The organism is Streptomyces sp. AC555_RSS877, assembly GCF_019049245.1.
Classification (GTDB): Bacteria; Actinomycetota; Actinomycetes; order Streptomycetales; family Streptomycetaceae; genus Streptomyces.
In genome coordinates this window covers 1-57,030 of record NZ_JAGMUK010000079.1, presented here as the reverse complement: position 1 = coordinate 57,030, position 57,030 = coordinate 1, and the positions used below count along the sequence as shown (strand labels likewise).

Sequence of the window (57,030 nt, the reverse complement as noted above, 5' to 3'; positions counted from 1 at the left end):
GAGGTCTACGGCGACGCGGCGCCCGACCTGATGGAGATCCTGCACAACACCGTCACCACCAGCCGCATGATCGTCGAGCAGAAGGACCGGCTGGCCGCGGCGCTGAAGACCACGGCCACCGTCGCGGGCACGGCGGAGGACTTCCTCGACGCGAACGGCGACCGGCTGATCACCCTCGGTCAGGTCTCGCGTCCGACGCTGGAGCTGTTCGCCCGCTACTCCCCCGAGTACCCGTGCCTGCTGGCCGGTCTCGTCCGGCAGGAGAAGGCCTCCGAGGAGGCGTTCCGGGGCGGCAAGATGCACATCACGCTGGAGGTCGTACGGCCACAGGGGGCGTACGAGCCCGGCGAGGAGCCGCGTTACGGCGAGCGGTCCGGGCCCGACTGCCATGGTCTGCCGAATCCGCAGGTGCCGGCGCCCGGGGCCCACCTCAACGACGGCTCGAAGCCGTCGAGTTCGTCGTCGGGACCGGCCGGCGTCTCCGCCACCCAGGCCGAGCAGCGGGCCGTCGGCTCGCTGGTGGCACCTGTCCTGGGCGTGCCCGCCGACGAGGTGCCGCCGGTCGCGACGCTGCTGTTCGGGCCGTTGGCGCGCGGGACGGCGGTGAGCGTGGCATGAGGACCACGGGTGGAGCCCGGCAGACCGCTGCCCCGCTCATCAAGTTCAGCCTCTTCGCACTGGTGACGATCCTGGCGACGGCCCTGCTGGCCGCCACCATCGTGAACGTCTCCTTCACCCCTGAGCACAGGTACCGCGCGGTGTTCAGCGACGTCACAGGCCTGGAGGAGGGCGACGACATCCGGGTGGCCGGGGTGCGGGTCGGCGAGGTCGAGGGCATCCGGATCAAGGACCGGACGCTGGCCGAGGTCACCTTCACGGTCAGCCAGGACCGGCCGCTGCTGACCGGCACGGGCGCGGTCATCCGGTACCGCAACCTGGTCGGGCAGCGGTACGTCGCGCTGACCGAGGGCACGGGCGACGGCACCCGGCTGCGGCCCGGCGCGACGATCCCGCTGGCGCGTACGCAACCGGCGTTGGACCTCAACGCTCTGCTGGGCGGCTTCAAGCCGCTGTTCGCCGCGCTCAGCCCGAAGGACGTCAACCAGCTCGCCACCGAGATCATCAAGACCCTCCAGGGCGAGGGCGGCACCGTCAACAGCCTGCTCGTACACACGGCGTCGCTCACCTCGACGCTGGCCGACCGCGACGAGCTGGTCGGCTCGGTGATCGACAACCTCAGCACCGTCCTGGAGACGCTCGACAAGCGCGGCGCCCGCTTCTCCGGGCTGCTCAAGCAGCTGCGCCGGGTGATCTCGGGACTGTCCGCCGACCGCAAGCCCATCGGGCAGTCGCTGGTGAGCATCGGCGATCTGACGGAGGCCACCTCGGGGCTGCTGAAGGACGCGCGTCCGCCCCTGAAGGACGACATCGCCGAGCTGACCAAGCTCACCGGAACGCTGAAGGACAACGAGAAGACCGTGGAGGGCGTGCTGAAGCGGCTGCCGAACAAACTCAACGAGCTGACGGGGGCGGCGTCCTACGGCTCGTGGTTCAACTTCTACCTCTGCGACTTCGACGGGCGGATCGTGCTGCCGAAGACGAAGCAGGTGCTCACGCCGGAGATGCATGTGGCGAGGGCGAGGTGCGGGACATGAGCCGTAGGAGCCGTAAGAACCGCCGCCCGGAGCCGCTGTTCAAGGTGCGTGTGGAACCGCCGAGGCTGCCGCGCGTACGGCTGCCGAAGGTACGGCTCCTGCCGCGCCGCAAGCCGCGCCCGCGCCGCCCGGAGCCGCTGATGAAGGTGCGCGTCGAGCTGCCGAAGCTGCCGAGAATACGGCTCCGCCACCCGCACCTCGGCCCCTTCCGCGACCGCAACCCCGTCGTCATCGGCGCGGTCGGCCTCACCGTCCTCGCGCTGCTGACCGTGGCCGCGTTCAACGCCGACCGTCTGCCGGTGATCGGCGGCGGCGAGACGTACAGCGCGGCCTTCGCGGAGGCCGGCGGACTCAAGCCCGGTGACGAGGTGCGGATCGCCGGGGTCAAGGTGGGCAAGGTCGAAGAGGTCGACCTGGACGGCGACCACGTCAAGGTCACCTTCAAGATCAAGGGCGAGCCGGGCTTCGGCAGGGAGACCGGCGCGTCGATCCGGGTGAAGACGATCCTCGGCGCGAAGTACCTGGCGCTGCACCCCAAGGGGCGGGGCCAGTTGGCGCCAGGCAGCGAGATATCGCTGAAGCGCACGGTCCCCGCCTACGACGTCGTACAGGCGTTCAGCGACCTCACCACCACGTCGGAGGAGATCGACACCGACCGCGTGGCGAAGGCCCTGGACACGATCTCCACCACCTTCGAGGACTCACCGGAAGAGGTACGGGCGTCCATCAAGGGCCTGTCGCAGATCTCCCGGACGGTGGCCTCCCGCGACAAGGCGCTGCGCGAGCTACTCGACCACGCGAACGGCGTCACGGGCGTCCTGGCCGACCGCTCCGGGGACTTCACCGCCCTGGTCAAGGACGGCGACAAGCTGTTCAAGGAGATCAGCAAGCGGCGCGGGGCGATCCACAAACTGCTGAAGAGCTCCACCGCGCTCGGCGTCGAGCTCTCCGGCCTGGTCCAGGACAACCAGAAGGAGATCGGGCCCGCGCTCAAGGGCCTGAACGACGTGGTGGACATGCTCGAACGGAACCAGTCCAGCCTGGATCGGAGCATCAGGCTCCTCGCGCCTTATGTACGGGTCTTCACCAACACCCTCGGCAACGGCCGCTGGTTCGACTCCTACGTACAGAACCTGGTCGCCGCTCCGGTGGTGCCGCGGACGGGAAGGGCGGCACAGTGAACATCCCTGTCAGGGCCAGGAAGCGGCTGGCCGTGCTCACGGCACTGGCCCTCGTCGCCGCGCTCGCCTACGTCCTGTGGCCCCGCCTCGAACCGGTCCGCGTCACGGCGTACTTCCCGCGCACGGTCGGCATCTACCCCGGTTCGGACGTCCGCGTCCTCGGGGTCCGGATCGGTGAGGTCAGGAAGATCACGCCGGAGGGCGACCGGGTGCGGGTCGCCCTGGAATACGACGCCGGCCGCAAGGTCCCGGCGGACGCGCAGGCCGCGATCATCAACTCCTCGGTGGTCAGCGACCGTTATGTGCAGCTGCTGCCGGTGTACCGGGGCGGTCCGGTGCTGCGGACCGGGGACGAGATCCCCGAGTCGCGCACGGCGGCCCCCGTCGAACTGGACCGGGTCTTCGACAGCCTGCACACCACGGCCGAGGCGCTCGGCCCCGAGGGCGCCAACAAGGACGGCTCGCTGTCGCGGCTGCTCGGAGTGAGCGCGGACAACCTCGACGGCCAGGGCGAGAACCTGCACCGGACGGTCGAGGACCTCTCGGAAGCGGTCACCACCCTGTCCGACGGCCGCACGGACCTGTTCGGCACGATCCGCAACCTCCAGGTCTTCACGGCTGCGCTGGCGGCCGACGACAAGAGCGTGCGGTCGTTCAACAGCAGCCTCGCGAAGGTCGCCGAGCAACTCGCGGGCGAGCGCGAGGACTTGGCGGCGGCACTGAAGAACCTCGGGACGGCACTGGGTGACGTGTCCGACTTCGTGAAGAAGAACAAGAAGTCGCTGACCTCGAACGTGGAGGGTCTCAGCAAGGTGACCAAGGTACTCGTCACCCAACGAGCCGCTCTGGAGGAGCTGTTGGAGGTCGCCCCGACCGGCCTGTCGAACCTCAACAACGCCTACAACCCGTCGGCCGGCACCCTCGACACCCGCAACAACGCCGACCAGCCGCAGGATCCGGCGTCGCTGCTGTGCTCCGTACTCAGCACGACCGGGGACGAGGGCGGCGAGAACCCCGACTGCGAGGAACTGAGGGAGTTGTTCGACTCCCTGCCGGAGGTCCCGCAGGGCACCGCCGTGACGGGCACGGTCGACCGGACGCTCGGCGGAATTCTGGAGGCGAGCGCATGAGCGTCGAGCGAACGAGGATGCCGCGCAAGGGCGGGGCGGCGGCCTGGGCGGCGGCCGGTTCACTGCTGTTGACCGGCTGCGAGTTCAACGGCTGGTACGACGTTCAGCTGCCGGGAGGTGCGGCGGCGGACGGGAACGCGTACCACGTCACCGTCGAGTTCCGTGACGTACTGGACCTGGTGCCGCAGTCGGCGGTGAAGGTCAACAACGTCACCGTGGGCGCGGTGGAGAAGGTGGAGCTGAAGGGCTGGCACGCGCGCGTACGCCTCCGGGTCGCCGACTCGGTGGAACTGCCCGGCAACGCGATCGCCGAGCTGCGGCAGACCAGCATGCTCGGCGAGAAGTACGTGGCGCTGTCCAAGCCGGTGGGCACGGCGCCGGTCGGGCGGCTCGGCGACGGCGATGTGGTCCCCCTGTCCCGCAGTGGCCGCAACCCGGAGATCGAGGAGGTGCTGTCCGCCCTGTCCGCGCTGCTCAACGGAGGTGGGGTGGCCCAGCTCAAGACGATCACCGTGGAGCTGAACAAGGCACTGGAGGGACGGGAGAACCGGGTCAGGTCCCTGCTGAAGGAGTTGAACGTCTTTGTGGGCGGCCTGGACGCGCAGAAGAAGGACATCATCCGGGCCCTGAAGGCCGTGGACCGACTCGCCAAGAGACTCGCCAAGGAGAAGAAGACCATCGCCGAGGCCGTCGACGCGATGCCGCCGGCCCTGAAGGTGCTGGCCGACCAGCGCCGCGACCTGACCCGCATGCTCACCGCACTGTCGAAGCTCGGCAGGACGGGCACGAAGGTGGTCGACGCCTCGCACGACGACACGGTCGCCAACCTCAAGAAACTGCGCCCGATCCTGCAGCAGCTCAACAAAGCGGGCGACGACCTGCCCAACTCCCTTGAGCTGCTGACCACTTACCCGTTCCCCCGCAACGCGGTGGACGCGATCAGGGGCGACCACGTCAACCTGCACGTCACGGCCGACATCGACCTGGCCGGGATCTACGGCAACGTGACGGACGAGCCGGGCCGCGGGGCCGGCGACGGTCAGACCCCGGGACCCGAGCTTCCTGAGACCCCGGAACTGCCGGACGTACCGGAGATACCGAACCTGCCAGGCGTCCCCACTCCCACCGCCCTGCCAGGCACACCGAGCGTGCCGTCGTCCCCCTCGGCCCCCAACGAGGGTGGCGGTGGCCTGCTGTGCCCGCCGGTGTGCGCCAGCACGTACAGCGGTTACGCCGGCCACGGCAGTTACGGCACCGGGACCGAATGGCCGGAGGACATCGACCTGGACCTGGCCGAGCTGATGCTGAAGGGAGTCCGCCCGTGATCACACGTACGGTCAAGACCCAGCTGCTCGCCTTCGCCACCATCACCGCCGTAGGAGTGTCGTACGTCGGCGCCGAGTACACGGGTCTGGTGGACAAGGTCCTGGACCGCGGCTACACCGTGCGGGCGGACTTCGCCGACTCCGGGGGCATCTTCCCCGGCGCCGAGGTGACGTATCGCGGAGTGCCGGTGGGGAGGGTGGGCGAGCTGCGTCTGACGGGCGCCGACGGCGTGTCCGTCGCCCTCGACATCGACGGCGAGGCGCCGCGCATCCCGGCGGACACGCTGGCGGTCGTGGCGAACCGTTCGGCGGTGGGCGAGCAGTACGTGGATCTGCAACCGCGCACGTCCGACGGCCCGTACCTCCTCGACGGCAGCACGATCTCGCGCGCCGACACGCGCGTTCCGCTCCCGACGACGGAACTGGTCCTCAGCCTGGACCGCCTGGTGAACTCGGTGGGCAAGGACGATCTGCAGGTCACGATCGACGAGTTGGGCAAGGCGTTCGCGGGGACGGGCCCGAACCTGAGCCGCCTGGTGGACTCGGGCAACGCCCTGATCGAGTCGGCGTCGGAGGCGCTGCCGGAGACGATCGCGCTCATCGAGGACTCACGGAAGGTCCTGAAGACCCAGGCGGACCAGGGTTCGTCGATCAAGTCGTTCGCGAACGATCTGGCGGCCCTCACAGCCCAGTTGAAGGCGAGCGACGGTGACCTGCGCAAGCTGATCGGCAACGCGAGGCCGGCGGCGCAAGAGGTGAACTCCCTGCTGAAGTCGGCCGGGCCGGAGCTGTCGGTCCTGCTGGCGAACCTGATCAGCGGTGGCCAGGTGACCCTGGCCCGCCTGCCCGGCGTGGAACAGGCCCTGGTCACCTTCCCGGTGATGGTGGCGGGCAGCTACACGGTCGTACCGGGCGACGGCACGACCCACTTCGGCCTGGTGATCAACGCCGACGACCCCCCTGCGTGCACCCAGGGCTACGGCACGGCGCGCCGCGACCCGGCCGACACCAGTACCCGCGCGGCGAACACCGACGCCCGCTGCACGCTCCCCCGAGGCAGCGAGTCGTCGGTACGGGGCGCGCAGAATGCCCCAGGCGCGTCGGCCGCCTACGGCGACGCTCAGCAGACGGCGTACGTCACGCCGTACGACCCGGAGACCGGCATGACCGCCGGCCCGGATGGAAGGGCCGTCGAGATCGGCTCGACGGGCGGCCAGCGGGCCGTGTTCGGAAAGGAGTCGTGGCAATGGCTGCTAGTCGGACCGATGGCGTGAGGAAGGCGCTGAAGACCATGGGCAAGCTACTGTCGGGACGAGCATCGTCACTGGGCCTGGCGACGGCGACGGTCGTGGTCACCGCACTGACGATCTGGCTGACCCTCGGCCTCTACGAACAGCGCGAGGGAGACCAGCGCCGCCAGGACATCATGGCCGCGGCCCGCCAGTCGGCACTGAACTTCACGTCCCTCGACTACCGGCACTACGACCGCGACAGCGCGAATGTCCTGGCAGGCGCCACGGGCGACTTCAAGAAGCAGTTCGCGGCACAGACGGACCAGTTGACCGAGCTGGTGGCCCAGAACAAATCGGTGTCCGAGGGCCAGATCCTGGAGGCCGGCATCGTCCGCTCGGGCGCGAACTCGGCCCGCGTCCTGGTGGTCGCCGACAGCAAGGTGACCAACACGGCCGTGCCCCAGGGGGAGGCGCGCACGTATCGCCTGCAACTGGACCTGGTGCACCGGGACGGACGCTGGCTGACGTCGGACGTCGAGTTCGTCGGCTGACCGGCACCGCCGCGAAAAGTCACTACTGAGGAGTATGACGATGCCGAAGACGACCCCCAGCCGCACCCCCGGCACCACCACCCGGCGCACGATGACGGCGGCAGCCCGCGCGGCAGCCAAACGCGCGGAACGCAGCCACCACGGCGCCGGCTCGGTGGCGGCCACCGACGAGGAGGCCGAGGGCCGGTCCGAGCGCGCGCTCGCGGGCCGCACCGTGCTCGTCGAGGCCCCGAAGGACGGCTGGCAGGACCCACCGGAGCCGTCGCCGGAGGCGTACGAGGAAGCCGACACACCGGAAAGGCCTGGCAAGTCCGGCCGCCGAAGGCTGCTCACGGCATCGCTCGGCGTCCTGCTCGTGGCGGGCTTGGTGGCAGTCGCCGTACTGGGGTGGCAGTACCGGGACGGACGGCGAACGGAGGCTGCCCGCACCGAGGCGGTCGCGGCCGCACGCAAGGCGGCACCGAGCGTCCTGTCGTACGACTACCGCCACCTCGAGCGCGACTTCGCGAAGGCCCGCACCCACCTCACGGGTGACTTCAGCAGCGAGTACGGGAAGACGACGAAGACCGTGGTGGGCCCAACGGCCAAGAAGTACCAGGGCGTGGTGAAGGCAACGATCGCCGCCCCTGGCTCCGGCGGAACCCCGGCAGCCTCCGTCGTCTCGGCCTCCCCGGACGAGGTCGTGGTCCTGCTCTTCGTCAACCAGGTCACCGAGAGCACGCAGGTCTCGGGGTCCCGGGTGGACCTGAACCGGGTGCGGATGACGATGTCCCGCACGACGGACGCGTGGAAGGTGAGCGCGGTCGACGCACTCTGACGGAGATCCGACCGGCGCAGACGGCGATGTCGCGGTTCCTCGGATTCCCGTAGCGGCAAGCACACTGACGGCACCGCCGTCGACATCCGGATCACCATGCCCAAAGTGACGACCTCCCGCCTCACCTGGAAGTTCGAACGCTGAAAGGAGCCCACCGGGAAGTCCCTGGCGCACACCCCTCTCCTGACGCGCTCGCTGCAAGGCCACGGATCCGGGAAACAGACCGCCCAGGGGCGCGCGAGTCGATATACAATCGATCATGTATATTGATATACGCCGCAGTGTGCATGAGGAGGCCATCTTGAGCCGCACCGTGATCGACCTCGACGACGAGGCACTGGAAGAAGCCGCCAAGGAACTCGGCACCACCACCAAGCGCGACACCATCAACACCGCCCTGCGTGAGGTCACCGCCCGCTACCGGCGCTTGCGCGCGCTCGAAGACGCCCGGCAACTGGTGACCGACGGAGCCCTGGACATCGACATTCTCCTGAACAAGAACCAGTACCGGCCGTGACCGTCGCCGACTACCTCATCGACACCTCCGCCCTCGCCCGCGTCCTGCTCCGCCAGACCACAACTGAGTGGGACGACAGGATCGGCGCCGGCCTCGTCGCGATCTGCGACATCACGGAACTCGAGGTCCTCTACTCCGCCCGCTCAACCGCGGACCGCGCGCGACTGAAGGCTGCACTCGACGCCCACTACGTGTGGTGCCCCATGCCTGACGGCATCTACCGCCGCTCCCGCATCGTCCAGGAACAACTGACCACCAAAGGGGAACACCACAGTGCGGGCCCCGTTGATCTCCTGGTGGCCGCCGCCGCGGAAGAAGCAGGCCTCACCCTGCTCCACTTCGACCGCGACTTCGAAACCATTGCTCGCACGACGGGGCAGCCGGTCCGCATGATCGATCTCAGGCAGTAGAGTCCGCGCGGCTGCACGGACGGGCGTCAAGCCTCTCGCCGACCGCCCACCCGAGGCGGTATCACGGCGATTCCCCCACTGCCGGACGGCCCTCTTTCCGCGCCCTCGCACCCGCCCCGCGCACTGAGTCGCCTCGCCTACACCCAGTCCGGGGCATGGCACGCGCGGGTGAACTGCCGTACTCACCCGCCGTACTTCGTCGATCACCTGTCGGTGGTCGCGCCACCGAGCGCAACGCCGGGGTCGCACGTCAGGAGTACCGGCAGGCCACGGTCCTGGCTCAGCTGTCGACCGCTGTTGGTTACTGGTAGGACCGGTCGCGCTCGCCGCCATTCCTTGTCGAAGTCACCCATACGTGCACCCGTCCCGGAGGGCGACGTATCGGGGTCCTTGCCACATGAGCTGGTGGTCCAGGGTTCAGGATCCGGTGCGATAGCGGGTGAGCATGAGGGCGACGGCTTCGTCCACGATCGCGGGGTCGGTGGGGTCGGGCGGGACGAAGTCGGTCCGTACGAGTTGGGGCCACAGCAACTGGGCGCAGATCATGCCGAGGAACTGTTCGGCCACTGCGGATGCCGGCTGCGCCTGTCCGTCGGCCGAACGGAAGTCGAGTGTGCCGGCCTGTGCTTCGGCGTCCAGGTAGTCGCGGAGCCGGTCGAAGAAGGGGCCGCGGTCGATGGCGAAGCCTGTGCCGACGATGTCGGCGAGTTCCGGCATCTGGGGAAGTTCGGTGATGATCAGGCGGCACAGCGCCGCCGTGCCGGGCCGCGCGACCAGGCAGGCGTAGTCGCGGCCGATGTGGTCCAGGCCACACCGGGGATCACCGGGCGGGGGCGGTGCGGCGTACTCCACGTCCAGCTGCCATTGCTCGGAGGTGACGGCCGCGAACAGTGCGGCCTTGGTGGGGTACCGCTTGAAGAGGGTGCCGGTGGAGACGCGGGCCTGCTTGGCGATCTGGGCGAGGGAGGTCTTGTCGTATCCCCGGGCGAGGAAGAGGTCGCGGGCCGCCCGGATGATGCGCGCGCGGTTCTCCGCTTTGATCTGCGCGTGATACCCGGCCTGGCACATGTCGCCACCGGTTACCGCTCGGTCCGCCACCGACATACCCACGCCCCTCGCCCGTTTCCCGGCCGCGTCCCCGCCCTCAGAGGACGGTCTGGCCGCCGTCCAGGATAAGGTCCTGGCCCACCGCGAAGGCGGAGGCGTCGGAGGCCAGGTAGACGACGGCTTCCGCGACCTCCTCGGGCAGACCCATGCGGCCGAGCGGGATGGTGGAGCTGATCCCCTCCACAACCGCCGCCTGCACCGCGGGGTCCTCGATCCCGAGCTTGGAGGCGGAGTACAGCGGGGTGTCCACCGGGCCGGGGCTGACCGCGTTGAACCGGATGCCGTGCGAGGTGAGCAGGTCCGCGTTCCACGACCGCATCAGGGAGGAGACAGCCGCCTTCGTCGCGGCGTAGGCGTTCGAGTGCCCGTAGCCGCCGTGCGCGCTGTTGGACGCGTTGAGGATGACCGAGGACGGGTTGGCCAGCACGGGCACCAGGGCCTGAGTGAGAAAGAAGACGCTCTTGACGTTGATGTCGAAGAGCCGGTCGAAACTGTCCTCCGTGTGGTCCTCGAACGGCCGCCAGTCCGAGACACCGGCGTTCAGGAACACCACGTCCAGACCCCCGAAGTGCTCACGCACCCGCTTGGCCAGGCCGCGCTGCGCATCGAGATCGCGTGCGTCGGCCTGCACCACCGGCACCTTCTCCCCGAGGATCTGCCGCGCCCTGTCGATGCTGGCCGGGGTCACGCCCGTGACCAGCACGTCGGCCCCCTCCGCGACAAAACGCCGCGCGGTCTCCAGACCGATCCCGCTGGTGCCGCCGGTGACGAGGGCACGCTTGCCCGCAAGACGAGTCATGTTCATTGTTCCTTGCCGAGGCGAGAGGTAAGTCGATGGACTCACCATGCGAAGATAGCCCTCGCGTCACCCATAAGGCAAGTCGATCCACTTACCATCGACGCCTGGAGCCGTTCGGTTACGGACGCGTCGCGCCGGAGCAGGCGGCCGACACCGGTCCGCATCCACCTGGGGCAAGGAGTGCCCTGGGGTCCGGTTCCCGCCCGGAGAACCCGTCGGCCAGCTGCCGCCGGTCTGGCAGGGGTCTCTTCCGACAGAGTCGGAAAACAGCACCCCTCGCCTCCTCGGAAGGGACGTCGCGGGCGTCGGCCGGTCAGCCGCGTTGCCGGCGGGCACGCAGAGCGGCCCAGTGGCGCAGGCGCTCGGTGATCTGGGCTTCGTAGCCGTTGCGGGTGGGCTGGTAGTACGTCTCGCGGTCCATGTCGTCGGGGAAGTAGTCGTCACCGGAAAAGCTGTCGGCTGTGTCCGGGTCGTACTGGTAGTCCTTGCCGTAGCCGAGGTCTTTCATCAGCGGGGTCGGGGCGTTGAGGATGTGCGCGGGTGGCATGAGTGAGCCGGTGTGCCGGGCTGATCGGTGTGCGGCGTTGAAGCCGCGGTAGACGGCGATGGACTTGGGGGCGGTGGCGAGGTAGACGACGGCCTGGGCGATCGCCAACTCGCCCTCGGGGGAGCCGAGTCGCTCGTACACCTCCCAGGCGGCGAGGGCCTGCTGGACGGCGTGCGGGTCGGCCATGCCGATGTCCTCGTTCGCGAAGCGGACCAGGCGGCGGGCGACGAACAGCGGGTCCTCGCCGCCGTCGAGCATGCGGGTGAGCCAGTACAGGGCCGCGTCCGGGTCGGAGCCGCGCATCGACTTGTGCAGCGCGGAGATCAGGTTGTAGGGGTGCTCCAGCTGGGCCCCGGGGAGTTCCTCCGCGCAGTCGGCGGCGGTCTTGTGCAAGGCCGATCCATTCACGGGTGGTGAGCCTCCTCAGGTGGTGACGGGCTGCGGCATCACAGAGGGCGCGGAGCGCGTCGCGCGGGCGCGCCGGCACGTCCCATCCTTCCGCCGCAGCCGACCGGAAGGACGGTAGGCTGCGGACACGTGATGGTCGACAAGCGACACCCCGACCCGGGCGGAAGCACGGCCGGACCAGCTGCGGTTCCGCTGTACGGTTTCCAGCCCCCGGTCGGTACTCCCTACGGCCTTGAGGTGAGCACCGTCGAGGACTTCTTCGCCGAGCACGACGACTGGCCGTGGAACCCGCCCCGTCCAGGCCGTGCCACCTTCCACTACCTCATCGCGGTCACCGAGGGTGAGCTGCTCCACGACGTCGATCACGTCACGCGGACGGTCGCCGCCGGCCAGTGGCTGTGGGTGCGTCCGGGGCATGCGCAGTGCTGGCATCCGCCCGGCGCGGCCCGCGGCCCGTTCATCCTGTTCGAACCGGATGTACTGCGGCCCGACCTCGCCCGTCTTCTGGCCCCGCTCACCGCGCACGAGGCCCCTGCCGTGCTCAGCCCGCATCCCGACGACACCGCCTGGCTCCAGCAGACGGCACTCCAGCTCCTGGACGAACACCGCGCACTGGGGCGCCGCCCCCTCGACATCCACCACGCCCTGCGGCGCAGCCTGCTCGAATCACTGCTGCTGCGCCTGGCCGACTCCCCGGGCATCGCCCCCGTCGGCACGGCCACGGCCCACGCGGGCCGCGCCGACCGGTACCGGCGCTTCCTGGACGCCTTGGAGCTGCACTTCCGCGAACTCCACCAAGCCGCAGACTACGCCGAGTTGCTCGGCTGCTCGGTCCGCACCCTCAGCCGCGCCGCCCAAGACGCCACCGGCAAGGGAGTACGTGAACTCATCGACGAGCGGCGCCTCCTCGAAGCCCGGCGCCTGCTGAGAGGCGCCCAATGGGATGCCCGGACCGTGGCCGTCCACCTCGGCTTCACCGATCCCGCGAACTTCGGCCGCTTCTTCCGCGACCGCACCGGCCTCACCCCGTCCGCCTTCGCGGCCGGCGAATCCCCGGTTCTCCCCCCTCGCTCCCTTGGTTGACGAGATCTCGGTGGTTTCCGGCTGGGTCTCAGTCGATGGCCTCGATGGCGACGTCGACCGCGCCGTCGTACTTCTTGAGGGCATCGGCCCCCAAGTGGTCGATTTTCCCGAGGATCACGATGCCGGGGTCGGGGATGGACTCGCCGTCGTGGGCGTAGAAGACGGCGATGTCGGGACCAGGTGACCAGTAGGCGATGTCGCCGATCTCGTAGCTGAACCGCGGCTCGCCTCCCACGGCGAGAGACCGGGACAGGTGACCGTACTTCTCGCGCTTGAACAGGTCATCCATCCGCAGAGTCAGCGGAAGCAGCGAGGCGAAGTCGCGTGCCGTCGCGTTGTCGTCGAGGGTTGCGTTGAGGACGGTCGCTCCGGCGGTCAGTCGGATTCTCATAGGGGTTCCGCTCTTCGGGGTGTAGTTGCAGTAATCGTCAGGCCGACTCGGACGCCGCGTTCATCGGTTACGAGCTTCGCTTCGGCACGGACCGCGTGAAGGCAACTTCGACGTCACCGCGATGGCAAGTCGGTTGAATTACCCTTCTCGGCCGCCGGGCCGGTTGACGATGATGACCCGCACGTCACCTGTGCGGCGTCACCGGCTGCTGTCGACTGGCCCGTGCGGGCCACGTGGAGGGGCGGTTCAGTCGGTGGTGAAGCTGGACAGCATCGCGGCCGGGAGGCGGCTGCCTGCCGAGCCGTGGGGAAGGATCTCGGCGATGCGGGCCAGATCGGTGGCGGAGAGCTGGACGTCGGTGGCGCCGGCGTTCTCCTCGAGGCGCTTGGTGCTGCGGGTGCCGGGAATGGGCGCGACGTCCTCGCCCTGGGCGAGCAGCCAGGCCAGCGCGAGCTGGGCGACGGTGATACCCGCGCGGTCGGCCAGGTCCTTGAGCTGCTCGGTGGCGTGCAGGTTGTACGTGTAGTTCTCGCCCTGCCAACGCTCGTCCCAGCTGCGCATGTCGTCCGCGGGGTATTCGCCGGCGGGCTTGACCTGGCCGGTGAGGAAGCCGCGACCGAGCGGGGAGTAGGGCACCAGGCCGACGCCGAGTTCCCGCAGAACGGGAAGGATCTTCTCCTCGACCTCCCGCTCGAAGAGCGAGTACTCGTACTGGAGCACGGAGACCGGGGTGACGGCGTGGGCGCGGCGGATGTACTGGGGGCCGACGTTGCTCAGACCGAAGTACTTCACCTTGCCTTCGGTGATCAGTTCGCCGACCACGCCGGCGACCTCCTCGACCGGAACGTCCGGGTCGGAGATGTGCTGGTAGAAGAGGTCGATGCGGTCGCTCTGCAGGTAGCGCAGGCTGTTCTCGGCGACCTTGCGGATGTTTTCCGGGCGGCTGTTGAAGCCGGGGCTGAGCGCCGGGGCGGTCATGTCGAAGCCGAACTTGGTCGCGAGGACCACCTCGTCGCGGAAGTCTTTGACCGCCTTGCCCAGGAGGATCTCGTTGCTGCCGGTACCGGCGCCGTACAGCTCGGCGGTGTCGAAGAAGTCGATCCCGAGTTCGTGGGCGCGGCGAATGGTCGCGAGGCCCTCGTCGTCGTTCGAGGCGCCGTAGGCCATGGACATGCCCATGGTCCCCAGGCCGAGCGCGGAGACGCGCAGGCCCTGAGAGCCCAGATTGCGGTGCTGCATGAGTTCACTCCCTCAGTGGTTCGCCGGCTTCACCCGCAGAGGCCAAACCGAACTGTTCCGTTTGACCCTATGCGCCGATCGCCCGGACGCCAAACCAAACGGTTCGGTGCTCTATCCTGGGCCCATGTCCCAGTCCCGCGACTCCGGCCAGACCGCAGCTCCCGCCGCCGCCGGCGACACCACGCGCGAGCGCATCCTTGCCGCTGCCATGGTGGAGTTCGCCCGCCACGGCATCGCCGGCGCCCGCGTGGACCGCATCGCCAAGCTCGCCAGGACCAGCAAAGAACGCGTCTACGCCTACTTCCGCAGCAAAGACGCGCTCTATGCCGCTGTCGCTGCACGGGAGTATGTCGTCATCGCCGAGGCCACCCAGATAGACCCGACCGACCTCCCTGGCTACGCGGGCCGTCTGTTCGACTACTTCGTCGCCCGTCCGGACCACCACCGCCTGATCACCTGGGGCCGCCTCGAGCTGCCGGGCACCGCTACCGGTGCCGACGATCCCACCCAGGCAGCGATCACCCGCAAAATCGACCTGCTCCGCCAAGTGCAGCAGGCCGGACAGCTCGACCCCGCCTGGGACCCGGCCGACGTCCTCGCCCTGGTCAACCAGATCGCCACGACCTGGGCGTCACAACCCGAACTCAGCGAGGCCGCCGCCGCACACGCCGTGGACGCCACCACCGCCGCCCGCCGCGCCGCGGTGGTGACCGCTGTCGAGCGGCTTTTCCCTCGAGCACGCTGAGATCGCCCGGACCGGCGGCAGCCTGCTCGAACATTACCGAAACGGTGCCGACCGCCGTTGCCGCTGCCCATGGGCGCATCCTGCTGACGAATCAGAGCTCCTGGCCAGGGGAACAGGTGCCTGGTGGGGCAGGCACGGGCGCCCCTTGTGCCTCACGCCGTGTCAGGATTTCGTGCTCACCGGCGCTTACGTTGTCGGCCCTCGCGCATCGGGAGTGGTTGGTTGTCGTTTCTCGGTTGCCTGGGTCTCAGTCGTCCAGGACGACGACGTGCTTGCCCGGCGTGGTGCCGGACTCGACGTCGGCCTGGGCGTCACGGACCTGTTCCAGGCCGTGGTAGACCTTCGCGACCGGGACGTTGAGGCGTCCTGCGGCGATGGCCTGGAGCTGGTGGGCGAAGACGTCGGCCGGGAGGTCGGCTGCCTGACCGCCATAGGACGTCAGCCGCACCCCGCCCGGGATCATGAACGGGCTGAAATCGGGGATCGTCCACTGGCCCGCCAGGGCTCCGGTGAAGCAGGCAGTGCCGTGCCGGCGAACGGTGCGGAGGGTGTCGGCGAGGACCGAGCAGCCCACCAGCTCCAGTACGGCGTCGACACCCTCCGGCATCAGCTCGCGCACCTGGTCGGCGATCGTGCCGCTGTCGACGAGGGGATGGTCGACGCCCGCGGCCCGCAGTTCCCCGGCCCGACCGGGGCTGCGGGTGGTGGACAGCACGGTGGCTCCGAGGTCCTTCGCGATCGTGGCCGCGCTCAGCCCGACCGTGGAGGTGCCGCCGCGGATCAGCAGCGTCTGCCCGGCCTTGAGGTCCAGGCCGGTGGTCAGCGATCCGTAGGCGGTCTGGAACATCTCCGGCAGCGCACCGACGACTTCCCACGGCAGACCGGACTCGAACGGGATGACCTGCCCGGCTGGGACGCTCACGTACTGGGCGTATGTGCCGTCGTAGGAGCGGCCCATGCCGCCCATCATCGTGGCCACCTGCTGTCCCGGCCGCAGCCCGCTGTCCTCATCACCCTCATCGACCACGCCGACGCCCTCGATGCCGGGCACACGCGGGTAGCTGACCTCCGCATCCGACTCGCCCTTGCGGGTGGTGACCTCGGACTCGTTGACGCCGAACGCCTTCACCCTGATCCGCACCCAGCCGGGCTTGCGTGCGGGCACCGGCACATCCTGGATCTCCAGTGCGTCGAGGCCGCCGGGCCGGGTGACGACGACGGCCCGCATCGTGGCTGGTGCGGCCTCGCCGACTGCTGTCGGTTGGCTCATGTCGGATTCCTCACTCTGTTCGCCCCCGTGGTGCGCGGTTGGGTATCGCCCGATGCCCGTCAGGGGCGGTCGATGCCCTCCCACAGGTCGAGGGCCTGCTGATAGTGGGTGGTGGCCTCGAAGGGAGGGTTGCCGACGCTTTCCGAGGTGGGCCGGTTCGTGACGGCGGGCCACAGCCGGGGCTGCTCGCCGGTGGCGAAGTCGAGCACGATGTCGCGGATACGCTTGTCACGCTCGGCCTGTTCCGCGCTGCGGCCCGGCCGCTCCTGGCCGACCAGCGCGAACATCTCGGTGCCGTGCACGGCGGGCGCGCCCTCGGCGGGCCCGATCAGAAGGAGATGGGCGTTGCCGCCCGCCGCGGTGTGCGCCAGGGCGCCGCGGGCTGCGGGGAGCCCGAAGATGTAGTCCGACAGGAGTGCGGCGCGGACTTCGGCAGGGGTGCGGCCGCCCTGGTCGTAGTCGTCGACGATCTTCTTGGCGCGGGAGCGGGGAATGCGCCACCCGGCGACCTCGTCGACGATGCGGTCGACGGTGTGCGGGTCGAACCGGTCGAGGTCGTTCGCCACCCACCAGCCCATGTCGTCACTGGCCATGCTCAGCAGCACGTCGACATCACGGTGTGCGCCCGAGGCGAGTTCGTCCATGGGGTGGGCGTGCAGCACCGCGCCGGGCTGTCCGGCGTCCAGGACGACGCCGAGGCTCTTGCTGTCCATCCCGCCACGGACTCCGAGATCCGTCGGGGTGACCTTGTGCAGGGCGGTCACCAGGGAGGCCGTATCAAGGTCGAGCAGCTTCTCCGGGTCGTCCGCGACGCCGAGCTCGGTGACGAACCGGTGGGCGAGTTCCTCGGCCCACCAGGCCGGCTGGAGACGCGAGGGCCCGGCGGAGAAGCCGGCCAATCGCCGGTACAGGCCGCCTGCGGAGGCGGCGCCGAGGAGCCCGAAGGTGGCATAGGCGCCGCCGCTGTGGCCGTAGACGGTGACGTTGTCGGGGTCGCCACCGAAGTGGGCGATGTTCCGCTTGATCCAGGTCAGTGCGGCGATGACATCCTGTAGGCAGAGGTTACTGGCCTCGGCGAGCCTCCCGCCGTACTGCGACAGCGAGAGCGCACCCAGCGCGCCGAGCCGGTAGTTGACCGACACACCCACCACGCGCCCCGACGCGGCGAGGCCGGAGGCGTTCGAGGTGATCTGCGTGTTCGCGCCGTACTCGAATCCGCCGCCGTGGATGTACACGGCCACCGGAAGCGCCGTCCCGGCCGGCTGCTCAGGAGCCCACACGTTCAGGTTCAGACAGTCCTCGCCCATCCCGCTGTCCGCTTCCAGCCAGTCGCCGCTGTCGGGCTGGACAGAGACCACGCCCTTGCGGTCATAGGAACGGTTCGGATCGAAATCCGCGACCACGGGGCGGCGGTACCGCTCGGCGGTGGCGTACGGGATTCCCCACCAGGACCGCACCCGGGGTGCAGTCGGGGCCTTGGGACGGGTGGCGGTCAAGGCATGTCCTTCCAGCGCGATTCGGGTGTTCGCGCGGTGCTTCGGCGGCTGGTCGCTCGCGGTGACGTCTCCCATCGTTTCCAGGGATCCGGCAAAACGCCCGGCGGGTGGCGGTCACCCGGTGGTCATCAGGTGACACTTCGGCAACAAGATCTCGGTGCAGGCCATGAGCTTCTCCTACACGGCCGACGGCCGGATCGTTGGCCAACGGGCCGGCCTGACCTCCCGCAAGAGGTCGGTCTCTTCTTCTTGATCAGGCGTCTTCGCGCGAACAGCGCCCGCTGCGGTGAGAGCTGTACTCCCTGCCACCGAGACCCGTAGGGGTGCGGTGTTGCGGCTGCTGAGGCGGTCGAGGGAGATGCGCAGGAGGAGGAGGCGCTCCTGGCCCCGATAGCTGTCACCGGTCGTCAGGGCGGCCTGGCTCAGGGAGCTGCTGAACAGAACCAGACCTCGGCGGTGAGACGGGGCACAGCAGGCCGTCGTTCGTCACGAGCCTCGCCCGGCTCGCGATCGCGGTCGGCCGACGTCCTCCTGTCCAAATCCCGCGGTCTCCAGACCCTGGCAGAGACGGCCGGCGAGCTCGGCCAGCGAGCCCGCGCCGCGACACCCGAGGAGGCGGCCCGCGCCGGTGACCGGGTCGTGGTGAGTATCCCGCCGGCTCCCTACCCGGAGCTTTCACGCCGCCGCGCTGTCGGGCAAGGTCGTGCTCGACATCGGAGCGTCCGTGACGCGCCGTGCGACGAACCCGAGGACGGCTGCGTCGGCCTCGTCGAGCCACGCCACGTCGTCGGCGATCAGCAGCAGCACGCGCTCTGCGGCCCTGGGCAGCGGACCACGTCCCGCCTGAGCGATAGCCGTCGCTGTCGATCGCCATGGTGCGGGCCGCGCGTTGGTCCGCATCCGACGGCGTGTCGCTTGGGGCCTGAAGGGCCGTCAGCAGGTTCTCGATCCCGGCGGTGAACTCCGCTTTGATGTCCGCCGGCTGACGTGCGGCATCGCCGCTGAGAGCCGCGATGGTGCAGCCGTCGCCGCGCCCGTCGCGATGCTCCCGGGAGACGTAGCTCTCGACGAACTCGGCCGGGTCCAGGCCTTCCGCCCGTGCCGCGATCTGCGAGAGCCCGCTCGCGGACGCTTCGGCCATCAGGTCGGCCTTGGAGCGGAAGTGCTTGTAGAACCCGCCATGGGTGAACCCGGCGGCTGCCATCAGTTCCGCCACGCCGACACCGTCATAGCCGCGCTCGCGGAACAGCCTGGCGGCTGTCGCGACGATGTGCGCACGGTTCTGCTCCGCCTGCGCCTTGGTCACTCGCATGGCCGGCCCCCCTTCCACGGTCGACACTCGACGGTCGGCACGTCCTGGGCGTGTCCCCCACCCCCGAAGAACCACTTGAGTGGGGCCCGAGGTGGCGGCCAGCGGCCGGCTGGACGAGTGAAGGAGGGCGTGGGGCCCGATACGGGCGAGAGCGCAAGCAGGAGACGCGGCGGCGGATCATCGAGACGGCTGGGCGTCGGTTCAAGAGCGACGGGATCGACGGTTCGGGATCGCCGCGCTGATGGCCTGATGCCGGTCGCTCTTGTGGGGGCTGGACACGATTCGCCCCGCCCCCGGCGGCTGTCAGAACATCGTGTTGTCGTTGGCGGCGGTCTCGGGCACGGCCTGTTCGGAGCTCCAGTGCTCGACGATCCTGGCATCGCGGACCCTGAAGAGGTCGATGACCGACCGGCCACGCTCGCCCGGCGTGTCGACGTAGTGGCTGTGCACGGCGACCAGGTCGCCTTCGGCGATGACGCGTTTCGGTGTGACACTCGACTGCGGGAACTTGTCGAAGTAGCTGCCCAGGTCGGCCTTGAGGCCGGCCGCGCCGTCGGAGATGTTCGGGCTGTGTTCGTGGTAGTCGGCGCCGACGTAGGCGTCGATGGCGGTCAGGTCCTTGCGGACCAGCAGCTGGTCGACGAACGCGGTGACCAGTTCCTTGTGGTAGGCGGTGAACCAGCGCTGCCCGACCGCGTCGGTCCGCGGCTCGCTGAGCGTGGCGAACATGTCGTTGCCGCTGGCCGTGGTGGCGGGCACTTCCTGAATGACGTCCCAGTGCTCGGCGATCTTGCCGTCCTGGAAGCGGAACAGGTCGAACACGGCCAGACCCGGGGTGCCCGGCACCATGACGTAGCGGGAGTGCAGCAGCACCAGATCGCCGTCGGTGATGATCCGGCGGGGCTCGAAGGCGGCCTGCGGGAACTGCTGTCGCATGGCGCCGCTGAAGTTCTTGAGGGCGTCGGCTCCGTCGGGCGCCAGGGGGTTGTGCTGGATGTAGGAATCGGGCCGCACGACCCGATCGACGATGGCCGTGTCGCCGAGGACGAACACGTCATGCAGCAGTTGCTTGGCAAGTTGTGCCTTGCTGTCTCGGACAGTCAGCACGATCTTGCCGGTGGTGCGGCCGGTCTCGCCGAGCGTGTGCGCCTTCGCGGCCTCGGCGAGCGGGAAGGTGGCGTCGATGTGGGCGCGCAGTGCGCCGGTCTCGACGAGGGCGGCGATGGCCTGCATGCCGGCGTGGTCGGCCTCGACCAGCAGCGACTCGTAGCGGATCCCCCGCTCGGCGATCGCCGCCAGTTCGCCGGCGTCGACGGGTACCGGAAGGATCGAGACGAGGGTGCCGCCCGGGCGCAGCACGGCCACGGATCGGGCGCGGGCGGCGGAGTCACGGGAGATCGGGTCGAGGACCACGTCGATGTCGCTGAGCTCCTCGGTGAAGTCGACGCTGTGGTAGTCGATGACCTCGTCGGCACCGAGGGATCGCAGGAAGTCGTGTTTGGCGGCGCTGGCGGTGCCGATCACGTACGCGCCGCGGTCCTTGGCGATCTGCACGGCGAGGTGACCGACGCCGCCGGCCGCCGCGTGGATCAGGACTCGCTGCCCGGCCCGGACGCCGGCGGTGTCGACCAGTGCCTGGTAGGCGGTCAGCGCGGCCAGCGGCAGCGCACCCGCCTGGACGTGGTCGATGCCGGCGGGCTTGTGCGTGAAGACGCGGGCCGGCCCGGTCACGTACTCGGCGTGCGAGCCGACTCCGCCCGGGTAGGGCAGCATGCCGAAGACCTCGTCGCCGGGCTTGAACAGCGTGACGCCCACGCCGACGGCCTCGACGACGCCGGAGACGTCCCAGCCGAGCACCAGCGGCATCCGGGCGATGGTCGCGGACTGGGCACGGTTCCCCCAGTCGGTCGGGTTGACCCCGGCCGCGTTGACGGCGACCAGGATCTCGCTTACCCCTGGCGCCGGTTTGGGCAGCAGGGTCTCCTGCAGCACGTCGGGGGCGCCGTAGGTGTCCTGGCTGATGGCTCGCATGGTCTCGGTGTCCGTCATGGGCCCAGCCTGGCCGCCGTCACAGGCCCCTACAATGGCGTGATCGCCAATTTTCGACGGGATCCTGCCGTGATCAAGGTGCACCGCGTCGTTGTCCTCGCCTCGCACGGGGTGTACCCGTTCGACCTGGGCATTCCCCACCGCGTCTTCGGCGCCGCGGACGGCCGCTACGAGGTCGTGACCTGCACCATCGACGGTCACCCGGTGCGCACCAACGCGGACTTCTCCATCAGCGTCGATCATGGCCCGGAGGCGTTGCGCACCGCCGACACCGTCATCATCGCGCCGTTCCACACCGGCAACCCCCGCCGTCAGACGTCGGTCGACCTGGCGCAAGTCCTCGCGTACGTGGCCCCCGGCACCCGGATCGTGTCGACCTGCACCGGCGCCTTCGTGCTGGCCGCGGCGGGGCTGCTCGACGGGCACCGGGCCACCACGCACTGGCACGCCACGGGCCTCTTCCGGGAGTGGTACCCGCAGGTGGAACTCGACCCGAACGTCCTGTTCGTCGACGAAGGCGACGTGCTGACCTCGGCCGGTGCCGCTGCCGGCATCGATGTCTGCCTGCACCTTGTCCGCAAGGACCACGGCAGCGAGATCGCCAACCATGTGGCCCGCACCTGTGTCGTCCCCCCGTGGCGCGACGGAGGCCAGGCGCAGTACATCAAACACCCGGTCCCCGACGCAACGGCGAACGACACGTCCGCCGCCCGGCAGTGGGCGCTGCAGAACCTGCACAAGCCGCTGACGCTGAGCGACCTTGCAGAGCAGTCGAACATGAGCCAGCGCACCTTCGCCCGCCGCTTCAAAGAAGAAGTCGGCTTGAGCCCCGGACGCTGGCTCATCCAGCAACGCGTCGACCGGGCCCGGCAGTTGCTGGAATCCACCGACCTGCCGGTCGACGAGATCGCCGGCCAGGTCGGCTTCGCCGGCGGCACCTCGCTGCGCGAACACCTGCACGCCGCTATCGGCGTCACACCACTGGCCTACCGGCGCACCTTCCGAGGCCCACTGGCAACGAGCCGTGCCGCCGCGGCGGATGCCCGGCGGGACGGTCAAGTATGTCGCCCTGGATCGTAAAATTATGTACGTCATACCATCAGCTGTACCGGGGACCGCTATCGGTCGCGGGTATGACAGCAAACGCACCCGTGAGTCGAGCTGTGTCCTAACACGCTGATCCTCAACCCGGGCCGGCACCGACATCGCCACCCGCGCCAAGGGCATCGACAACGGCATCGCCGACGTCGCCACCGTGGCTCGATGGCCCTCGCCGACCCCGACCTGGTCGAGCGCATCCGCGCCGGCGCACCCCTGAGCACCCCCGACCCCGCCACCTTCTACGACGGCGGCACGGCCGGCTACACCGACTACCCGACCTACGCCGCCTGACCGGAACGCCTTGTGCCCGAGGAAGTCGCCTTCCTCGGGCGCTTCGGCGTACGTACGACCCAGTCGGGCACCGATGTACCGGCGATGACCGCGAGGTCGCGCCGCGCGGCTCCGATCCAGACTCGGCCCACCTCCCATGACCAGGGCATCCCCGGCGCCGTTTCCTCTTCGGGCCGTTTCCCTGGCCTCGGGCCTGTCTGCCAGACGCACCGGCATCCGCGCCGCCTCCAGTGCCGGCCCGGCACTCGACCGTCCGCACGGTGGACGGCAGCTCCATGCCGCCGAACCAGCAAACGGGACCACGAAATCGGCCCGGAAACACTCTCGGCATGACCCCGGCCGCGGCCTCCCGGCCCCTGTATGGCCCCTGGGTCTTGGGGACGACCCGCAGCGCAGTCGCCCGGACCGAGAGCGGCAACCTTAGACAACTACTCCGCCGCAGGTCAGAGGGGTTGGATCTCCCCGGAACGCTGCCGGACCTCAAACCTACGAGCAGCGGTCAGTCCGTTCAGGCAGAGTTGACGATCCAACACCCAAAATGAACGTTTCAGCAGGTCAGGGGCCTGTCGAAGTGGGGCGGGTGGGACTCGAACCCACGGCCGACGGATTATGAGTCCTTTGGGGATCTTGGCGGTCCTTGCTTTTCTACGCCGATCCACGTCCTTTCAGCAGGTCAGACTGGGTGAGCCATGTCGGTACTCCTCAGCCCTTGTCAGTCTGTTCCTATCCTTGCGTCCCCAACGCGTCCCCAACTCCGTCGCACAGCAAAAAAGGCACGGGGCTAACATGCGCCCACGCCAGCTCGGAGGGGGTCTCGAACCTGCCCGCAGCGGATTCCCCTTCCAACGCGCAAAAGCGCCGTCCCCCACCGGGGCAGACGCCAAGATCCATCGCGAATCTTGGCGGTTCACCCGACGCCGCGCCGTGTCACACCTGCGCGCGAAGAAGCACAAGCTCGGCCTCCCGCGAGGCGTCGTCTTCCTGTACGACGAACCGACCCGCGATCTCGTCGGGGCCTTCTACGACGGACACGTTGGGCCGCTCGACACCACGCTGACGGCCACTCTGAGGTCCTTGCGGCCCGCTTCGGATCTTCACCAGGTGGCTCGGGATCATTGCAGTCGCTCCGCAATGTGGTCGCCGACGCGTAGGGCGTTGGCGATGGCGGTCAGGGACGGATTGACCGCTCCGATGCTCGGGAAGAAGCTCGTGTCGACGACGTAGAGGTTGTCGAGGTCGTGGGCCTTGCAGTTGACGTCGAGGGCGGAGCTTTCGGGGTCACGACCGAAGCGGATTGTTCCCGCCTGGTAGGCGGTGGCGCCGATAGGCTGCGGCTGCACGCACCCCGAACGAGGTGAGGAGTGGGTGATCTTCCACGTCTTGCCGAGCACGGTGCCCTGTGCAGCGGAGGGGACGATGGTCTCTTCGCCCAGTGATTCGCCGAAGACGTAGAAGTTGACGGCTTGTTGGACGTAGGCGTAGCCGCCGCTGTAGGAGGCCGCGGTGCTCACGTGCCGAGTCCTTGCTCTGCAGCAGGTTCCCGTCCGCGTCGTAGCCCATGGTGGAGGTAGGAGTCGCGCACGGTCTTGACCTCGGAGGCCCCGTTGTAGGCGCCGTAGTAATACACCTACGAGCACACCGTGCCGGTCGACTCCCGGTACGACCGGTGCACCGCCACCACCTACGTCCCGGCCAACGCCGGCGCCAAGGCGTGACCAGCGCGCCGATCGTCGTACACCAGCCCTCCTGCACCGGTGGCAGGAGTTTCACCGCGCACTCGCCCGGCCACGACGAGATCCTCGGCACCGCTACAGCGACCACGACCTGGTGGTGCTCCTCGAAGCCGCGGACATCGACGATCCCGAGAGCGTGCCAGACAATCCGTGCCGGGTGGAGGAGCGCAGCGGCGGCCCACACAAGTGGAGCGCCCTCTGGGTGTGGGCCGGTCCGCTCCAACCCGCCGGCCGCGCACAGGGTGGTGACGTTGTGTGCGGGTTCACGACGGCCACGGCCGCGAAGGCGCCGTTTGATGTGGCGCCGCGTCAGTGGGTGGTGAGCATGCCCTCGCGGAGCTGGGCCAGGGTGCGTGACAGCAGCCGGGAGACGTGCATCTGGGAGACGCCGAGCCGTTCGCCGATCTGGGCCTGGGTCAGTTCCTCCACGAACCTCCAGTGCAGGATCTTGCGCGCGCGCTCGTCGAGGTCGGCGATCATCGGGGCGAGGGCGTGGAAGTCCTCCACCAGTTCCAGCGCGCCGTCGTCGTTGCCGATGAAGTCGGCCAGGGCGGTCTCGCCGTCCTCGCTGTTGCCGATGGCGGCGTCCAGGGAGGAGGAGTTGTAGCCGTTGGAGGCCAGTCGCGCCTCGATGACCTCCTTCTCGTCCAGGTTCATCAGCTGGGCGAGCTCCGCCACGGTGGGCGTGCGGCCCAGGCGGCTGCTCAGCTCCTCGGTCGCGCGCGCCAGCTGGACGCGAGCTTCCTGCAGACGGCGCGGAACGTGCACGGCCCACGTGGTGTCACGGAAGAACCGCTTGATCTCTCCCACGATGTAGGGGATCGAGAAGGAGGTGAACTCCACCTCGCGCGAGAGTTCGAACCGGTCGATGGCCTTGATCAGGCCGATCACGCCGACCTGGACGATGTCCTCCATCTCCTCCGGGTCCCGGCTGCGGAAGCGGGAGGCCGCGTAGCGGACCAGGGAGATGTTCATCTCGATCAGCGTGTTGCGCGCGTACTGGTACTCCGGCGTACCCTCCTCCAGCCCGGCGAGCTGCTGAAAGAACAGGCGCGTGAGCTCACGCGCGTCCTTCGGAGCAACCTTCGACGGGTCGCCCACCTCCGGCAGTGCAGCGCACTTTGCCTCCGACGTCACCGCTGCCGCATCCGTAACCATGTGTCCCTCCCCTGCCGGCCATGCCGACCCCGGCCCATTTCAACTCGCCGCTGCCGCGTCTACCCCTTTCCCTCGCCTTCATGCCCCCTCCTTCCGCGGGAGCGAGCAGGCCGGTAAGCACATTACGGCCCCGATCGCCCTCCAGGGGGTGTCGTTCGATCAGGCCGTTCTGCTGAACGCCGCAGGATGGGGTAGCAGGATTCCGGCAAGATTCCCCCGCACGAAAGTGATGCCTAGTCCTATGGCGCAGACACGAGACGTCGTTGAACTCATTCTCCAGGACCACCGGAAGATGGAGGATCTCTTTCGTCTGATGCGCAGCGTCGAAGCCGACCGGGCTGCCGCTCTTCGGGAATTCTCCGATCTGCTGATCGCGCACGCACTGACGGAAGAGGCGAAGGTCTATCCCGCCCTCAAGCGTTACAAGAAGATCGACGACGAAGAGGTGGAACACGGCGAGGAGGAGCACGAGGAGGGCAACAAGGCACTCCTGGAACTCCTGGAAGTCGACGAGGTCGGCTCCCAGGAGTGGGACGAGAAGCTGGAAGAACTCGTGCAGGCCGTCACCCACCACGCCGACGAGGAGGAGCGCACCATCCTCAACGGAGCGCGCGAGAACGTGGCCATGGAACGCCGCGAGGAGCTGGGCGAGGCGTTTGCGGAAGAGCGCGAACGTCAGATGAAGGCAGGCTGCGGTGGTGTCGACAACGTGCGCCGCATCGTCGGCTCCTGACTACAACCCGTTGCCACGCCCTCGGACTGCCGGGGCCGGGAAGAGGCCGGCCGTGACCTTGTGGGTCCCGCGCAGTTCCTTTTCGGGGACAGGGCGACGGCCGTAGGCAGATGTCGGCGTGGCTGGGTCCGGTGGTTTGGAGGCGCAGATTCCACTGCTCACCGGGCGCCAACTAGAGGGCCCGGTTCCCGGGAAGGTGGCAGTTACACCGTTCCTCCGGAGAGATGGCCTTATCAGGGACATGCCTGTGGGCCCCGGACTTATCCGGGGCCCACAGGCATGTTGTCGCTTGGCGGTTTACCAGCGATACCAGCGTCCCTTGCGGCCGCCTGTGTCTGCGGAGCGCATGACGAAGCCGAGCAGCCAGACGGCCAGCACGATGACGGCGATCCACCACAGTGCCTTGAGCGCGAAACCCGCGCCGAAGAGGACCAGGGCCAGCAGAAGAACGAGAAGCAGGGGAACCATAGTTATCAACCTCCGTCGCTCCTGATGCCCGGCGAATACAAGAACACGCGGTCGATTTCCCTGGTTTCTCCACTGCTCTTGCGGGCACTGAAACCAGTTTCTCCACGGCGTTCACCTCACCGCGGGCCGGTGGGCAGTTGTCCGTTCGGTTGCGGTTGCGCACAGTGGCCGCAGGCGACGCCGGTACGGGGCACGAGCGACCGCCTTCCGCTTGCGCGCGATCGACAGCCCGGGCAGGGCCGACAAGCACGGACCGGAGATCGTCATGGCCGTCGCTGAGAGCTACGAGCTCCTCGGAGTCAGCGGCAGCACCTCAGGGCCGTACGCCAAATCCAGCCCTCCTGGCCAAACACGGCTACACCAGTCCACCCTCGACAGCCAGGTTCCGCACGCCCGCTGCCGTCACCGCGTTCCCTGTCCCATCGCTGGAGCGTAAATCGGTGATCGGCTGCTCACACTGCCCGCACTGGCCTCGATATAGGGGAGGCTCGGGATTCTCGAATTACCCGCCTTCGAAGGCAACTCCTGTGCAAGGGGCGGGCTGACCGACGAACGGCGGGCCTTTCACGAGACACCGATCAGCTCGGCCGCCTTGCTCGTGGCCTCGTTCTTGACGGCGTTGCCGCCCAGGCTCACCTTCAGGCCCGCCTGCTCACCCTGGGCGACAACCCGGTCTGGACGGCGTGGGCCGCGCCGCTGACGTCGGCCTGGGCGACGTTGTAGGACACCTGGGCGTAGGCGATGGTGCCGGACCTGCTGACCAGGCCGCTGGTGAAGGGATCCGAGACGCCCGACACCTGCGGCGACCTCTCCAGCTTCGCCACCAGCGACTCGACCTCGGCCTCGTTGGCGGCGGAGGTGAGCTTCTGCCCGCTGGGCGCCTCGAACACCAGCGGTACCGGGCGACCATCCCGTACCGCGGAACCGAATCCGGCGGGGCCCGTTACTGAGCTTCCCCGCGCGATGTCGCCGACAGGACCGGGCTTGCGAGCTGGGGTGATTCCCGCCGCCCAGCGGTGCCCTGCGGTGATCACTATAAATGGGGTGAACGCGGCGGGCTGATCGGACATGCTGGCTCGGTGCAGCATGATGAGGAACAGCCGTTGTCCGGCGGGAACGTCAGCACTGGTGTCGTCCGGGTCGGAGATACCGTCCGCCGCCCGAGCGGACCGTGGACCCCCACTGTGCACGCCTTGCTGACCCACCTGTACGAAGTGGGGTTCCGGGCGGCGCCCCGCCCGCTGGGCATCGACGACCAGGGGCGCGAAGTCCTGACCTTCGTGCCGGGAAACGTGGTCTGGCCCGACCGGTTCTCCCTGCTGGACGCCGAGCGGCACCTGGCCGACGTGGCGCGAGTGATCCGGGACTTCCACGAGGCCGTGCAGGGCTTCACGCCACCGCCCGACGCGCACTGGCAGGTGCTGATCCCCGCCGAGGGCAGCGACATCATCGCCCATCAGGACCTGGCACCGTGGAACCTCGTGGCCGGCGACGAGGGGCAGTGGGCTTTCATCGACTGGGACACCGCCGGCCCCGGCTCCCGCCTGTGGGACGTCGCGTACGCCATGCACGGGTTCATTCCGCTGTCCGCGCATCCCGACTGGCAACGCCCCGACGCCGCAGCCCGGCTGCGGGTCTTCGCCGACGCCTACGGCCTCGACGAGGCCGAACGCCGTCACACGGTCCCTCTGCTGGGGCGCCGAACGCGATCCATGCACGACTTCCTGCGCGACCAGGCCGCCCGGGGCGTCCAGCCCTGGGCGACACTGTGGGCCGAAGGCCACGGAAACGCCTGGCGCAGCGACGCCGAGTACATCGAGCAGCGCGAGGACCAGTGGATGCATGCCCTGCTCGACGACTGATTACGGTCTCGGCTTACGGCCCGTACGAGTGATCTCTCGCCTGGTGCCGCTGGGCGAACGGAGCTGACCCAGCTCGCAGGCGGTTCTCGGTTGACGACATCACGCGCGGAAGCTCAGTAGTACCGCAGTACTACGCCCTGTCCTCCTCGCAGCCCGCCGGTCGGCGACCGCCCTGGCCGACCGGGAGACTTCCCGGACCCCGAGCCGAACCGGCCGACATCATCGGACCAGGCCTCGGCGCCCATGCCCCCGAGGAACAGCGATCTCCAGGAAGCCATGGGCTGCGCGGGGCGACGGCGACGGCGACGGCCCACTCGAGCAGCACATCGAACTGACCGGGTCGTTTTCTGTTCGGGCAGTTTCCGCCCAACGCGCACCAGGCCCTCGCGCCCCGGTGCGAGTCCCTCGGAGTCGCGGCCGAACCCGGTCAGCAGTCCAACACGGAAGCTCCCCCAGGCGGCCGGTAGATGGCCCGCGGACGGTGGTCAGCAGACACCACCGAAACCCCGCGTCCCCAACGTGTCCCCAGGATCACGAAATGAAGCCGAAGAGACGCTGCCAGCTCGTCGGCACAAGCCCTGATCATCAGCATTTCCGCAGTTCAGCGCGACGACTGCTCGGCGAGGGAGTAAGAGTCTCGCCCCGCTCCGAAGTCGCGAGCAGCGGATTCAGTCCGTTCAGGCAAAGTTGACGGTCCAGCACCCAAAAATGAACGTTTGAGCAGGTCACAGACCTGCGCAGGTGGGGCGGGTGGGACTCGAACCCACGGCCGACGGATTATGAGTCCGCTGCTCTAACCGGCTGAGCTACCGCCCCATAGCGGCGTGTCGCGTACACGTGTGCGCGCCGTCTGCCGCAGCATAGCCGCTCATACGATCTCCTGCTTCGGATGGTCGACTTCGCCTGCCCTGGAGGACTGCGGCGCGCTGAGCCCGGTTCCCGCGGACATGAAAAAGGACCCCTACGGGGCCCTCGTTCACCTTGCTCTCCCGACTGGACTCGAACCAGTAACCTGCCGGTTAACAGCCGGCTGCTCTGCCAATTGAGCTACGGAAGATCGAAGCTCCCCCGACTGGACTCGAACCAGTAACCTGCCGGTTAACAGCCGGCTGCTCTGCCAATTGAGCTACGGAGGATTGCCTCGTTGCATCGAACGTTGCTCCCTGGGTATTCGCCAGGGGGCGGGCGGTCGCTGCGACACATACATTAGCGCAAGCAGGGGGGTGCTCCGCCAATCGGTTCCCCTCTGGCATCGATGCCGCGCCGGAGACCAACACGAGGGAAGGGTGGCTGTCATGCGCTACCGGCTCACGTTCGTCGTCGGACTCGCTCTGGGTTACGTGCTGGGCACGAAGGCCGGACGCGAGCGCTACGAGCAGTTGAAGAAGTCCGCCCGCCAGGTCGCGCAGAACCCTGCCGTCCGCAACACCGCGGAGACGGCGGCGCAGCAGGGCCGCCAGTACGCGGGCAAGGCGTACCACGTGGTGAGCGAGAAGGTGGGTGACCGGGTGCCCGACTCGGTGACCCAGCGGGTGCGGTCACTGCGCGATCACCACACGAACGGGGCCGCCGGGGACGACTGGGGTACCAGCAATACCTAGTGGTCCGGGGCGTACCGGGGGCCCTTCGACGAGCAGGGGCCCCCGAGCCGACACGTTCACCCCCTGCGGTACGGCAGAATTTTGGCCATGGGGATAGTCGCCGGGTTGGACAGTTCGCCCGAATTCACTCGTATCGTCGTCTGCGACACGGACACGGGAGCCGTGCTGAGGCAGGGCTATGCGCCGCATCCGGTGGAGAACGCCGACGGCGGGGCGCGGCCTTCCGACGTCGATCCGCAGGCCTGGCTGCTGTCCCTCGGGGAGGCCGCCGGCGGCGGGCTGCTGGAGGGCGTGCAGGCCATCGGCGTGTCCGCGCAGCAGAACGCGGTGGTGCCGCTGGACTCCCAGGGCAACACCGTGCGGCCGGCGATGGTCGGCGGGGACAGGCGGGCGCAGGTCGCGGCGGCCGATCTGGTCGACGCGCTCGGCGGGCGTGAGGCGTGGGCGCAGGCCGTGGGCTGTGTGCCGCAGGCCGCGCAGCCGGTGGCCAAGCTGCGCTGGCTCGCCAAGACCGAACCCGAGGCCGCCCAGCGCACGGCCGTCCTGCTGCAGGCCCACGACTGGCTGGTGTGGCAGCTGCTCGGGCGGCCGGTGCGACGGACCACCGATCGCGGTGGGGCTTCCGGGACCGGCTACTGGTCTGCCGCCACCGGCGCCTACCGGGCCGATCTGGTCGAGCTGGCGCTCGGACACCAGGTCATGCTGCCCGAGGTGATCGGGCCCTCCGACGCGGCCGGTACGACTCCGGAGGGGCTGCTGATCTCCGCCGGCACCGGCGAGACGATGTCCGCCGCCTTCGGGCTGGGGCTCGGTCTGGGTGATGCGGTGGTGTCGCTCGGGGCCTCCGGTTCGGTGATGGCCGTGCACCCCGAGGCGCTCGTCGACCAGAGCGGGATGATCACGTCTTTGGCGGACGCCACCGGCATGCACCTGCCGGTCGTCACCACGCTGAACGCCGTACGGACCCTGCGCGGGGCCGCCGAGATGCTGGGGCTCGCCGATCTGGAGAGCCTGTCCGAGCTGGCGATGAAATCGACGCCGGGGGCGCACGGGCTGGTGCTGCTGCCCTATCTGGAGGGTGAGCGGACGCCGAGTCTGCCGCACACCGCCGGGACGCTGGCGGGCCTCAGGCGTGAGTCGATGAAGCCGGAGCATCTGGCGCGGGCCGCGTTCGAGGGCATGCTGTGCGGGCTCGCGGACGCGCTCGACGTGATGCGTGGCCGGGGTGTGGAGGTGCGGCGCGTCTTCCTGCTGGGGGCGGCGGCCGAGCTGCCCGCCGTGCAGGCCGCGGCGCCCGCGCTGTTCGGCGCGCAGGTCGTCGTACCGCAGCCGGCGGACTACGCGGCGATCGGCGCGGCCCGGCAGGCCGCCTGGGCGCTCGGTGTGTCGCAGGGGAACCTCGACCCGCGCAACCCGCCGGCCTGGCAGGGGGCGGCGGCCCAGGTGCTGGAGCCCGGCGAGGAGCTGGCGGTGGGGCAGGCCGTACGGCAGCAGTTCGTGTCGGTGCGGGAGCAGACGCATCCGGGGGCGTTCCGGTCCTAGCTGAACGTAAGACTCCGGTATGAGCCGGGCCCGGAAGACCGTAGGAAGCACTGCTGTCGGCTTAATCGGTTGAGGTAACACGGGTGGAGTGTCCGACGATAGGGGCCAGGGGCAACCAAACCCCGCCCCCACCGCCGACTCCGAGAGACCCAGCGTGCTCATACGACTTCTGCGGACCTATCTCAGGCCCTACAAGAGACCCATCACCCTTCTGGTGCTGCTGCAGTTCCTGCAGACCTGCGCCACCCTCTACCTGCCCACGCTCAACGCGGACATCATCGACAGCGGCGTCGTGAAGGGCGACACCGGCTACATCCTCTCGTTCGGCGCCCTGATGATCGGCATCTCGCTCGTGCAGGTCGTGTGCAACGTGGGCGCGGTGTACTACGGCGCGAAGACCGCGTCGGCGCTCGGCCGGGACCTTCGGGCCGCCGTCTTCGACCGGGTGCAGTCCTTCTCGGCGCGCGAGGTCGGCCAGTTCGGCGCGCCCTCGCTGATCACCCGGACCACCAATGACGTCCAGCAGGTCCAGATGCTGGCCCTGATGACGTTCACGCTGATGGTGTCGGCGCCGATCATGTGTGTGGGCGGCATCGTGCTGGCGCTGGGTCTCGACGTGCCGCTGTCCGGGGTGCTGGTCGCGGTCGTGCCGGTGATGGGCATCTGCGTGACGCTGATCGTGCGCGCCCTGCGCCCGCTGTTCCGGTCCATGCAGGTGAAGCTGGACACGGTGAACCGGGTGCTGCGCGAGCAGATCACCGGCAACCGCGTGATCCGCGCCTTCGTGCGGGACGAGTACGAGGAGCAGCGGTTCAGGAAGGCCAACGCCGATCTGACCGACACCGCCCTGGGCGCCGGCAACCTGCTCGCGCTGATGTTCCCCATGGTCATGACGGTGGTGAACCTGTCGTCGATCGCGGTGGTCTGGTTCGGCGCGCACCGCATCGACGGCGGGGAGATGCAGATCGGTGATCTGACCGCGTTCCTCGCCTATCTGATGCAGATCGTGATGTCCGTGATGATGGCCACCTTCATGTTCATGATGGTGCCGCGCGCCGAGGTGTGCGCCGAGCGCATCGAGGAGGTCCTGGACACCTCTTCGAGCGTGGTCCCGCCGACGGCCCCGGTGCTCGAGCTGCGCCGGCACGGTCATCTGGAGATCCGCCGGGCGGGCTTCCGCTACCCGGGGGCCGAGGAGCCGGTGCTGAAGTCGATCGACCTGGTGGCCCGGCCCGGTGAGACGACCGCCGTGATCGGTTCGACCGGCAGCGGCAAGTCGACGCTGCTCGGGCTGGTGCCGCGGCTGTTCGACGCGACCGACGGCGAGGTCCTCGTCGACGGTGTCGACGTGGCGGCCATCGACCCGGTGCTGCTGGCGAAGACCGTCGGCATGGTGCCGCAGCGGCCGTACCTGTTCGCGGGCACGGTCGCCACCAATCTGCGCTACGGCAATCCCGACGCGAGTGACGAGGAGCTGTGGCACGCGCTGGAGGTGGCGCAGGCCAAGAGCTTCGTGGAGGGGCTGGAGGGCGGGCTCGACGCGCCGATCGCGCAGGGCGGCACGAACGTGTCGGGCGGTCAGCGGCAGCGGCTCGCGATCGCCCGCACCCTGGTGCAGCGTCCGGAGATCTACCTCTTCGACGACTCCTTCTCCGCGCTCGACTACGCGACCGACGCCGCCCTGCGCGCGGCGCTGGCCGACGAGACCGCCGAGGCGACCGTCGTGATCGTCGCCCAGCGGGTGTCGACCATCCGGGACGCCGACCGGATCGTCGTCCTCGACGAGGGCCGGGTCGTCGGCACCGGCAGGCACCACGCGCTGATGGCGGACAACGAGACCTACCGGGAGATAGTGCTCTCCCAGCTCACGGAAGCGGAGGCTGCCTGATGGCCGGGCCTGCGGGACGGATGATGGCCGGGACCGGTCCCGACCACCGTTCGATGGACTTCAAGGGATCGGGCAGACGGCTCCTCACCCACTTCAGGCCCGAGCGGCTGACCATCTACGCGCTGCTGTTCTGCGTGACGGTGAGCGTCGCGCTGTCGGTCGTGGGGCCGAAGATCCTCGGCCAGGCGACCGACCTGGTCTTCGCGGGGATCGTCGGGCGGCAGATGCCGGCCGGTCAGACCAAGGCGGAGGCCCTCGAGGCCATGCGCGAGCGGGGCGAGGGCTCCGTCGCCGACATGCTCCGCAGCACCGACTTCACCCCGGGCAAGGGCATCGACTTCGGTGCCGTCGGGGAGGTGCTGCTGCTCGCGCTCGCCGTGTTCGTGGTGGCCGGCGCGCTGATGCTGGTGGCCACCCGGCTGGTGAACCGGGCGGTCAACCGGACCATGTACCGGATGCGCGAGGACGTGCAGACGAAGCTGTCGCGGCTGCCGCTGTCGTACTTCGACAAGCGCCAGCGCGGCGAGGTGCTGTCCCGGGCCACCAACGACATCGACAACATCGGGCAGACCCTGCAGCAGTCGATGGGCCAGCTGATCAACTCGGTGCTCACCATCATCGGCGTGCTCGTGATGATGTTCTGGGTGTCCTGGCTGCTGGCGCTGGTCGCACTCGTCACCGTGCCGCTGTCGTTCGTCGTCGCCACGCGGGTCGGCAAGCGGTCGCAGCCGCACTTCGTGCAGCAGTGGCGCTCCACCGGCAAGCTGAACGCGCACGTCGAGGAGATGTACACCGGGCACAACCTGGTCAAGGTGTTCGGCCGTCAGGAGGACTCGGCGAAGCAGTTCGCCGAGCAGAACGACGCCCTGTACGAGGCCGGGTTCAAGGCGCAGTTCAACAGCGGGGTCATGCAGCCGCTGATGATGTTCGTGTCGAACCTGAACTATGTGCTGGTCGCGGTCGTCGGTGGGCTGCGGGTCGCCTCCGGCGCGCTGTCAATCGGTGACGTGCAGGCCTTCATCCAGTACTCGCGGCAGTTCTCGATGCCGCTGACCCAGGTCGCTTCGATGGCGAACCTGGTGCAGTCGGGCGTGGCCTCGGCCGAGCGGATCTTCGAGCTCCTGGACGCCGAGGAGCAGGAGGCGGACCCGGTGGCGGGTGTGAAGCCGGAGGAGCTGCGCGGGCGCGTGGCGCTGGAGCACGTGTCGTTCCGGTACGACCCGGAGAGGCCGCTGATCGAGGATCTCTCCCTGACGGTGGATCCGGGCCACACGGTCGCGATCGTCGGCCCCACGGGAGCCGGCAAGACCACCCTGGTCAACCTCCTCATGCGGTTCTACGAGGTGTCCGGCGGGCGGATCACCCTCGACGGCGTCGACATCGCCCGGATGTCCCGGGACGACCTGCGCGCCGGGATCGGCATGGTGCTGCAGGACACCTGGCTGTTCGGCGGGACGATCGCCGAGAACATCGCGTACGGCGCCGCGCGCGAGGTCACACGCGGGGAGATCGAGGAGGCGGCCCGTGCCGCCCACGCGGACCGGTTCGTGCGGACTCTGCCCGACGGGTACGACACCGTGATCGACGACGAGGGCAGCGGGGTCAGCGCGGGTGAGAAGCAGCTCATCACCATCGCGCGGGCGTTTCTGTCGGACCCGGTGATCCTGGTCCTCGACGAGGCGACGAGCTCCGTGGACACGCGCACCGAGGTGCTGATCCAGAAGGCGATGGCCAAGCTCGCGCACGGGCGTACGTCGTTCGTCATCGCGCACCGGCTGTCGACGATCCGGGACGCGGACACGATCCTGGTGATGGAGAACGGGTCGATCGTCGAACAGGGGTCGCACGGCGACCTGCTGGCGGCCGACGGGGCGTATGCGCGGCTGTACAAGGCGCAGTTCGCGCAGGCGGTGGCCGAGGTGGACTGACGTTTCCTCGCCCCGCCGCCCCTTCCCGTTCCCGTCCTTCTGGGGCTCCGCCCCAGACCCCGCTCCTCAAACGCCGGAGGGGCTGAAAAATCAGCCCGTCCGGGGAAGGGGCGGCGGGGGCGAGAAACGGCTGTCTCAGTCCAGGTAGCCCCTCAGTTGGTCCGCGAAGGCGTGGTCGCGGAGTTTGTTGAGGGTCTTCGACTCGATCTGGCGGATCCTCTCCCGGGTCACGCCGAAGATCCGGCCTATCTCCTCCAGCGTGCGCGGGCGGCCGTCGGCCAGTCCGTAGCGGAGTTGGACGACCTTCCGCTCCCGCTCCCCCAGCGTCGACAGGACCGCCTCCAGGTGCTCCCTGAGCAGCAGGAACGCCGCCGACTCCACCGGGCTGGCGGCGTCGCCGTCCTCGATCAGGTCGCCGAGGGCCACCTCGTCCTCCTCCCCCACGGGGGCGTGCAGGGAGACGGGTTCCTGGGCCAGGCGCAGCACCTCGCTGACGCGTTCCGGCGCCAGGTCCAGGTGGTCGGCGACCTCTTCCGGGGTCGGTTCGTAGCCACGTTCCTGGAGCATGCGGCGCTGGACGCGGACGACCCGGTTGATCAACTCGACGACGTGGACGGGGACTCGGATCGTGCGGGCCTGGTCGGCGAGGGCGCGGGACATGGCCTGGCGGATCCACCAGGTGGCGTACGTCGAGAACTTGTAGCCGCGGGCGTAGTCGAACTTCTCGACGGCGCGGATCAGGCCGAGGTTTCCCTCCTGGACCAGGTCGAGCATGGTCAGTCCGCGGCCGACGTACCGCTTGGCTACGGAGACCACGAGCCGCAGGTTCGCCTCGATCAGACGACGCTTGGCCATGCGGCCCATCACGACCAGCTTGTCCAGGTCGAGGGCCAACTCGCTGTCCAGGTCGGGGGTGTTGCTGAGCTTCTCCTCGGCGAACAGGCCGGCCTCGACCCGGCGGGCGAGTTCGACCTCCTCGGCCGCGGTGAGCAGCGGGATGCGGCCGATCTCCCGCAGGTACTGGCGGAACAGGTCCGAGGAGGGGGCGCCCGTGTCGGCGCGGCCCCGGCGCGGCTCGGGAACCTCGACGGGGTCGTTGACCTCGACGGGTTCGGGGGCCTCGGCGCTCTCCAACGCGTCGGCCGGCGGGGCCTCGGGGTCCGCCTCGGGGTGGTGCACGGCACGGTTCTGCGGCGGAACCGCGAGGAGGACCTCGGTCTCCGCGTCCGGTTCCGTGCCGTCCGTACCGATCTCGGTCTGGGTGAGGGTCTGGGTCTGCACGGGGGCGACCTCCAGGATGATCGCTGCTGAGGTGTGCGGCAGCGCTACTTCGGGAGCGGAGTCGGCGGCCTCGCCGCTGTCCGTCCCGTACGCGATGAGCGGAACCGCGGGGGTGTGGGACCCGTTGGGGACGGATCGGCCGCGCTCCGAGGACTCAGGCACCGGAACCCAGTGTGGAGTACGACACATCGCCGCCACGAGGGGCGTGCGGGGACTTTTTGCGTCCGGTCCGTGACCGGGTGGTTACGGGTGACGCTCGCCGTCCGGCCTCAGAGTGCCGCGGGGCCCTGTTCCTGGAGTGCTCTGTCGTACCGCGTGAGGATCATCATCTCGTTCTGGATGGCGGCGACCTGGGCCGGGTCCCCGTGCTGGCCGAGCCGGGTCAGGGCGCTCTGGAGATCGGGGATGCGGCGGGCCACGGCCCTGCGGCGTACGGTCACGAGCTGTTCGCCCGCGTAGTTCTCGTCGACCGTCTTGCGCATGATCGCCTCGACCGCGAGTTCCGTGACCATCGCGCGGACGGTGTCGTCCGGGGCCGCGTCACGGACCCGGACCAGGTACTCCTGCGGGTCCTGGGTGCCGAACTCGACGCCGCCCGCCTCCATGACGGCTTGGCGGACGGCCGCGTAGGGCGGGGCGGTGAACTCGTCGATGCCGTACGCGTCGAAGGCCGGGGAGACCAGGTCGGGGCGCTGGAGTGCGAGTTTGAGGAGCTCGCGCTCGGTGGCGTAGACGGGGTTGCGGAGGTTGAGTGCGGGGCCGGACACGGCGGGCCGGGACGGGGCGTCGTACTGCTGGCCGCGGACGCGCTGCGGTGCCGGGCCCTGGCCGCCGCGGTCGCGGGCCCAACGGGCCAGCTGGGCGACCCGCTTGACGACGAACTGGGTGTCGAGGATGCCGAGCATGCCGGCGAGCTGCACGGCGACCTCGTGCTGGGCGCCGCTGTTCTTGATGCGGGCCACGATGGGGGCGGCCTCGTCCAGCGCCGCCGCGCGGCCGGCCGGGGTGTCCAGGTCGTAGCGGACGACGATCTGGCGCAGCGCGAACTCGAAGAGCGGGGTGCGGGGTTCGACCAGGTCGGCGACCGCCTCGTCGCCCTTGGCCAGGCGCAGGTCGCAGGGGTCCATGTTGTCCGGGGCGATCGCGATGTACGTCTCGGCGGCGAACTTCTGGTCGTCCTCGAAGGCCCGCAGGGCCGCCTTCTGGCCGGCCGCGTCGCCGTCGAAGGTGAAGATCACGCGGGCCGAGCCGTTGTCCATGAGGAGGCGGCGGAGGATCTTGATGTGGTCGGTGCCGAAGGCCGTGCCGCAGGTGGCGATGGCCGTGGTGACGCCGGCGAGGTGGCAGGCCATGACGTCCGTGTAGCCCTCGACGACCACGGCGCGGCTGCTCTTGGCGATGTCCTTCTTCGCCAGGTCGATGCCGTACAGGACTTGGGACTTGCGGTAGATCGCCGTGTCGGGCGTGTTGAGGTATTTGGGGCCGTTGTCCGCCTCGTACAGCTTTCGCGCGCCGAAGCCGACGACCTCGCCGCCGATGTCGCGGATGGGCCACATCAGACGGCCGCGGAAGCGGTCGATGGGGCCGCGGCGGCCCTCCTGGGAGAGGCCGGAGAGCAGGAGCTCCTTGTCGCTGAAGCCCTTGCCGCGGAGGTAGCGGGTGAGGTGGTCCCAGCCCTGGGGGCTGTAGCCGACGGAGAAGTGCTCGGCGGCGGTCTGGTCGAAGCCGCGCTCGGCGAGGAACTTGCGGCCGGTGTCGGCCTCGGAGCTGGTGGCCAGCTGTTCCGTGTACCACTGGGCGGCGACTTTGTGGGCCTCGACCAGGCGGATGCGTTCGCCGCGCTGGTGGGAGGGGTTGTACCCGCCCTCCTCGTAGCGCAGGGTGATGCCGGCCTGGGCGGCGAGGCGCTCGACCGCCTCGGAGAAGGAGAGGTGGTCGACCTTCATCACGAACGTGATGGTGTCGCCGCCCTCCTGGCAGCCGAAGCAGTGGAAGAGTCCCTTGCTCGGGCTGACCTGGAAGGACGGCGACTTCTCGTCGTGGAAGGGGCACAGCCCCTTGAGGTTTCCCCCGCCGGCGTTGCGCAGCTGGAGGTACTCGGACACCACGGCGTCGATCGGGACCGCGTCCCGTACCGCCTTCACGTCCTCGTCGTTGATCCGTCCTGCCACGCGTGAATTCTACGGTGGTGGTGTGACAGTCGATCGCACTCGTCGGGTCACGAGGCCAGGCTGTCCAGCGGAACGTGCGGGTTCGCCAGTGCCTCGGTGTCCACCGGGGCCTTGTTGCGGATCAGCTGCTGGATGGGCTCTGTGACGTCCCACACGTTCACGTTCATCCCCGCCAGCACCCGGTTCTCCTTCACCCAGAACGCGATGAACTCACGCTTTCCCGCGTCCCCCCGGATCACCACTTCGTCGTACGTCCCCGGGGGCGCCCAGCCGCTGTACTCCATCCCCATGTCGTACTGGTCGGAGAAGAAGTAGGGCACACGGTCGTAGGTGAGGTCGCGGCCGAGCATCGCGCGGGCCGCCGCCGGGCCGCCGTTGAGTGCGTTGGCCCAGTGCTCGACGCGCAGCCGGGTGTCGAAGAGGGCGTGGTGGAAGGAGGCCACGTCACCGGCCGCGTAGATGTCGGGGTCGGAGGTGCGCAGCCGTTCGTCGACCATGACGCCGCCGCCGTGCGCGCGCTCGGCGATCTCCAGGCCCGCCGCCTCCGCGAGGGCGATCCGCGGGGCCGCGCCCACCGCCGCGAGGACGTCGTGCGCGGGGTGCTCCTCGCCGTCGTCGGTGCGGGCCGCGAGGACCACGCCGTCCTGGCCGACGATCTCGGTCAGCCGGGCGCCGAAGTGGAAGCGGACGCCGTGCTCGCGGTGCAGCTCGGCGAACAGGTTGCCGAGCTCCGGGCCGAGGGCGCCGTACAGCGGGGTCGGCTCCGGCTCGACGACGGTGACCTCGGCGCCGTACTCGCGGGCCGCCGCCGCGACCTCCAGGCCGATCCAGCCGGCGCCGGCGATCACGATGTGGCCGTTGTCCCGGCCGAGGGCGGCCAGGACGCCCTTGAGGCGTTCGGCGTGGGAGAGGCGGCGCAGGTGGTGGACGCCTGCGAGGTCCGTGCCCGGGATGTCCAGGCGGCGGGGCTCGGCGCCGGTGGCCAGGAGCAGTTTGTCGTAGCGGACGACGGTGCCGTCCTCGCCGAAGCGGACCGTCTTCGCGGTCCGGTCGACGGCGTCGACGGTCTGGCCGAGGTGCAGCTCGATGTCGTTGCGCGCGTACCAGGCCGGTTCGTGGACGAAGACGCTGTCGCGCTCCTCCTTGCCGAGGAGGTAGCCCTTGGAGAGGGGCGGGCGCTCGTACGGGTGGTCGCGTTCGTCGCAGATCAGTATCACGCGGCCGGTGAAGCCCTCCGCTCGGAGCGTCTCGGCCGCCTTCGCGCCGGCGAGACCGCCTCCGACGATGACGAATGTCTGATCCGCGTCGACCACTTGATGCCTCCTCGTAAGGGTGTCGCCACATGCGAGCGTCCCGCACGCAGCGTGATGCGGGAAGAGGGAGTGGCCCGTTCAGGCCACGGAGTGTCACGTTCGGGCTGGTTTCACGTCACTCGTGTCTCATCCCGTCTCAGCCCTCTCACAGGTGTCCTGTCAGTCGTTCGTGCAGTGACCGGGCCGCGACGTCGGTGAGGGCCGCGATCTGGTCGACGATCACCCGTTTGCGGGCGCGGTCGTCGGACGCGCGGTCGAACAGCGCGCGGAACTGGGGGTCCAGGCCGTCCGGCGCGCGCACGGTGAGCGCCTCGGCCAGCTCCGCGACCACGATCCGCTGGTCGGCCCGCAGCCGCTCCTGTTCGGCGCGCTGCATGACGTACCGGTCGGCGACCGCCTTGAGGACCGCGCACTCCAGGCGCGTCTCGTGGGGTACGACCAGTTCGGCGGTGTAGCGGGTGAGCCGCCCGGTGCCGTACGCCGCGCGTGTGGCGGCCTCGGCGGCGAGACAGAAGCGGCCGATGAGCTGGCTGGTGGCGTCCTTCAGGCGGGCCTGGGAGACGGCCGAGCCGTCGTAGCCGTGCGGCCACCACTCCTGGTCCTGAAGGCGGTCGAGGGCCTCGGCGAGCTCGGCGGGGTCGGTGTCCTCGGGGACGTACCGGCCGATGGCGACCGCGAAGACCGCCTCGCGTTCCGGCTCGGCGTGCAGGCAGTTGGGATCGATGTGACCGGCGTGCAGGCCGTCCTCGACGTCGTGGACCGAGTACGCCACGTCGTCGGACCAGTCCATGACCTGGGCCTCGAAGGTGGTGCGGGTGCCGGGGGCGTCCTTGCGGACCCAGTCGAAGACGGGGCGGTCGTCGTCGTAGACGCCGAACTTCGGGGACTTCGGGTCGGTGGGGTGGGCGCCTCGGGGCCACGGGTACTTGGTGGCGGCGTCGAGGGCGGCACGGGTGAGGTTCAGGCCGACGGAGCCTTCGGCGGTGAAGCGCTTGGGCTCGATGCGGGTCAGGAGCCTCAGCGACTGGGCGTTGCCCTCGAAACCGCCGCAGTCGTCGGCGAATTCGTTGAGGGCCACTTCGCCGTTGTGGCCGAACGGGGGGTGGCCGAGGTCGTGGGAGAGGCAGGCCGCCTCCACCAGGTCGGGGTCGCACCCGAGGGCCGCGCCGAGCTCTCGGCCCACCTGGGCGCACTCCAGGGAGTGGGTGAGGCGGGTGCGGGGGCTGGCGTCCCATGCCTGGTTCCGGGTGCCGGGCGTCACCACCTGGGTTTTGCCGGCGAGTCTTCTCAGGGCGGAGGAATGCAGGACGCGGGCGCGGTCGCGTTGGAAGGCGGTGCGGCCTGGGCGTTTGTCCGGTTCGGTGGCCCAGCGGTCGACTGACGTCGGGTCGTAGCCGGGGGGCAGGATGTGGTTCTTGTGTGCGGGGTCGGTGCCTTCCATGTCTCGACAGTAAGCGCAGGTAGTGACAATCGGGGTGTGCCTACGCGTCTGCCGGGACCTGTTGTGTGGCGGGTGCGGGTGCGGGGTGGCTGGTCGCGCAGTTCCCCGCGCCCCCGGGTGGGTGATCCCGTCCGGCGTATTCAGGCGGAGGCCCAAATTCCGGTGCCCAGCGGGTGCGGGTGCGGGGTGGCTGGTCGCGCAGTTCCCCGCGCCCCCGGGTGGGCATGCCCGTCCGGTGTATTCAGGCGGAGGCCCAGTTCCGGTGCCCAGCGGGCGCGGGTGCGGGGTGGCTGGTCGCGCAGTTCCCCGCGCCCCCGGGTGGGTGATCCCGTCCGGCGTATTCAGGCGGAGGCCCAATTCCGGTGCCCAGCGGGCGCGGGTGCGGGGTGGCTGGTCGCGCAGTTCCCCGCGCCCCCGGGTGGGCATGCCCGTCCAGCGTTTTCAGGCGGAGGCCCAAATTCCGGCGCCCAGCGGGCGCGGGTGCGGGGTGGCTGGTCGCACAGTTCCCCGCGCCCCCGGGTGGGTGATCCCGTCCAGCGTATTCAGGCGGAGGCCCAAATTCCGGTGCCCCTTGGTGGGCATGCCCGTCCGGTGTTTTCAGGCGGAGGCCAGTTGCGGTGCCGGCGTCGTTGCCGTTGCCAGGGACTGGTCGTAGCGGTGCAGGACCAGGCGGGCCATGGCCGGGTGGGTGCCGAGGGGGGCCGCGGCTATCCAGGGGGCGGCTTCCGCGCACTGGGTGGCGAAGAGGCCCGGGGCCGTGAAGTAGGAGGCCACCGCCACTCGGTCGCGGCCTCGGGCCGTGAGGGCGCGGATCGCCGTGTCGACCGTCGGGGTGGCGGCGGAGGCGTAGGCGGGGACCACCGGTACGCCCAGGCGCTGCGACAGGAGGTGGGCCGTGCGGCCCGTGTCGACGGCCGCCTCCGGGTCGCGGGAGCCGGCCGCGGCGAGGACGACCGCGCTGGTGCGGCGGGTGGTCTCGTCCATGCCGGTGGGCCAGCCGGCCTCGACCAGGCGGGCGTGCAGGGTCTCCACGAGGAGGGGGTGGGGGCCGAGCGGGCCGGCCACGAGGGTGCGTGCCCGGGCGGCGGCCGCCATCTCGGGGATGTCGCGCTTGACGTGGTAGCCGCGGCTGAGGAGCAGCGGTACGAGGACGGCGTCGCCCGTGCCGAGGGAGGCGAGGGTGTCGGGGAGCAGGGGCTCGTTCAGCTCGATGTGACCGAGGTGCACGGGCAGACCGGGGCGCAGCTCGCGGACCTGCTCGACGAGCGTGTGGACCGTCCTCAGCGTGCGCGGATCGCGGCTGCCGTGGGCGACCAGGACGAGCGCCGGCGGCTCGGGGCGCCGGCGGCCGTCGAGCGAGACGAGGCTGAGCTGGGTGGCGAGCTGGCTGCTGATCCGGTTCATGATGTGCGCCGTACTGTCGAGGTCGGCCCCCGGGAGCGGCTGGGCTCCGACGGGGCGGGTCGTGGTCTTCTCACCAGGAACGTTCGACTTGCTCGTCTTGCTCGTCGCCGTCATGAACCGATGGTGGCCGCAGGAGGTTGCCGCCCCGTTGCGCGGGAATGACGGGTGTTTTCGGGGGGTTCACGGTGGGGTGCAGGGGGTCTGTGAGGTGTGGTGACCTGCGGGTTCGCGGGACGAAGTGAAGCTGGTCACGTGGGCCGCGGCGAACCGGGGGGCCTTACAGGACGTCTGAGACTGTCGAAGGCCGACCGGGAGGGACCCGTCCGATGCGACTGGCGAAGCCGCTCAGACAGCTGCGCAGACCCCGCCTGCCGCGCACCCGTGCCGGGCAGCGGCGGCTGGTGCAGGCCGTGATGGCCGGGTGTGTGCTGGCGCTGCTTCCGGCGACCTGGATGTACGCCGTGACGGGCGACCGGCTGCGGACGGCGGCGGACGTGCCGCGCACCGAGGTCGCCGTCGTCTTCGGCGCCGGCCTGTGGGCCGGGGAGCCGTCGCCGTATCTGGCCCACCGGCTGGACGCGGCGGCGAAGCTGTACCGCGAGAACCGGATCGAGGTCGTCCTGGTCACCGGTGACAACAGTCGTGTGGACTACGACGAGCCGGACGCGATGCGCACGTATCTGACGGAGCACGGGGTGCCCGACGGGCGGATCGTCAGTGACTACGCCGGCTTCGACACCTGGGACTCCTGCGTCCGCGCGAAGAAGATCTTCGGTGTCGACCGGGCCGTGCTGATCAGCCAGGGCTTCCACATCCGGCGGGCGGTCGCACTGTGCCAGGCCGCGGGGGTCACCTCGTACGGTGTCGGGGTCGACGCGGTCCACGACGTGACCTGGTACTACGGAGGCGCCCGGGAGATCTTCGCGGCGGGGAAGGCGGCCCTGGACGCCGCGTTCCGGCCCGATCCGCGGTTCCTCGGGCCGCGGGAGCCGGGGGTCACCGAGGCGCTCGCCAGGGCCTGTCCGGCGGATCACGCCGCAGACGCGGGGCCCGGCACGCCGATCTGCGGCGTGCCGGGCCCCGCTCACCTGCGTCGATGAGGCGCCGCCGATTTCCTGCGCCCCGGCCGCCGGACAGGTCCTAGCGGCCGGTGAAGCGCGGGGCGCGTTACTCCAGGAACGCGGTCATGCCCTCCTTCTGGTCCTCCGTCGCGAACAGGGCGTGGAAGACCCGGCGTTCGAAGCGGACGCCGTCGCGCAGGCCGGTCTCCAGGGCGCGGTCGACACACTCGCGGGCCGCCCTGACCGCCGTACGGCTGTACGTGGCGATGGTCGCCGCCGCTTCTAGGGCGTCGGGCAGGACACGTTCGTCGGGGACGACCCGGGAGACCAGGCCGGCGGCCTCCGCCTCGCGGGCGTCCATCGTGCGGCCGGTGAGGACGAGGTCCATCGCCTTGGCCCGGCCCACCAGACGGGTCAGGCGCTGGGTGCCGCCGATGCCCGGGATCACGCCGAGCTTGATCTCCGGCTGGCCGAAGACCGCCGATTCTCCGGCGATCACCAGGTCGCACATCATCGCCAGTTCGCATCCGCCGCCCAGGGCGTGCCCGCCCACGGCCGCGATCTTCGGAGTGCGGAGGTCCGCGAACTCCTCCCAGGCGGCGAAGTAGTCCTCCGCCGCCATCTCCACGGCCGTCTTCGTCGCCATCTCCTTGATGTCGGCACCCGCCGCGAAGATGCTCTCCGAGCCGGTGACGACGAAGCAGCCGACCTCGGGGTCCGTGTCCAACGGGCGGAGGGTGTCGAGGAGTTCGGCGAGGAGTTCGCCGCTCAGGGCGTTGCGGACGTGCGGGCGGTGCAGGCGTACGGTGACCACTCGGTCGTGCCGTTCGATCTTGATGGTGTCCATCGGTGTCCCTCCTCGGTCTACGAGTCCCAGATCGCGCCGTACGCGGGAATTCCGCGTCGTTCCAGTCCGTGCACCACCTGCCAGGTGAGTTTCTTGTTGGAGATGCAGATCACCGCTTCGGCCCCCGAAGTCGCGGTAGGCCTCGTAGGCGAGGCGCACCATGTCGGGTTTGCCGTCGCGGGAGGTGTCCCAGACCAGGGCGTGCGGCTGGACGCCGAGGATCTCGTCGACGAGGGCGTCGCCGTAGGTGGTGCGGGGGTCGCGGGTCGCCCAGACCAGGCGGGAGGGACTCCGGCGGCGAGGAGGTGGGGCAGGCAGGGGCCGTACGGGCCGTCGCCGCGATGTCCTTGCCGCGGACGACGAGGGTGGCGCCGTGCGCGAGGCAGCCGAGGATCTCCAGGCGGCCATGTCGAAGGCGATGTTGAGGAGCTGGGCCACGCGGTCACCGGGGCGGATGCCGAGGCCGCCCGGCTGGGTGAGCAGGAGGTTGCCGACGTTGCGGTGGGTGACCTTCACGCCGTTGGGGCGGCCGGTGGTGCCGGAGGTGAACAGGACGTAGCAGCCGTCGTCGGGGCGGACGTGCGGGCGCGGGGCCCCGGGCTCCTTGTCGGTGGCGCGGCGGGGGCCGGGAACGTACGGCAGCGGTTCGTCGAGCGCGATCGCGCGGTGGCCGTCCGGCAGCGGAACGCGGTGGGCGTGTCCCGCGAGGGTGAGGACCACGCGGGTGCGGGCCGTGCGGACGACGTGGGCGAGCTGGGCCGGGGGCGCCAGGGCGATGTCCTGCGGGACGTAGGCGGCGCCGGTCTTCAGGATGCCGAGCAGGCCGACGATTATCGGGATCGAACGGCGGACGAAGAGTCCGACGTGGTCGCCGGGGCGTACGCCTTCAAGGACGAGGCGGGCGGCGAGGGCGTCGGCGTATCGGTCGAGCTCGCCGTAGGTGATCGTCGTTCCGAGGTGCTCGGCGGCGACGGAGTGGGGGGCGGACTCGACCCACCGTTCCACGGCGTGGTGGACGAGGGGGTCCGGGACGGCGACCGTGGGGCCGTGGCCGTGCTGCCGGAAAAGGTGCTGGTCGCGTGGGGTCAAATGGCGCAGAGGCATGGTTGGGGGACCTCCTGGCTGGCTGTTTCGAGTGACGGTGTGCCACAAGCGGCCAAGCCGCGTGTGGATGCAGCCGGAATGAACGGCGGGCATACCCGGGTGTCGAACGCCGTGCGGAGTCACGCGCGGGGGCCAGTCTGCTCTTCGGGTCCTTCAACGCTCAACGAGGCGTGTTCAGCCAGTCACGGAGCGGAATGCGCCACATATGGCTTATTTCACCACAACGGCAACTTCCGTGCCGGCCGGCGGCGACTGCGCGGTGGGCAGGTGTGCGCCTCACCGCGCCTCACGACGTGGGCTTGCGCGCGCCTCACGACGTGGGCTTGCGTGCGCCTCACGACGTGGCAGGCGTGCGCCTCACGACGTAGGCACGCGTGCGCCTCACGGCGGCGGGCCGGCGGCGGGGAGGTCGCCGTGTCGGGCGCGTAACAGGGAGCCTCCGTCCGCGTAACACGGCCGAAGCACGCTGAAAGGCATGCAGAACACCGCGACGCCCACGCACTGCCCGTACTGCGCCCTGCAGTGCGGGATGAATCTGACGGCAACCCCGGACGGGACCGTCGAGGTGAGCGAGCGCGCGGATTTCCCGGTGAACCGGGGCGCGCTGTGCGGCAAGGGCCGTACCGCGCCGGCGGTGCTCTCGTCCCGGGTGCGGCTGACCTCCCCGTTGGTGCGCTCCGAGGGCACGCTCGTGCCCGCATCCTGGGACGAGGCGCTGGACCGGATCGCCGAGGGGCTGTCCCGCACGCGCACGGAGCATGGTCCGGACGCGTGCGGGGTCTTCGGCGGGGGCGGTCTGACCAACGAGAAGGCGTACACGCTCGGCAAGTTCGCGCGCGTGGTGCTCGGCACCTCGCAGATCGACTACAACGGGCGTTTCTGCATGTCGTCCGCCGCGGCGGCCGGGATCAAGGCGTTCGGCCTGGACCGCGGCCTGCCCTTCCCGCTGGAGGACATCCCGAAGACGGGCTGCGTGATCCTCGTGGGGTCCAACCTCGCGGAGACCATGCCGCCGTCCTTGCGGTTCTTCAACGAGCTGCGGGAGAACGGCGGCACGCTGATCGTCATCGACCCGCGCCGCACGAAGACCGCCGAGCAGGCCGACCTGCACCTGGCGCCCCGGCCGGGGACCGACCTGGCGCTGGCCCTCGGGCTGCTGCACCTGGTCGTCGCCGAGGGGCGGGTCGACGAGGAGTACATCGCCGAGCGGACCTCCGGCTGGGAGGAGACGCGGGCGGCGGCGATGGCGCACTGGCCGGAGTACGTGGAACGGATCACGGGGGTGTCCGTTCCCCAGCTCCGCGAGACAGTGCGCATGTTCTGCGAGCCGGAGTCCGCGATGGTGCTCACCGCCCGCGGGCCGGAGCAGCAGTCCAAGGGCACCGACACCGTGGGCGCCTGGATCAACCTGTGCCTGGCGACCGGCCGCGCGGGGCGCCCGCTGTCCGGGTACGGCTGCCTGACCGGTCAGGGCAACGGGCAGGGCGGGCGCGAGCACGGCCAGAAGGCCGACCAGCTGCCCGGCTACCGCAAGCTGGACGACCCCGCCGCGCGCCGGCATGTCGCCGAGGTGTGGGGCGTGGACCCGGACAGCCTTCCCGGCCCGGGGCGCAGTGCGTACGAACTGCTGGACGCGCTGGGTTCGGACATCAAGTCGCTGCTGCTGATGGCGTCGAACCCGGTGGTGTCCGCGCCGCGCGCCGCCCACATCGAGGAGCGCATCAGGTCGCTGGACTTCCTCGCGGTGTGTGACGTCGTGCTCTCGGAGACGGCGGCCCTCGCGGACGTCGTCCTGCCGGTCACGCAGTGGGCCGAGGAAACGGGCACCATGACCAACCTGGAGGGCCGGGTGCTGCTGCGCAAGCAGGCGATCACCCCGCCCGAGGGCATCCGCAGCGACCTGGAGGTCATGCACGAGCTGGCCGCCCGGCTCGGCGTGGAGAAGGGCTTCCCGACCGACCCCGAGGAGGTCTTCGAAGAGCTGCGCCGGGCCAGCGCGGGCGGGCCGGCGGACTACTCCGGGATCACCTACCGCAGGCTGGCGGAGGAGAACGGGGTGTTCTGGCCGTGCCCGGCGGCGGACGGCCAGGACGACGCGGCCGACTCCGCGGATGCCTCCCTGGATGCCCGGGCGGGCGACGACCCGGCGCAGGAGCAGGACGACGACCTCGCCGCCGCCGTGCACCCCGGCACCCCGCGCCTCTTCCTCGACCGGTTCGCCACCCCGGACGGCCGGGCGCGGTTCGTGCCCGTCTCGCACCGGGCCATCGCCGAGGAGCCCGACGCCGAGTACCCGGTGCTGCTGACGACCGGCAGGGTCGTGGCCCAGTACCAGTCCGGTGCCCAGACCCGCCGCGTCGACGAGCTGAACGCCGCCGCACCCGGCCCGTTCGTGGAGCTGCACCCGCGGCTGGCGGAGCGGCTCGGCGCGGCCGAGGGCGACCCGGTGGCCGTGGTCTCCCGGCGTGGCCGGGCGGTGGCGCCGGCGCGGATCACGACCACGATCCGCCCCGACACCGTCTTCATGCCCTTCCACTGGGCCGGCGAGGGCCGAGCCAACACCCTCACCAACCCTGCCCTCGACCCGACCTCGCGGATGCCGGAGTTCAAGGCGTGCGCGGTACGGCTGGAGGCCGTGGAAGGCTGAGTCCCGTCACGCGGCCGTGAGGACCGTCGCCGCGTCCGCCCCGTACTCCGCGATCTCCTCGTCGGTGAACTCGCGTGTCTTGGTGAAGCCCAGGCCGACCACCGCGACCAGCCGGGTGTCGTCCTCCGGATCGAAGACGGGGAGCGTGAGGGAGCCCTTCGCCTGTGCGGCACGGCCTCCTCGGACGGCGTCGCCGGTGGTGTCCGTCCGGAAGTCGGAGACGGCGACGGGTGCCCGGCGCTCGGCAGCGGTTCCGGCCATGCCCTTGCCGAAGAGGATGACGGCGGGGCCGTTCCGCACCGACGGCGGCAGGTTGTGCGCGGCGACGAGCACGATCTCGCCTTCCGCCGCGGCGGGGCCGGAGAGATGGACCGAGCCGACGAAGCCGCCGCTGCGGGCGACGAAGGCGGCGATCTCGGGGCGGGCGTTCTCTGGGACGGGAAGCGGGCTTCAGGGCCCTTTGGGGAAGGCCGGGAGGCCTCAGGAGGCGAGTAGGCCGGTCTCGGCCGCGCGCAGGAACGCGATCGAGCGACGGGCGACCTCGGGTGCGTCCAGGGAGCCGCCCTGGATCTCGACGGACACCAGACCCTCGTGTCCCAGCGCGTCCAGCGTCGCCAGCACCGGCGGGAAGTCGATCTCGCCCGCGCCGAACTCCAGATGCCGGTGGACGCCGCGCACCATGTCCTCGATCTGCACGTTCAGCAGGTGGCGCGCGGCCCGTCGCACGCACTCCAGCAGCGGCCGTTCCTCCACGCAGTGGGCGTGGCCGATGTCCAGGGTGATGCCGAACAGATCGTGGCCGCCGACCAGTTGGCGCAGCCGCAGACACCGGTCGACCGTGTCGACGAACGTGTACGGCTCCGGCTCGAAGGCCAGCGCCACCCCGTACGCCTCGGCCGTCTCCAGCACCGCCCCGACGCCCGCCGCGAGGCGCTGCCACACCGCCGTCTCGGACACCCCGACCGGGGCCGGTCCGCTGCACAGGTGGACGGTGGGCGAGCCCAGTTCGGCCGCGATGCGCACGGCGCGCCGCAGCAGGTCGATCCGCCGCTCCGGCTCCGCCGACATCAGCGTCGGCTCGTGCTTGGCCCAGGCGTCGAGGAAGTACGGCGCCCCGGTCTCGACGGTGACGGTGAGCCCGTGCCGCGCCAACTGCTTGCCGGTCAGGGCGACCTGGCGGCCCAGGTCCGCGGCGTACGGGTCGAGGTGGTGGTGGTCGAGGGTGAGCGCGACGCCGTCGTAGCCCAGGTCCGCGAGGACGCCGAGCAGGTCGCTCAGCCGGTGGTGGGCGAACCCGTTGGTGCCGTAGCCGAATCTGAGGCTCATGTCGGCGACACCCGTCCGGCCGGCCGCAGCGCCAGTGGATGCACGGCGCCGAGAACGGCGGCACCGGGCGCACCGCCGCGCGCGGTGAGCGCCGCCCGCAAGGGCACCATGGCGAGGATGCCGGCCCCCACCGCCCGCCGTACGGCGCCGCCGCTCGGGTCGCGCACGGCGAGCGCCTGGGCGCGTCCGTAGGTCCCGAGGTAGGCGAGGGCCGCTGCGGCGGCGACGGCGGTACCGGCCGCTGAGGCGCGCGGTGTCGGCCGGGTCGGCCGTCCGAGGGGCCAGGCACCGGCCACCGCCGTCGCCGACGAGACGGCGAGGGTCGCCGCCGGCAGCCGCGCCGGGGCGTTGGAGATCTCGTGGCGGCTGAGGAGGGTGAGCGTGCAGGTGTGCAGCCCGGTCAGGAGCGCGGGGAGGGCCGCGCGGCCGAGCGCGCGAGCGGTTTCGCCGGACGCGGTGCCGACTGTCCCGCCGGGCGCGGGCGACGGCGGCTTCCCGCCGCCCGCCACCGCTCCCGCCAGCACGTCCAGCACCCGCGCTCCGGCCATCGCGGCCGGTCCCGCCGGGGTCGACTTCAGTTTCAGGTCGTACGCCCACACCAGCGCGGTCAGTGGCAGGGCGGCGGCGAGGCCGCGCCGGCCGCCCGAGAGGCCGGCGAGGCCGAGGCCGGCGGCGGTCAGACCGGCGGCGACGGACCGGGCGGTCCGGCGCGGCACGCGGCCGGAAGGTATGGGCCGTTCGGGCCGCTCCACCGAGTCGACGGCGGCGTCCGCGTAGTCGCTGAGGGCCATGCCCGCCCAGTAGAGGCACACGGACGAGGCCATCACTCCGGCCGTCCGGAGACCGAGCGGGCGGCCGGCCGCCGTCGCCCCGACGAGGACGTCACCGGGAACGCTGAGGGCGGCCGGGGCGCGCACGAGGCTCGCCAGATCCGCCGCCCGGGGTACCGCTTCGCGGTCGTTCATGCGGCGATCATTGCCAAGTTTGATTGAACCTTCATACTGCGGAATGAGGAAGTTCCGTGTGAGATAGACAACAGTGGCGCCCGGTTGAGGTGTTGGCCTGGCGGGCGGCATCCCACGCCTCGGCTCAGCCGCGAACGATCCAATCACCGCTGCCGATGCGGTTCCCGCGGGCGCGCAGACGTGCGGCCACGGCGGGTGCGGCGACGTACACCCAGGCCCGTACGGCCGGCCCGTCATCGCCGTCACCGTCACCGCCTCCGTCAAGGATCACCTCGCGCTCCACGCGCTCGTAGAGACTGTGCGGATCCCCCGGCGCGTAGTCCTCCAGCCGGTCCAGCGCGACCAGCAACTCCCCGTACGTGTCGGGCAGTGCGGTGACGACCTCGCCGTACACCACTCCCCCGCGTTCCTCCACGGCGTACGGATAGCCGGGCCCCTCGTACAGCACCGCGCCGACGAGCCGGGCCGGTTGTTCGGACCGTGTGCGGCCACGCAGGAAGAGGTCGTGGTTGGGCTCGCCGGGGCGGAGGGTGCCGTAGACGAAGAAGGGCAGTTGCGGGGCGCTCACAGAAACGATTCTGACCCCTCACACACCTGCGCATCCGCGCCATAGACACGACATGTCATGGCCGCTTAAAACTTGTTCAAGATCGCTTCATTTCCCCACGTCCCGCGCCACCCACCCCCACCTCCGGCGCGCCCTCCTTCACGCCCAAGGCCCCACGCCCCACACCCCCACGCCCTCTCAGGCGCCTTCTCTAGGAGACCGATGAGCCGGATACGGCCGTACGTCCGAGGTTCCCGCCGTCTCGCCGCCGTCGGCGCCGCCGCCACCAGCGCCACCCTGCTGGCCGCCGCGCTCACCCCCGCCGCCGACGCGGCCGAACGGCCGACCCGGGCCTCCGCGATCGAGAACGCGTCGTCGGTGCTCGCGGACCGGGCCGCGGCGCTGGGTCTCACCGCCGCGCAGGACACGACCGTCCGGGACGTCGTCGTGGACGCGGACGGCACGCAGCACGTCCGCTACGACCGTACCTACCGCCAACTGCCCGTCCTGGGCGGCGACTTCGTGGTCCATCTCGCGCCCGACGGCAGCTACCGCAGCACCAGCCGCGCCACGAGGAGCGCGGTCTCGCTCGCGAGCGTCACTCCGAAGCTGTCGGCCCCGAAGGCCAGGCACCTCGCGGTGAACGCGCTGCGCGCCGCCAACCTCGGCGAGACCCTGCGACGGATCACCGCCACGTCGGAGCTGGTCGTCGACGCCCTGCACGGCGCCCCGAGGCTGGCGTGGCGGACGAACGCGGTGGCGCAGGACTCCCTCGGCAACCCGACCGCGCGGACGATCCTGACGGACGCCGGCACGGGCACCGAGATCGACGCCTGGGACGCCATCGAGACGGCCTCGGGTGACGGCAAGTCCCTGTACGGCGGCACGGTTCCGCTGGAGACGACCCGGTCGGGATCGACGTACCAGCTCAAGGACGCGACGCGCGGAAACACGTACACCGGCGACGCGGCGAACCAGAACGACCTGTGCATTCTGACGGTCTGCCTGAGCCGGGCCCCCGCTACGGTCTTCACCGACGCCGACAACCACTGGGGCACCGGCACGGATGCCGACCGTGCCTCGGCGGCGGTCGACGCACAGTACGGCACGGACGTGACGTGGGACTACTACCGATACGTCCACGGCCGCAAGGGCATCGCGGGCGACGGCAAGGGGTCCTACAACCGCGTGCACTACGGCACCCGGTACAACAACGCCTTCTGGGACGACACCTGCTTCTGCATGACGTACGGGGACGGTGACGGGACGCAGCTCGGACCGCTGGTGTCCCTCGACGTGGCGGGCCACGAGATGTCGCACGGCGTGACGTCGAAGACGGCGGCGCTGGCGTACTCGGGCGAGTCCGGCGGGCTGAACGAGGCCACCTCCGACATCTTCGGCACGCTGGTGGAGTTCTACGCCGGCAACGCGTCGGACGCCGGTGACTACCTGATCGGCGAGAAGATCGTCCGCTCCGGCTTCGGCCGGGAAGCCCTGCGCTACATGGACAGGCCGTCCAAGGACGGCGCCTCCGCCGACTGCTGGACCGCCGCTGTGGGCGACCTCGACGTCCACTACTCCTCCGGCGTCGCGAACCACTTCGCGTTCCTGCTGGCGCAGGGCAGCGGCGCCAGGACGGTGAACGGCGTCAGCTACGACTCGCCGACCTGTGACGGCTCTTCGGTGACCGGCATCGGCCGCGCCAAGCTGGGGGCGATCTGGTACCGGGCGCTGACCGTCTACATGACGTCCGCCACGAACTACGCGGGGGCGCGGGCGGCGACGCTGAGCGCGGCGAAGGATCTGTACGGGGCCGGGAGCGCGGAGTACGGCGCGGTCGCCGGAGCCTGGAGTGCGGTGGGCGTGGGGTGATCCAGCCACGTGGGGTGATCCGGCCCTGAACGCGTGCAACGGCCGCCTCGGCCCTCTCGCCGGGGCGGCCGTCGTGTTGCCGGGGCTTGCCCCACGCCTTCCACCAACGGTGACCTGGCACTCAGCCCTTGACGGCCGAGCTGGCGACGCCCTGAACGAACCAGCGCTGGAAGAAGACGAAGACGATCAGCACGGGCAGGACCAGGAGGACGCCGAAGGCGAGGATCTGTCCCCAGTCCGGGGGCAGCTGGGCCTGGAAGACGCTCATCTCCAGCGGCAGCGGACGGACCGACGGGTCGGAGACCATCAGGACCGGCCAGAGGAACGAACCCCACTGGGTGAGGAAGGTCAGGATCGCCACCGACGCGAAGGCCGGCTTGCTCATCGGGACGATGATCGCGAAGAAGGTGCGCCAGGGGCCGGCACCGTCCAGGCGGGCGGCTTCCTCGATGCTCGGCGGGATCGAGCGGAAGAACGTGTGGAACTGGTAGACCGAGAAGGCGTTGGCGACGAACGGGAGCGCCTGGATGAAGAGCGTGTTGCGCTGACCGTTGAACATGTAGAACAGCGGGACCGCCACCGACTCGAACGGGACCAGCATCAGCAGCAGGACGAGCGTGAACACGGCGTTGCGGCCACGCCACTTCAGGCGTGACATCCCGTACGCGGCCATGGAGTTCACGAACAGGCCGCCCGTGACGACGACGAACGCCAGCAGCAGGGACACGCCCATGAAGCGCCAGAAGTAGCCGGTGCTGTCGGAGTCGAGACTGCTGAGGACCGCGGAGTAGTTGTCGAAGGACAGGTGGGTGGGGAGGAAGCCGGACAGTCCGTTCAGCACTTCGCCGGACGGCTTGAGGCTGCCGATCAGCAGGTAGATGACGGGCAGCGCGAAGACGAACGCCAGGACGGACAGGACGGCGTAGTCGAGGACGCGGCGCAGGGGCATGCGGGTGAGGCCCGGGTTCGTGCTCATGGTCAGTCCTCGTTGTCGGGCCGGACGACGCGGCGCTGGATGAGGGTCAGGGCGACGACGATCAGGAAGAAGACGACGGTGATCGCGGCCGCCTGGCCGACGTTGTTCTGATCGAAGGCGGTGGTGACGGCCTGGTACATCACCGTGCGGGCGGCGTCCTCGTTGAGGCCGCCGCCGCGGATGAGGACGTAGACCTGGTCGAAGACCCGGAAGGAGAGCACCGAGGTGAGCATGACGACGAAGACGAGGGTGCCGCGGATGCCGGGCAGGGTGACGTGGCGGAACTGCTGCCAGCGTCCGGCGCGGTCGAGTTCGGCGGCCTCGTAGAGCTCGCCCGGTATCTGCTGGAGGCCGGCGAGCAGGATGACCATCTGGAAGCCGACGCCCTGCCAGATGGACAGCACGATGACCGAGGCCATCGCGGTGGCGGAGTCGCCGAGCCAGTCGAAGGCGCCCCAGCTGCCGAAACTCACCGTGTGCAGCGCGGAGTTGAGCATGCCCTGGTCGCTGCGGGCGAGGATGAGCCGCCAGATGACCGCGACCAGTGCCATCGGGAAGACGACCGGCATGAAGAAGACGGACCGGAACAGGCCGATCGCCCTGAGCTTGCGGTTGAGCAGGATCGCCAGCCCCAGCGCGAGGGCCGTCTGCACCGGTACGACGACCACGGCGAACGTGAGGTTGTTGAGCAGGGCCCGCAGGAAGGGGCCCGACAGGTCGGGGTCGGTGAACAGCCGCCGGTACTGCTCCAGGCCGAAGAAGGACGGTGCCAGCGGGGAGCCCAGGCGGACGTTGTAGAAGGAGAGGACGACGGCGTAGCCGAACGGAACGCCGACGAAGGCGATGAGTCCGACGACGGCCGGCGTGGACATGAGCAGTCCGTGCAACCAGTCGCGGTTCCTGCGCACGGGGCGCACGGGGCGCACCGGACGCGCGGGACGCGCGGGCTTGACGGCGGTCACGGGTGGGGCCTTCTCCCGGGCGTGCGGCGCGTCGTGCGCCGGTTCTACGGAGGTCACGGGGGTGTCCTGTTCCCGGCGGGGGCGGGTGCGGCGCGCGCGAGCCCGCCCCCGGCCGATGGTCCTACGGGATCTTGTAGCCGGCGTTGTCGGAGAAGTCCTGGTCGATGGCGCGGGCGGCCTTGGACAGGGCCTCGGCGGGGTTGGCGCCGCCGTAGACCGAGTTGAGGGCCTCGCTGAACTTGGCGGTGATGGTGGGGTATCCGGCGGTCACCGGGCGGGTGACGGCGACGCAGGACTTGCTGATGTCGCTGTCTCCGCAGGGCTTGGCGAGCTGGTCGGCGAAGAGCTGGAGCGGGCCTCCCTGCTTGTACAGGGGGCTCTTGGCGAGGGCCGTCCTGGTGGCGGGCGGGGCGCCGTTGGCCGTGGTCATCGCGGTGACGTTGGTGTCGTTGAGCAGGTAGTCCATGAAGGTGCCGGCGGCCTTGGCGTTCTTGCTGTCGGCGCCGATGCCCCAGGCCCAGGAGCCCTGGCCGGTCTTGGGGCCGTTGCCGAAGTCGGGCAGCGGCAGGACGACGAGGTCGTCGCCGAGGGCCTGGCTGTAGGTGGGATACATCCAGTGGCCGACCCAGCTCAGGGCGACGCGGCCCTTGGCGAGGGCGTTGCCGTCGGTGTTGGGGTCGACGTACGTCTTCCAGGACTGGAAGGTCTTCAGCGCCGAGGCCACGGCCGGGGTGTCGAGGGCGCCTTCGGCCTTGCCGTCCTTGAGCAGCGAACCGCCGGCGGACCAGACGACGGGGGCGAAGCCGTAGGTGCCCCACTCGGTGGCCAGTCCGTTGTTCTCCTGGATGTCGAGCGTCTTGCCGTCGGAGTCCTTGGCCTTGAGCGCCTCGAGCGCGGCGGTGAACTGCTCGGCCGTCCAGTCGTCGGACAGGCTGGTCGGGTACTTCACGCCGGCCGCGTCCAGCAGCTTCTTGTTGCCGTAGATCCCGAGGCCCGAGTCGTACATGCCCAGGCCGTAGTGCTTGCCGCCGATCTCGCCCTGCGACTTGATCGCGTCGGTGGCGTTGGCCAGCGTCTTGGCGGAGACGTAGTCGTCGATGGGGGCGAGCTTCTTGTTGTAGACGAAGTTCGCCATCGTCGGGCCGTCGAACTCCATCACGTCCGGCAGCTCGGAGGCGCTGGTGGCGGTGATGGTCTTGGTGTAGTCGTTGCCGGGTATCAGCTTCAGCTCGACCTTGATGGCGCTCTGCGAGGAGTTGAAGGACTTCACGGCGGCCTGCACGGCGGCGTCCTCGCTCTTCTGGCCCTGGTGGGCCCAGACGCTGATGGTGCCCTTGCCGCTGCCCGCCTCCGCGGAGGCGTCGGTGCCACCGCCCCCGCCGCAGGCGGCCAGTGCCGCCAGGGGCAGGGCGAGTGCGAAACCCGTGCGGGCTGTGCGGCGGTACTTCCGGCTGGTCGAGCTCATGGTGGTGCCTCCGTGCTGGGGCGAGGGTTCGGGGTGCTGGAGCACATGGCGGGGCGTGGGGGGGGTGGGGCTCAAAGGG

47 protein-coding genes, 3 tRNA genes and 7 pseudogenes (1 of these 57 only partly in view) are annotated in these 57,030 nt (G+C 70.0%); 24 read left to right on the top strand and 33 right to left on the bottom strand.

The genetic code is table 11. From position 1 onward, the window contains the following. The 10 genes from KUM49_RS32035 to KUM49_RS31990 form a co-directional block, all read left to right on the top strand. Window positions 1–618: the 3' end of an MCE family protein gene (locus KUM49_RS32035; protein ID WP_217240465.1), read on the top strand. The gene continues 639 nt to the left of window position 1, outside the view; the window shows 618 of its 1,257 coding nt (coding positions 640–1,257); its start codon lies off the left edge, out of view; the stop codon is at window positions 616–618. Further along, the gene (locus KUM49_RS32030) at window positions 615–1,655 is read left to right on the top strand and encodes an MCE family protein (protein ID WP_217240464.1); all 1,041 of its coding nucleotides are present in this window, start codon (window positions 615–617) and stop codon (window positions 1,653–1,655) included. The genes KUM49_RS32035 and KUM49_RS32030 overlap by 4 nt, the downstream gene beginning before the upstream one ends. Then, window positions 1,652–2,836: an MCE family protein gene (locus KUM49_RS32025; protein ID WP_374200217.1), complete on the top strand. Its 1,185-nt coding sequence runs from the start codon at window positions 1,652–1,654 to the stop codon at window positions 2,834–2,836. Before KUM49_RS32030 ends, KUM49_RS32025 begins: the two co-directional genes overlap by 4 nt. A gap of 26 nt (window positions 2,837–2,862) precedes the next feature. Further along, the gene (locus tag KUM49_RS32020) at window positions 2,863–3,966 is read left to right on the top strand and encodes an MCE family protein (RefSeq protein ID WP_217240675.1); all 1,104 of its coding nucleotides are present in this window, start codon (window positions 2,863–2,865) and stop codon (window positions 3,964–3,966) included. After that, entirely contained in the window at window positions 3,963–5,291 is a 1,329-nt protein-coding gene (locus KUM49_RS32015) for an MCE family protein (RefSeq protein WP_254402104.1), read from the top strand. Before KUM49_RS32020 ends, KUM49_RS32015 begins: the two co-directional genes overlap by 4 nt. Further along, the gene (locus KUM49_RS32010; protein ID WP_217240463.1) at window positions 5,288–6,565 is read left to right on the top strand and encodes an MCE family protein; all 1,278 of its coding nucleotides are present in this window, start codon (window positions 5,288–5,290) and stop codon (window positions 6,563–6,565) included. Before KUM49_RS32015 ends, KUM49_RS32010 begins: the two co-directional genes overlap by 4 nt. 17 nt (window positions 6,566–6,582) lie before the next feature. After that, window positions 6,583–7,074: a hypothetical protein gene (locus tag KUM49_RS32005; protein ID WP_217240462.1), complete on the top strand. Its 492-nt coding sequence runs from the start codon at window positions 6,583–6,585 to the stop codon at window positions 7,072–7,074. A gap of 40 nt (window positions 7,075–7,114) precedes the next feature. After that, complete coding sequence (locus tag KUM49_RS32000) at window positions 7,115–7,891, top strand: hypothetical protein (protein WP_217240461.1); 777 nt, start codon at window positions 7,115–7,117, stop codon at window positions 7,889–7,891. A 301-nt stretch (window positions 7,892–8,192) separates the two neighbouring features. Then, window positions 8,193–8,408: a type II toxin-antitoxin system VapB family antitoxin gene (locus KUM49_RS31995; RefSeq protein WP_031047790.1), complete on the top strand. Its 216-nt coding sequence runs from the start codon at window positions 8,193–8,195 to the stop codon at window positions 8,406–8,408. Then, window positions 8,405–8,818, top strand: coding sequence for a PIN domain nuclease (locus KUM49_RS31990; RefSeq protein WP_217240460.1), 414 nt, complete (start codon window positions 8,405–8,407; stop codon window positions 8,816–8,818). The genes KUM49_RS31995 and KUM49_RS31990 overlap by 4 nt, the downstream gene beginning before the upstream one ends. Window positions 8,819–9,235: 417 nt before the next feature. Here KUM49_RS31990 and KUM49_RS31985 read toward each other — a convergent pair whose 3' ends face one another. From KUM49_RS31985 to KUM49_RS31975, 3 genes are all read right to left on the bottom strand, one after another. Beyond that, the gene (locus KUM49_RS31985) at window positions 9,236–9,922 is read right to left on the bottom strand and encodes a TetR/AcrR family transcriptional regulator (protein ID WP_217240459.1); all 687 of its coding nucleotides are present in this window, start codon (window positions 9,920–9,922) and stop codon (window positions 9,236–9,238) included. A 40-nt stretch (window positions 9,923–9,962) separates the two neighbouring features. Then, on the bottom strand, window positions 9,963–10,724 hold the full coding sequence (locus tag KUM49_RS31980) for an SDR family oxidoreductase (protein ID WP_217240458.1): 762 nt from the start codon (window positions 10,722–10,724) through the stop codon (window positions 9,963–9,965). A gap of 313 nt (window positions 10,725–11,037) precedes the next feature. Next, the gene (locus KUM49_RS31975; protein ID WP_308406839.1) at window positions 11,038–11,679 is read right to left on the bottom strand and encodes a hypothetical protein; all 642 of its coding nucleotides are present in this window, start codon (window positions 11,677–11,679) and stop codon (window positions 11,038–11,040) included. Between the two features lie 237 nt (window positions 11,680–11,916). Here KUM49_RS31975 and KUM49_RS31970 point away from each other — a divergent pair, with 237 nt between their 5' ends. Further along, window positions 11,917–12,762, top strand: coding sequence for an AraC family transcriptional regulator (locus tag KUM49_RS31970; RefSeq protein WP_217240457.1), 846 nt, complete (start codon window positions 11,917–11,919; stop codon window positions 12,760–12,762). A 28-nt stretch (window positions 12,763–12,790) separates the two neighbouring features. Here KUM49_RS31970 and KUM49_RS31965 read toward each other — a convergent pair whose 3' ends face one another. Both KUM49_RS31965 and KUM49_RS31960 read right to left on the bottom strand, forming a co-directional pair. Next, entirely contained in the window at window positions 12,791–13,153 is a 363-nt protein-coding gene (locus KUM49_RS31965) for a cyclophilin-like fold protein (protein ID WP_217240456.1), read from the bottom strand. Between the two features lie 246 nt (window positions 13,154–13,399). Beyond that, on the bottom strand, window positions 13,400–14,392 hold the full coding sequence (locus KUM49_RS31960; RefSeq protein ID WP_217240455.1) for an aldo/keto reductase: 993 nt from the start codon (window positions 14,390–14,392) through the stop codon (window positions 13,400–13,402). Window positions 14,393–14,516: 124 nt separating this feature from the next. On the opposite strand from KUM49_RS31960, the gene KUM49_RS31955 reads away from it, so the two are divergent. Beyond that, entirely contained in the window at window positions 14,517–15,137 is a 621-nt protein-coding gene (locus KUM49_RS31955; protein WP_217240454.1) for a TetR family transcriptional regulator, read from the top strand. Window positions 15,138–15,384: 247 nt separating this feature from the next. Here KUM49_RS31955 and KUM49_RS31950 read toward each other — a convergent pair whose 3' ends face one another. Together KUM49_RS31950 and KUM49_RS31945 are read right to left on the bottom strand one after the other, a co-directional pair. Further along, the gene (locus tag KUM49_RS31950) at window positions 15,385–16,407 is read right to left on the bottom strand and encodes an alcohol dehydrogenase catalytic domain-containing protein (RefSeq protein ID WP_217240453.1); all 1,023 of its coding nucleotides are present in this window, start codon (window positions 16,405–16,407) and stop codon (window positions 15,385–15,387) included. A 59-nt stretch (window positions 16,408–16,466) separates the two neighbouring features. Next, window positions 16,467–17,903, bottom strand: a complete 1,437-nt coding sequence (locus KUM49_RS31945; RefSeq protein ID WP_217240452.1) for a carboxylesterase family protein — start codon at window positions 17,901–17,903, stop codon at window positions 16,467–16,469. A gap of 456 nt (window positions 17,904–18,359) precedes the next feature. Between KUM49_RS31945 and KUM49_RS50355 the strand changes: the two are divergent. Beyond that, window positions 18,360–18,524, top strand: a pseudogene (locus KUM49_RS50355) (NADP oxidoreductase); the annotation flags it as partial. Window positions 18,525–18,578: 54 nt separating this feature from the next. Here KUM49_RS50355 and KUM49_RS49930 read toward each other — a convergent pair. The 4 genes and pseudogenes from KUM49_RS49930 to KUM49_RS31930 all read right to left on the bottom strand — a co-directional run. Next, complete coding sequence (locus KUM49_RS49930; RefSeq protein ID WP_302185517.1) at window positions 18,579–18,710, bottom strand: hypothetical protein; 132 nt, start codon at window positions 18,708–18,710, stop codon at window positions 18,579–18,581. A 334-nt stretch (window positions 18,711–19,044) separates the two neighbouring features. Continuing rightward, a pseudogene (locus KUM49_RS48820) lies at window positions 19,045–19,215 on the bottom strand (TetR family transcriptional regulator); the annotation flags it as partial. 303 nt (window positions 19,216–19,518) lie between these two features. Continuing rightward, window positions 19,519–20,277: pseudogene (locus KUM49_RS48810) on the bottom strand (nuclear transport factor 2 family protein); the annotation flags it as partial. Window positions 20,278–20,310: 33 nt separating this feature from the next. Next, window positions 20,311–21,246 (bottom strand): annotated as a pseudogene (locus KUM49_RS31930) (NADP-dependent oxidoreductase); the annotation flags it as partial. A gap of 87 nt (window positions 21,247–21,333) precedes the next feature. Between KUM49_RS31930 and KUM49_RS31925 the strand changes: the two are divergent. Both KUM49_RS31925 and KUM49_RS50830 read left to right on the top strand, forming a co-directional pair. Further along, on the top strand, window positions 21,334–22,344 hold the full coding sequence (locus KUM49_RS31925) for a GlxA family transcriptional regulator (RefSeq protein ID WP_217240451.1): 1,011 nt from the start codon (window positions 21,334–21,336) through the stop codon (window positions 22,342–22,344). A gap of 183 nt (window positions 22,345–22,527) precedes the next feature. Beyond that, window positions 22,528–22,656 carry a hypothetical protein gene (locus tag KUM49_RS50830; protein WP_329901699.1) on the top strand — a complete coding sequence of 43 codons (129 nt, stop codon included), beginning with the start codon at window positions 22,528–22,530 and terminating at the stop codon, window positions 22,654–22,656. 1,112 nt (window positions 22,657–23,768) lie between these two features. Here the strand turns inward: KUM49_RS50830 and KUM49_RS31915 are convergent. Beyond that, window positions 23,769–23,984 (bottom strand): annotated as a pseudogene (locus KUM49_RS31915) (GMC oxidoreductase); the annotation flags it as partial. Window positions 23,985–24,698: 714 nt separating this feature from the next. Beyond that, entirely contained in the window at window positions 24,699–25,547 is an 849-nt protein-coding gene (locus tag KUM49_RS31910; RefSeq protein ID WP_217240450.1) for an RNA polymerase sigma factor SigF, read from the bottom strand. 241 nt (window positions 25,548–25,788) lie between these two features. On the opposite strand from KUM49_RS31910, the gene KUM49_RS31905 reads away from it, so the two are divergent. Next, window positions 25,789–26,280: a hemerythrin domain-containing protein gene (locus KUM49_RS31905; protein WP_217240449.1), complete on the top strand. Its 492-nt coding sequence runs from the start codon at window positions 25,789–25,791 to the stop codon at window positions 26,278–26,280. Window positions 26,281–26,577: 297 nt separating this feature from the next. Here the strand turns inward: KUM49_RS31905 and KUM49_RS31900 are convergent, their stop codons facing one another. Together KUM49_RS31900 and KUM49_RS48805 are read right to left on the bottom strand one after the other, a co-directional pair. Further along, on the bottom strand, window positions 26,578–26,748 hold the full coding sequence (locus tag KUM49_RS31900; protein WP_057577173.1) for a hypothetical protein: 171 nt from the start codon (window positions 26,746–26,748) through the stop codon (window positions 26,578–26,580). A 638-nt stretch (window positions 26,749–27,386) separates the two neighbouring features. Next, window positions 27,387–27,818 (bottom strand): MMPL family transporter, encoded by a 432-nt coding sequence (locus KUM49_RS48805; protein WP_254402102.1) that lies wholly within the window; start codon window positions 27,816–27,818, stop codon window positions 27,387–27,389. A 33-nt stretch (window positions 27,819–27,851) separates the two neighbouring features. Between KUM49_RS48805 and KUM49_RS31890 the strand changes: the two genes are divergently transcribed. Then, complete coding sequence (locus tag KUM49_RS31890) at window positions 27,852–28,610, top strand: phosphotransferase enzyme family protein (RefSeq protein ID WP_217240671.1); 759 nt, start codon at window positions 27,852–27,854, stop codon at window positions 28,608–28,610. A gap of 742 nt (window positions 28,611–29,352) precedes the next feature. Here the strand turns inward: KUM49_RS31890 and KUM49_RS31885 are convergent. The 3 genes from KUM49_RS31885 to KUM49_RS31875 all read right to left on the bottom strand — a co-directional run bounded on the left by KUM49_RS31885 (window position 29,353) and on the right by KUM49_RS31875 (window position 29,746). Beyond that, a tRNA-Ile gene (locus KUM49_RS31885) sits at window positions 29,353–29,426 on the bottom strand. Between the two features lie 168 nt (window positions 29,427–29,594). Further along, window positions 29,595–29,667 (bottom strand) — tRNA-Asn (locus KUM49_RS31880). A gap of 6 nt (window positions 29,668–29,673) precedes the next feature. After that, a tRNA-Asn gene (locus tag KUM49_RS31875) sits at window positions 29,674–29,746 on the bottom strand. 159 nt (window positions 29,747–29,905) lie between these two features. Between KUM49_RS31875 and KUM49_RS31870 the strand changes: the two genes are divergently transcribed. The 4 genes from KUM49_RS31870 to KUM49_RS31855 all read left to right on the top strand — a co-directional run bounded on the left by KUM49_RS31870 (window position 29,906) and on the right by KUM49_RS31855 (window position 35,569). Continuing rightward, the gene (locus KUM49_RS31870) at window positions 29,906–30,211 is read left to right on the top strand and encodes a YtxH domain-containing protein (RefSeq protein WP_217240448.1); all 306 of its coding nucleotides are present in this window, start codon (window positions 29,906–29,908) and stop codon (window positions 30,209–30,211) included. A gap of 87 nt (window positions 30,212–30,298) precedes the next feature. Then, entirely contained in the window at window positions 30,299–31,753 is a 1,455-nt protein-coding gene (locus KUM49_RS31865) for an FGGY family carbohydrate kinase (RefSeq protein WP_217240447.1), read from the top strand. A gap of 154 nt (window positions 31,754–31,907) precedes the next feature. Next, a complete protein-coding gene (locus tag KUM49_RS31860) occupies window positions 31,908–33,641 on the top strand; it encodes an ABC transporter ATP-binding protein (protein ID WP_217240446.1) in 1,734 nt (577 codons plus the stop codon). Beyond that, a complete protein-coding gene (locus KUM49_RS31855) occupies window positions 33,641–35,569 on the top strand; it encodes an ABC transporter ATP-binding protein (protein ID WP_217240445.1) in 1,929 nt (642 codons plus the stop codon). Before KUM49_RS31860 ends, KUM49_RS31855 begins: the two co-directional genes overlap by 1 nt. 135 nt (window positions 35,570–35,704) lie before the next feature. Here KUM49_RS31855 and KUM49_RS31850 read toward each other — a convergent pair whose 3' ends face one another. From KUM49_RS31850 to KUM49_RS31830, 5 genes are all read right to left on the bottom strand, one after another. Beyond that, entirely contained in the window at window positions 35,705–37,012 is a 1,308-nt protein-coding gene (locus KUM49_RS31850; protein WP_217240444.1) for an RNA polymerase sigma factor, read from the bottom strand. 107 nt (window positions 37,013–37,119) lie between these two features. After that, window positions 37,120–39,021, bottom strand: coding sequence for a DNA primase (gene dnaG, locus KUM49_RS31845; RefSeq protein WP_217240443.1), 1,902 nt, complete (start codon window positions 39,019–39,021; stop codon window positions 37,120–37,122). Between the two features lie 47 nt (window positions 39,022–39,068). Then, window positions 39,069–40,334 carry an FAD-dependent oxidoreductase gene (locus tag KUM49_RS31840; RefSeq protein ID WP_217240442.1) on the bottom strand — a complete coding sequence of 422 codons (1,266 nt, stop codon included), beginning with the start codon at window positions 40,332–40,334 and terminating at the stop codon, window positions 39,069–39,071. Window positions 40,335–40,479: 145 nt separating this feature from the next. Continuing rightward, entirely contained in the window at window positions 40,480–41,775 is a 1,296-nt protein-coding gene (locus KUM49_RS31835; RefSeq protein ID WP_217240441.1) for a deoxyguanosinetriphosphate triphosphohydrolase, read from the bottom strand. A 597-nt stretch (window positions 41,776–42,372) separates the two neighbouring features. Then, window positions 42,373–43,293 carry a sirohydrochlorin chelatase gene (locus KUM49_RS31830; RefSeq protein ID WP_217240440.1) on the bottom strand — a complete coding sequence of 307 codons (921 nt, stop codon included), beginning with the start codon at window positions 43,291–43,293 and terminating at the stop codon, window positions 42,373–42,375. A 212-nt stretch (window positions 43,294–43,505) separates the two neighbouring features. On the opposite strand from KUM49_RS31830, the gene KUM49_RS31825 reads away from it, so the two are divergent. Continuing rightward, window positions 43,506–44,279, top strand: a complete 774-nt coding sequence (locus KUM49_RS31825; RefSeq protein WP_254402100.1) for a vancomycin high temperature exclusion protein — start codon at window positions 43,506–43,508, stop codon at window positions 44,277–44,279. A 67-nt stretch (window positions 44,280–44,346) separates the two neighbouring features. Here the strand turns inward: KUM49_RS31825 and KUM49_RS31820 are convergent, their stop codons facing one another. The 3 genes and pseudogenes from KUM49_RS31820 to KUM49_RS31815 form a co-directional block, all read right to left on the bottom strand. Next, complete coding sequence (locus KUM49_RS31820; protein WP_217240439.1) at window positions 44,347–45,087, bottom strand: enoyl-CoA hydratase-related protein; 741 nt, start codon at window positions 45,085–45,087, stop codon at window positions 44,347–44,349. A gap of 17 nt (window positions 45,088–45,104) precedes the next feature. Beyond that, window positions 45,105–45,410: pseudogene (locus KUM49_RS48800) on the bottom strand (hypothetical protein); the annotation flags it as partial. After that, window positions 45,407–46,191 (bottom strand): annotated as a pseudogene (locus KUM49_RS31815) (AMP-binding protein); the annotation flags it as partial. The pseudogenes KUM49_RS48800 and KUM49_RS31815, both read right to left, overlap by 4 nt. Before the next feature lie 475 nt (window positions 46,192–46,666). On the opposite strand from KUM49_RS31815, the gene KUM49_RS31810 reads away from it, so the two are divergent. Beyond that, on the top strand, window positions 46,667–48,838 hold the full coding sequence (locus KUM49_RS31810) for a molybdopterin oxidoreductase family protein (RefSeq protein WP_217240438.1): 2,172 nt from the start codon (window positions 46,667–46,669) through the stop codon (window positions 48,836–48,838). A 6-nt stretch (window positions 48,839–48,844) separates the two neighbouring features. Here the strand turns inward: KUM49_RS31810 and KUM49_RS31805 are convergent, their stop codons facing one another. From KUM49_RS31805 to KUM49_RS31790, 4 genes are all read right to left on the bottom strand, one after another. Beyond that, window positions 48,845–49,171, bottom strand: coding sequence for a GAF domain-containing protein (locus KUM49_RS31805; protein ID WP_217240437.1), 327 nt, complete (start codon window positions 49,169–49,171; stop codon window positions 48,845–48,847). 147 nt (window positions 49,172–49,318) lie between these two features. Further along, entirely contained in the window at window positions 49,319–50,164 is an 846-nt protein-coding gene (locus tag KUM49_RS31800; protein WP_217240436.1) for a sugar phosphate isomerase/epimerase, read from the bottom strand. Further along, entirely contained in the window at window positions 50,161–51,129 is a 969-nt protein-coding gene (locus KUM49_RS31795; RefSeq protein ID WP_217240435.1) for an SCO3242 family prenyltransferase, read from the bottom strand. Before KUM49_RS31795 ends, KUM49_RS31800 begins: the two co-directional genes overlap by 4 nt. A 124-nt stretch (window positions 51,130–51,253) precedes the next feature. Then, a complete protein-coding gene (locus KUM49_RS31790) occupies window positions 51,254–51,697 on the bottom strand; it encodes a gamma-glutamylcyclotransferase family protein (RefSeq protein WP_217240434.1) in 444 nt (147 codons plus the stop codon). Window positions 51,698–51,898: 201 nt separating this feature from the next. On the opposite strand from KUM49_RS31790, the gene KUM49_RS31785 reads away from it, so the two are divergent. Next, window positions 51,899–53,548 carry a M4 family metallopeptidase gene (locus KUM49_RS31785; protein ID WP_217240433.1) on the top strand — a complete coding sequence of 550 codons (1,650 nt, stop codon included), beginning with the start codon at window positions 51,899–51,901 and terminating at the stop codon, window positions 53,546–53,548. 121 nt (window positions 53,549–53,669) lie between these two features. Here KUM49_RS31785 and KUM49_RS31780 read toward each other — a convergent pair whose 3' ends face one another. The 3 genes from KUM49_RS31780 to KUM49_RS31770 form a co-directional block, all read right to left on the bottom strand. Continuing rightward, the gene (locus tag KUM49_RS31780; RefSeq protein ID WP_217240432.1) at window positions 53,670–54,524 is read right to left on the bottom strand and encodes a carbohydrate ABC transporter permease; all 855 of its coding nucleotides are present in this window, start codon (window positions 54,522–54,524) and stop codon (window positions 53,670–53,672) included. Window positions 54,525–54,526: 2 nt separating this feature from the next. Continuing rightward, complete coding sequence (locus KUM49_RS31775) at window positions 54,527–55,543, bottom strand: carbohydrate ABC transporter permease (RefSeq protein WP_217240431.1); 1,017 nt, start codon at window positions 55,541–55,543, stop codon at window positions 54,527–54,529. 64 nt (window positions 55,544–55,607) lie between these two features. Then, complete coding sequence (locus KUM49_RS31770; protein WP_217240430.1) at window positions 55,608–56,951, bottom strand: sugar ABC transporter substrate-binding protein; 1,344 nt, start codon at window positions 56,949–56,951, stop codon at window positions 55,608–55,610. Window positions 56,952–57,030 lie beyond the last annotated feature (79 nt).

Coding starts and splice junctions, on each gene's coding strand:
- KUM49_RS31900 (WP_057577173.1), bottom strand. CDS start 26,748: ATGGTTCCCCTGCTTCTCGTTCTTCTGCTGGCCCTGGTCCTCTTCGGC.
- KUM49_RS31980 (WP_217240458.1), bottom strand. CDS start 10,724: ATGACTCGTCTTGCGGGCAAGCGTGCCCTCGTCACCGGCGGCACCAGC.
- KUM49_RS32015 (WP_254402104.1), top strand. CDS start 3,963: ATGAGCGTCGAGCGAACGAGGATGCCGCGCAAGGGCGGGGCGGCGGCC.
- KUM49_RS31965 (WP_217240456.1), bottom strand. CDS start 13,153: ATGAGAATCCGACTGACCGCCGGAGCGACCGTCCTCAACGCAACCCTC.
- KUM49_RS32030 (WP_217240464.1), top strand. CDS start 615: ATGAGGACCACGGGTGGAGCCCGGCAGACCGCTGCCCCGCTCATCAAG.
- KUM49_RS31870 (WP_217240448.1), top strand. CDS start 29,906: ATGCGCTACCGGCTCACGTTCGTCGTCGGACTCGCTCTGGGTTACGTG.
- KUM49_RS31905 (WP_217240449.1), top strand. CDS start 25,789: ATGGCGCAGACACGAGACGTCGTTGAACTCATTCTCCAGGACCACCGG.
- KUM49_RS31795 (WP_217240435.1), bottom strand. CDS start 51,129: ATGAACGACCGCGAAGCGGTACCCCGGGCGGCGGATCTGGCGAGCCTC.
- KUM49_RS31800 (WP_217240436.1), bottom strand. CDS start 50,164: ATGAGCCTCAGATTCGGCTACGGCACCAACGGGTTCGCCCACCACCGG.
- KUM49_RS31985 (WP_217240459.1), bottom strand. CDS start 9,922: ATGTCGGTGGCGGACCGAGCGGTAACCGGTGGCGACATGTGCCAGGCC.
- KUM49_RS50830 (WP_329901699.1), top strand. CDS start 22,528: ATGGCCCTCGCCGACCCCGACCTGGTCGAGCGCATCCGCGCCGGCGCA.
- KUM49_RS32000 (WP_217240461.1), top strand. CDS start 7,115: ATGCCGAAGACGACCCCCAGCCGCACCCCCGGCACCACCACCCGGCGC.
- KUM49_RS32025 (WP_374200217.1), top strand. CDS start 1,652: ATGAGCCGTAGGAGCCGTAAGAACCGCCGCCCGGAGCCGCTGTTCAAG.
- KUM49_RS31785 (WP_217240433.1), top strand. CDS start 51,899: ATGAGCCGGATACGGCCGTACGTCCGAGGTTCCCGCCGTCTCGCCGCC.
- KUM49_RS31865 (WP_217240447.1), top strand. CDS start 30,299: ATGGGGATAGTCGCCGGGTTGGACAGTTCGCCCGAATTCACTCGTATC.
- KUM49_RS31835 (WP_217240441.1), bottom strand. CDS start 41,775: ATGGAAGGCACCGACCCCGCACACAAGAACCACATCCTGCCCCCCGGC.
- KUM49_RS32005 (WP_217240462.1), top strand. CDS start 6,583: ATGGGCAAGCTACTGTCGGGACGAGCATCGTCACTGGGCCTGGCGACG.
- KUM49_RS31830 (WP_217240440.1), bottom strand. CDS start 43,293: ATGACGGCGACGAGCAAGACGAGCAAGTCGAACGTTCCTGGTGAGAAG.
- KUM49_RS48805 (WP_254402102.1), bottom strand. CDS start 27,818: ATGTCCGATCAGCCCGCCGCGTTCACCCCATTTATAGTGATCACCGCA.
- KUM49_RS31770 (WP_217240430.1), bottom strand. CDS start 56,951: ATGAGCTCGACCAGCCGGAAGTACCGCCGCACAGCCCGCACGGGTTTC.
- KUM49_RS31825 (WP_254402100.1), top strand. CDS start 43,506: ATGCGACTGGCGAAGCCGCTCAGACAGCTGCGCAGACCCCGCCTGCCG.
- KUM49_RS31955 (WP_217240454.1), top strand. CDS start 14,517: ATGTCCCAGTCCCGCGACTCCGGCCAGACCGCAGCTCCCGCCGCCGCC.
- KUM49_RS31820 (WP_217240439.1), bottom strand. CDS start 45,087: ATGGACACCATCAAGATCGAACGGCACGACCGAGTGGTCACCGTACGC.
- KUM49_RS31910 (WP_217240450.1), bottom strand. CDS start 25,547: ATGGTTACGGATGCGGCAGCGGTGACGTCGGAGGCAAAGTGCGCTGCA.
- KUM49_RS31855 (WP_217240445.1), top strand. CDS start 33,641: ATGGCCGGGCCTGCGGGACGGATGATGGCCGGGACCGGTCCCGACCAC.
- KUM49_RS31960 (WP_217240455.1), bottom strand. CDS start 14,392: ATGCAGCACCGCAATCTGGGCTCTCAGGGCCTGCGCGTCTCCGCGCTC.
- KUM49_RS31780 (WP_217240432.1), bottom strand. CDS start 54,524: ATGAGCACGAACCCGGGCCTCACCCGCATGCCCCTGCGCCGCGTCCTC.
- KUM49_RS31950 (WP_217240453.1), bottom strand. CDS start 16,407: ATGAGCCAACCGACAGCAGTCGGCGAGGCCGCACCAGCCACGATGCGG.
- KUM49_RS31810 (WP_217240438.1), top strand. CDS start 46,667: ATGCAGAACACCGCGACGCCCACGCACTGCCCGTACTGCGCCCTGCAG.